The sequence below is a fragment of the Mesorhizobium sp. M8A.F.Ca.ET.202.01.1.1 genome (genome assembly GCF_004791595.1).
Classification (GTDB): domain Bacteria; phylum Pseudomonadota; class Alphaproteobacteria; order Rhizobiales; family Rhizobiaceae; genus Mesorhizobium.
Genome location: NZ_SRUN01000023.1, coordinates 1 through 43980, shown reverse-complemented (window position 1 = coordinate 43980; position 43980 = coordinate 1). Strand labels below are relative to the sequence as shown.

Genomic DNA, 43980 nt, shown 5'->3' with positions numbered 1-43980 from the left:
CCTGGCCGGCATAGCGTTTGCCGGCCTTCGAGCCGCGCGACCCGATTTTGCCGAGCTTCGGCCTGAACTCGTCATCCTTAATGCGAGCCTCCCAGACATATCAAGCAAAATCAGACACTTACACGTCCAACCCTCTTGGCACCGGCGGCAGCCTCCCGGAAAAACGATGTGCAGACAAAGATTTAACCGCCTCCTGGAGGCGGTACCTTTATCTTGCCTTACGCCGACCCAATCCTCAGCCCCTTCCAGATCGAGAAATCAGCACCCCGCGCAGCCAGGAACGCCTAGCGCTTTCACTTCGCGCCCGGCACCGTCGATCCGATCCGTCCGGAACCGAGCGGCACCAGAATGTCGCCGTTCGGATTTCTGGCGGAAACGCCATCTCTCAAGAAAAACAGCGACCGTCCGGAAGGCGATTCGGAGTCTTCGCGGCCGGGGGATTGCCCCCGAACTGCTCCATGTCGGCGGCTGAAATCCCGGCCGCATCGAGCTTTTCCAGATAGCCGACCGTCTCGGTCGGCAACGGCCGTCCACGCTGCAAATGGTCGTCGTAGCGATCGGGTCCAGCATTGTAAGGCAGCGAACAGGCCGGGATATCCGAAGCGGTCATACATGGTGCGGAGATAGGCGGTTCCGGCAGAATGTTGTCGCGCGGGTCGTATGGGTCGAAGCCCAGACCGTGCTCGATCCGCATCTCCTCATAGGTTTTGGCCATCACCTGCATGAGGCCCATTGCGCCCGCGCGCGAGGTGATCGGGCGGCCATCGAGCATGGTTTTGCCACGACTTTCAGCATCGATGACAGCGTAGATCCAGGTCTGAGGAAGACGAAAGCGCCGGCTTGCTTCCGAGACGAACACCTGCCACTTTCGAAGCTGCGGACTATGGGAGATGGCGACCGGCTCAGCGCCGGTCGAGGCGGAACAGGCGCATGGGCCAATGGCGACCATGCCCAGCACCAGGAGGGTCATTCGGTCCATAGCGGCACGAGCCTCCCGATGATGTTTTTGGCCGGAACCGGCCCGAAATAGCGGCTGTCGAAGGAGCGTGGGGCCTCGCGATTGAGCAAAAAGAATTCGTTTTGCGAGAGCGCACGGCAGCCGCTCCACCAAGGCAATGCACGGCCCTGCGTATCGGTCGCCAGCCGGCTCGCGACGATCTCGCCGCCAATGATGATCGCCTCGTTGAAGGCACAGACATGCTCGCCGGGAAGAGCGACAAGGCGCTTCACCAACGGCACGCTGCGGGGAAGGTAGCCGCGTTCGGCGGCAAGGTCGGCGATGGATCGGGCGCGCGGACGAGGACCAGATCACCGCGTGCGGGGGCTCCTCCAGCGACACGGTAGAGCCCGACCGGCGCGCTGGTCGAGGCGTTCCAGACCAGCCAGGGCGATGGATTGGCGAGGCCCGTGACCGATCAGGCCCAGTCCGATTGCAGCGACAGCGATTGTCTTTCGTGCCCGAATGCGCCGCAGGCGAGAGCCGATCAAATGGATGGATGCCAGCGTCTTCATGAGCGGCCTCCATCCTTGGAGCCTGCTTCCTGCTGGCGCCCTTTCGACCACTCGTCGAGTTCGTCGATGTGGTAGCGGACATAGCGGCCGTGCTTGCGGAACTGCGGGCCGAGGCGCTGCGTGCGCATCTTTTCGAGGGTGCGCTGGGAGAGGCCGATATAGAAAGCTGCCTGCGCGGTGTTGAGGAACGGACTGCCCTTCTTGGCGCGGGCAGCGCGGTCGTTTTCGTCGTCCATGATGGTCCTCGTTTCGCCAACTGAAGATGACGGCGAGGATCGGCGAGCGAGGGCGTTTGCGGGACGGGCGAAGAGTCGGTTGGGAGTTTTCGCCGCCCCCTGGGCAGACGGTGCTGGGGTTGGAAGAAGCCCCCGCGCCGGCGGCGCGAGGGCTTCAGAGGCCGGTCAGTCGACCGGGTTCCAGATGATGGCGAAGCTGTCGTCGTCATCCTGGCCGGCGGCGCGACCGAGATTGGCGTAGAGCTTGCGGGGCCCAAACTCGGGTGCGGCAATCGACAGGCTGACATAGTCCTTGCCGGAGGCCTCGCCGATCCGGACCCAGCCGGCGCCCACCTCGACGCCCTGTGTCAGCACCCGGAAGTCGGGGTGATTTTCGGCGCTCTTGGCCTGGTTGGGGACGATGTCGATGTCGGCGCGGACGCTGAGTGTCCTGAGCTGGCCCTTGTAGCCGCCGTTATCCTGCTTGGTGACGTATCCGATCGCGGTCATGCTAGTCTCCTTTGGTGCTCGCCGGGGACCATTCCCCTGCGATGGCGGACCGTGATGGGCGCGTCCGGCCCGCCCGAACCCCCTTGGGCCGGAGCGTCAGCGGAGGATCCGAGCGGACGGCTTTTTTGAAGCGAAGCGGCGCGAGGAAGCCGCCGCAGGCGGCGGGGAAAAAAGTTGACGGCGAGGGTTTCGGGCGGGACGGATCCGCTCATAGGTCATCAAGCCAGCGGCAGGGGAATGGTCTTCGCAGAGCGCCTCAGGACAGGCCATATACGCGGTCGCTGCGACACCAAGTCGGTCAGGCGGTTAGCGAAATGCGGACGCTTCGACGCCGCGCCGGCGCCATCGTTCCGATCCGGTACGCGCCTAAAACGGACAAATCGACCTGTCTGCCAGCAGTCATTTCGCGGGGGACATGGCACCGGGAACGGAGATGCGCAGTGGTCTGCGAGGAGAAGCTCAGCGCCACTGCCTCCCGGCAGACGGCCGAGCGGCGGCAGCCCAATCGCTGCCGTCGCCACGCCCCAAGGATCATTCAGACACGAACAGGGACTGGACCTTCGACCACTGGTCCACAGTGCGAAAACCGCCGCGATCGGTGTAGCTCGCAACCGGGAATGTCATCCAGCGCGGCAGCCAATCGCCGACTTTCTGCCTGCCGTTTTCGCCTGCAAGGACGTCGCGCATGATCTTCTTTTGCGTCTTCACCTTCTCCGAAACATTGCCCTCAGCGACCTGTTTGCCGGCAATGTCGGCAAGCATGGCGTTCGCGACTTCGCGGTCGCGCAGCAGCTCGAAGAAGGCATCGTCCGGCTGCCAACAGCTGCGCATATCGACATTCAGATGATTGCCGAGCGCCTCGACGATGGCGCTGCCGGCGGCGAGCGTCTCGGCCATGACGATGGCCAGAACGCGCGCGACATCGTCATCGCCAAGCGTAAGCAACCGGGCGAACACGCTGGTAGTGGTAAAGTCCTCGCCGTTGCCGCCGGCGATGCTGGTGTCATCGTCAGCTTGCCCAAGCGGCGCCAAAACCTCGCGCCGCTTCTCGGCGAAGGCCGCTTCGGTCTTGCTTGCGGCGATGCTTGCCGCCACTGCCTCGTTGGCTGCGCGCTGCGCTTCAAGGCGAACCTGCCAGAGGCTCGAACCGGCAATGGCATGCGCCAGCATCAGGCGCAGGGCGACAGCCGGATGGTCCAACAATGTCGTGCGCGCAGCGGCGTGGCGATGCAGATCGACATAGTTCTGCATCGGCCCGCTGAGTTCGGGACGCGACGGCTTGGCAGGCGTTTCGACATCCTCGCCATCCTCGCCGCCGGAGCGGGCGCGGCAGGCTTCCTTGCGCGACAGGTAGCCTTCATGAAACTCGGCCGCGCCACGGTGCGAGACGGTGACAATGACCTTGCCGCCCTTCTTCTTCGGCGTCTTTTCATAGTCCCATGAGTGGAAATACTGCCCCGGTTCGAGCACGATCACTTCGAGCCAACCGGCTTCAATGTAGGCGCCGCGTCTGGCGGCAATCGCCTCGTTCTGCCTTTGCCAAAACAGGTCGGCATCGGCAAAATAGCTGTCCTCGCCGAATAGATCGGACACGACCAGTCCGCCATAATCCTCGATGGCGAACAGCGCCACCTTGGTCGAGATCGACTGGCCGCCGAACAGCCATTGCTTCAATTGCCAGCCGCGCGGCGCGCGCTGATCTGGATCCGCGTAGAGCGCCAGCCAGTCCTTTTGCTGTGCCTTCGAAGCCATGGTGAGATGGCGTACGGTCTCGGTGTCGATTTCCTCGCGGCGATAGGCTTCGCGAATCTTCGGCAGAAGATCGCCAAGCGCCAGGATGCGCCTCACCTGATGTTCGGTCAGTCCAAAGGTAGTGGCAATATCGGCGACACCGCGCCCTTCCTTGATCAACCGGGTGAAGGTCTCCCATTGCGAAACCTCGTCGGGGTCGAGCCGGGCGATGTTCTCGATCAGCGAGGCTTCGAGCGCGCCGGCATCGTCGCCATCTTCCATGATGGCGCATGGCAAGGGCTCCGTCTCACCGCGCTCGTCGGCGACGGTCTTTGCGGCAAAGTATCGCCGCCGCCCGGCGACGATCTCGAAGCTGCCGGGCGACCCGTTGGGCCGCACCAGAAGCGGCACGAGCACGCCGCGCGCCCTCACGGACGGCAGGATATCGGAGATATCCGGCGCTCGTCTGGAATGCCGCATGTTGGCGGCAGAGATATTCAAATGGTCGATTGCGACATGGGCAAGCTGCATGGTTCCGTCTCCTTTACACTGGTTGAAATCGCCCTGACCGCGAGGCCGCAGGCCGAGCGGCGGGCGGTTTTGCGCCTATCGGCGCGATCGTTCCGCCATGTCGGGCGGAAGTTCGGGAAGGGGGATCGAAAGGCCGGCGGCGGCCTGGCGCAAAAGCCGCTCGGCCTCGGTGATGTGGCCGGCAAGGCGCGCGGCTTCGGCATAAACCGAGAGCGGAAACCGCGCGTGAAAAAAGAGGTCGCGCTCGATGCCGAGACCAAGCGGCCCTTTCACGGCTTGAAGCTCGGCAAGGCTGACGCTGCCGAGTTCCGGGAAGCCGAAACCGAGATCGCAAAGGCCGAACAGCGTATCGCCATCGGCGTCGAGTTCGGTCAAAAGCCAGGTCGCGGCGCCGACCGGATTGAACAATTTCACGACCGGGACATGATCGGTTTCGGTATGGGCTGCACCATTGGCGAGCAGCCGGGCGCGCAGGTCTTGGGTTATCAGGATCATGGCGAAGCTCCTTCTCAGAACAGGTCGGGTTGATTGCGGGCGTTCGGCGGGAGGAAGGTTCACTGGACCTTCCGCTTGTCCGCCTCACCATCGAAGAGACCGATATCGATCGGCTTTTGCGTAGCGCGCGGTCATGCCGCGATCTCCCCAGAGTCTGCCGCGTCCGCTGCGTCGGCGCCGAAGGCGAGCAGGAAATTGGCGGCTTTCGAGGCAAGGCTGGCGGCGCGGAAAATGGCGCGGTTGTCCTCGCGCAGCACCGAGAGCCACGAAGCGATATAGTCGGCATGGCGCACGGTGGGCTCGATGCCAAGCGTGGAGCAGGTGAAGGCAGCTGTCAGCTCGGCCACCAGTTCCTCGCGGGCATAAGCCTTGGTGCCGAACGAGCCGGAGAAGTCGCGCGCAAGCCGGGTGGGATGCCCGGTCCAGTGGCCCAATTCATGCAGGGCCGTGCGGTAATAATTGATCTGATCAAGGAACGCGGGCTGCGGCGGCAGCTGGATGAAATCGCGAACCGGCATGTAGAAAGCGCGATCGCCACCTATGCGAATATCCGCGCCAGACGCACGAATGAGCGCCTCCGCCTGCGGGATGATCGCGCGCTCGGGCAGCGGCTCAGGCTGGCCGTAAAGGTGCTCGGGTAGGCCATCACACTGCGCGACATTGAAGATGGTGAAGCGCTTGAGGAAGGGAACCGCCCGAGGCTCGGCCTCTTCTTCTCTGGCGCGCTCCTTCTCGTCCTTCGGGATAAAGCGGTCGGCATGCACGATGGTCGTGCCGTGCTCGCCCTTCCTGACATTGCCGCCAAGCCAAAGCGCCTGCCAGAAGGTGAGCCAGTACTGGCCGGCATAGCCGCGCTCGATCACCGCGCCCCACAGGATCAGGATATTGATGCCGGAATAGCTGCGCCCGGTGACGGCATTCTTCGGCAGGCCAAGGGATGCCTTGGCCCTGCCCCAAGGCTTCACCCATGGCACGCAACCCCGCTCCAGATCGGCGATGATCCGATCTGTGATTTCCGTATAGAGGCTGGCCCTCGGCGGCTCGCCGCTCTTGGCTAGCACTTCTCCACGAGCACCGCGCTTGCCGGTTCTGCGCATGACTTGACCTCCGCTCGAAAATCTCGCTGCGCCCCTTCCCCGGAAGCGGGGTGGGCGGCGAAAAACGACCGGAAAGGCTCGCCGTCAGAGGCGGCCGGCATCCGCAGGACCGGAACGAAGTGGAGGACCCGGAGCGGGAAGCGGAGGGTTGCGGGGCGCCGCGGCGGGCCTAGAAGGGAGAGCCGCCCACACCGCGCCGCCGGGAAGGCCACCCCAAAAAGACAGCGTCGCCCGCAAGGGCGGCGACCGTCACAGCCCGCACGGGCTGCATGCGCCAGGGGGCGAAGCCGTATGGCCGAGACCGCCTGAGCCTGCCGAAGATGAGCGGGCTCGGTTCACGAGCACCCGGTGTGCGCCATTTGGCGCACAGGCACCCTGATGAGCCAGATGGCCTAGCGGTCAGGAGACCGACGTCGTTGAGCGAGGAGCTCGCAAGGATCGATTTCGAAGAGCCTCGTTGACGTAACAGTGCGAGCGTGCCGGTGCGCGGCGTGTCATGAGGTGTCTGGCCAGGTCGGGGCCTTACGCGGGACCGGTCCGAGCGAGGCCATGACGCCACCGCGGCCCGGAAACGTGATGCATGCAGCGATCGCTGGGTTCGCCGCATCGAGCGCCATGCTGGCTTGCAATATAACCTCGTGTCCGAAAGACCAGCGGCAGGGCCTGTTGATCTAACCTAGAGTAGGTTCGATTCCGATGAGCCGCTGTTTTCCAGACAGGCGGGTGCTAGTTGAGCCCTCCGCTTGCCCAATGCCAGGACCGCCCCGCGCCTTTCGCCTCCGTGGCTTATCCGCCCCAAGAAGTCTTTTATAGAGAAACGCTCCAGCCGCACGGGATCTGGTGTGTCTTGGTTCCAGGGGTCAAGGACGAGCACGCTTCTGACACCAATGTCGGCCAGGACCACCCAATGCAGCGCCAAGCTGCCATCGTCCTCGAGCTCCTTAACGAGGCATAAAAGTACATTGCCCCTCGCCATGTGTCGCCGCAGATCCTCTTCCCCAGGCAACGCCAACTTCATTTCGCCGCCGGCCTGCAGGAAATGCACTCGATCGCTCTCCACAACGGCGCGCATGATGAGCTTGTGCTCGACAGCCTCACACTCATCTTGCAGCAGTTCCAGCGCATCATACTGATAGATCGTGGTTTCGAGCCCCAGGCGCAAAGCGGCCAAGCCGAGGCCTTCAGGGCTGCACCCTGGCTGCCCCTTAACCCCGAGAAGTTGCGCTGCCATGAGCAGGCAGCTTGGTCCGCACGTGAAATCTGTGGTCTGTGGCCAGTAACTTCGCCGCCATCGCAATTCCTCCTGCCAGGCTACAAGTTCCCCAATCCTATCTGCCCGCGGGCTGGTGCGTTCCACCCCTGCCTTCCCGCCGGAGACAGAGACGGTGGGGGTCTGTTTTGCCTGCGCGGCGTAGCAATCATCACGATGGGGACCAGGATGACGTTCGCGCTCGTCTCTGATCTGAAACCGAGCATGGACCCGCTTCGGCTTGATCACTTACTGGACCCGCGCATGCCGCTGGAGCTGTGGCCGCACGCTCCCCCGATCCGCTGGATCGTCCCGATATAGGGATCGGGTATGGGGAGGTCTCTGGTTATCAGCGGCCCTCAGCCTCCTATTCAGCTCTTCCCACAATGCTTCCTGGTTGGTTCCATACTGCCAAAAAGGTCGGTTCTGCCTACGACCGAGGCCGACTGCCGCTGGTTGGAGGGCTGGCCGGTCGAGCTGTGGCCGCACGCTTGCCCGATTCGCTGGACCTTCGCGATATAGGGGCCCACGTCGCGGGCATGATCTGCATCAGGCTCATCGCCCCGGCCGAGGAGACCGCGCGCGGTTCTCCGGCGCTTTCCGCACGCATCACCGCCCTGATCGTTGCGATCGGAACGCCGAAGCGGCGTGACGCCTCGGCAATGTGATCGGCATAGGCATCGCGCGGTGAAGGGCGTGCGACTGGCGTGACCTGTGCTACCGAGATCGAGGGCGTGACGCTCGCGATGGCAAGGCCAGTAAGGAGAAGGAGAGCCCCTCCGTCGGGCCGCGGAAAGCAGCCCGGATCCGCTGAGGCGGCTCGAAATGGGGCATTATGTGGTGGCGCGGGCGATGGGTTTCCGTACTGGCGATGTTTCGATTGAGCTGACTGGGCCGTTCGACGGCCACCGTGGAATGGCCGCGATTGCACTTCCGGAGCAGACCGGCACGATCGAACTGCTGGCCAGTTACATCGCGCGACGCGTGGTCGTGCTTTACGCCGGCAGCGCCGCAGAAACACTTCCAGGCGGCGGCGCGCCGACGCGCGCCGTTGCCGTCGAGAGGGCGATTGAAATCATCCGCAATCCTGGCCAAGGCGCAGAGCAGGATCACGCGAAAGCCCGCGAGCTGATCCAGATCCTGAGAAATATCACGCGGGCCGGGACCGACGTCAGCGACGAAGGCACGACGCAATCCGAGCTTGATGAGTTAGATCGCCAATTGTTCGGTAGGGCAGTTGAACTCGTCGAACTGCACGCCGACACAATTGTCGGCCTGGCGGGCAACCTTGCTGATCGCATCCAGGTGATAAAGGAGCATGTGACGCTGGACGCTCCATATCTGGAAGGGCTGCCTGCCGTGCAGAATATATCAGTGGTTGAACCGATCCCGATTGGCGACACGACCAAAGCCGACCCTATAGGCCAAGATTGATCCAGGCTCTAGCGACATAAATGTAACGGGAGCCTCGGCCCGTCAGCCAGGCGGGTTAAGGCCGAACCGAAGCCTCGGAAACTCCCCGCGCTCGATGGCAACCGTGAACACCTGATTGAGCGCGCTAATAAAGGCCGCTTCATCAGCGAGGTGATGAGTGTAGGAATGCAGCTCGGGATAATCCAACACGAAGCACGGAACGGCTGTCTCGTTGAACAAGCCGAGGACAGCTGGGCTGTAGACTGAATATTCGGAATTGAACAGCTCCTTGACAACAATCAAGCCAACGAGATCACGATCGCCCAAGTCGATCTCGTGATAGCTCTTGCCCGTTCTGAATTTTAGTGGAACGCATGATCGGGCGTAGCCGATTGAACCACGCATCTGGTCGACAGCTTTTTTGAGATGTCCGACGACCGTAGACTTCTTTCGGCCGATCGAGCGAAGCAAGACCTTCTCCGTATTAGGGCTGTCCTTGGCTTGGACGAGGAAGACCGTGTTCGGCGTGATCAGCAAGACGTCCAGGAATTCTTTTCCATCATCGTGGCGAATCGGGTTCAGGTAGATATCGTCGCTCTGGAAGATGCGTTGCATCGCATAGACGATATCAAGCTCATTGAAGTGCCCGGCATCCTCGCGTTCCAGCATCGTGTGCATCGGCGTCTTTGCGCCGTGATATGCGTTCACGTCCGGCCGAACGTCTTGGATGTACATGTCATCGGGGAACAGCGGTTCGCCGAAGCAGATTGCATAGGCCTCGTCATCGTCTTTGGCGGTCCGGAGCCCGAACCACTCGGGCAGTTGGTCATGGATATCGCGAGCTAGCTCGACCGAGAACGGAGCAAAGGCCATCGCGCTCATGCTTGCTTTAAATCGTGCGGCCTCATCGTTCGTCGCGCTGTATCCAAGCAGTTCTCGATTATGCTCATCGAACATGTGCACGCTCAGTTTATCCGAGGCAAAAAACTCCTGAATCTCGGCCGTGAATTCATCATCAAAGAGCGCTGTCCATAGAGTGAGCGGCTCATCGGCATCATCGAAGAATGCAGATACCATTCCGCATGATTTCCGGCCGTTGGCCATCAACGGCGCAACATAGATGCGAAAGCCGCGATTTAGCTTGGCGGCGAGAATCCACTCCTTTGGGCATTTGATGATCAAGCGCAAAGCGCTCTCGCCTGGAATGCGTATTGGGAACAGCCCACCGGGAAAGTTCACAAGACCGCCAAGTAATTCCGGATGAGTGATGGTAAGCACGTGGTTTCTCAAATTTGCGCGACGCGGTTCCGAGTTTACTGCGCTCGAATTTGACGGTTGTTCATCGCGAACACAATTGCCTCGTGCGATGGTGGTGCTTACGCGCCGCCGAATTTCCAGACCGGGATGCCGAGCTTCCTGGCCTTATCGGCAAGGTTGTCGTTGACGCCCGTGCCGTGAAGTGCATCACGCGCTTGGAACGCTGAATGCCGAGCAGGTCCGACTGGCTCGAAGCGCAGCGGATTTCACTAATACACCATGCTTCACTACAAAGTGAAATAGCAGATTGCGGTGAAATCAGTTGCCAATTTCACCAAACTAGGCTATTTCATTTCACAATGAAAACCTATGAACGAGTGAAAGAGATCGAAAGCCAAGTCGCTGACGCATTGCGTCAGCAGCTGGAACGGATTCCCTCGCTCAAAATCCAGTCCATCGACCAAGAATGGGACCTGCGAACCGGCCCCAATATGCCGATGGCCGGCGCTGACATTCTTGCCCGTGTCAAAATGGCGGATCGCGTCATCACGCTGATGTGCGAGGTGAAAGAGCCGGGATACCCGCGGCAGGTCCGAGGCGCGATCGATCAGCTTTATGCCTGTATGGCGCGGTATCAGACTCTGGCGCATTCCGACGTCGTCGTTCCTCTGGTCGCCGCGTCATGGCTCTCTCCCGAGTCGCGCAACATCTGCGCGAATGCGAGGATGGGCTGGCTCGACCTTGCCGGCAACTGCCGGATCGCTTTCGACAACGTCTTTATCGAGCGGGAGACAGCCGACAAACCGAAGCCGGCGGCGCGAAACTTTCGCGCCGTCTTCTCACCGAAGGCGGGGCAGGTCCTGCGTACGCTTTTGCGCGATCCCAAAAGGCCCTGGAAGGTGGCCGACCTCGCCGAAGCAGCGGATGTCAGCCTCGGCCATGCCAGCAATGTGCGGTCGGCGCTGCGCGACAGGGAATGGGCCGCAGTGGATGACGAAGGCCTTCACCTGACCGCGCCGGACGCTATGCTGGATGCCTGGCGCGATTCCTACGAGCCGGTTCGAGGCAAGCGTTCGTCCTGGTACACTATCCTTCACGGGCGCCAGTTGGACGAAGCGCTTCGCGAAACGTTGAGCCGGCGCGAGACGGACGGACATGCCATGCTTGGCGGTCTTTCAGCAGCACAGTGGCTTGCGCCTTATATGCGCGGCAACTTGACGACTCTCTATGCCGACACGGCGGCCATGCCGGAACTGATCGAGGCGCTCAAGTTGAAGCCATCGAAGAGCGGCGCCAATGTCGAAGTGATAGAACCGGATGATCCAGCCATCCTGAAGGAGCGCGTCGAGGTTCCCGGCGGACCGCCAGTCTCGTCCCCGATCCTTACCTATCTTGACCTCTCGCATCTCGACGACCGTGGGCGTGAGGCCGCCGAACATCTAAGAGAAAAGTTGCTCAAATGGCATTAGCGCCCGATCCACAATCCGCCGCCGACTATACCGACCGCGTCAGCGCTGCGGTCAAATCCGCGCTTATGGAGATCGGACAGATCCTTGGCAGTTTCGAGGGCAAGTTCGCTGTTGTCGGTGGAGCCGTACCGTGGCTGCTTCTGGAGGCCGACGACATGCAGCATGTGGGCACGATCGACATTGATCTGACGCTGGATGCGGAGGCGCTTGGCGATGGCGAATATGTTCGGCTGGTCGAGGCCCTCATAGGCAATGGCTATTCGCAGAGCGCGGAGCACCGACGGTTCCAGCTTGTTCGCACGATTGAAGTGGCCGACGGTGGGCCACCCGTCGACGTGATCGTCGACTTCCTGATGCCGCGTGACGCTGAGATCGAGAAGAACATTCCCCCTCTCCTATCGGAATTTGCAGTGCAACGCGCGTCCGGTGCGGAACTGGCCGTGCGCTTTCACCAACTGACGGCGATTGAAGGCACGATGCCGGGCGGCGGACATAACCGGGTGAAGATTGCCGTTGCCTCCATCCCGGCGCTGCTGGCGATGAAAGGCCAGGCACTGATGCGGCGCCAGAAGCGCAAGGATGCCTACGACGTTTATTACTGCATCCGCAATTACGAAGGCGGTCCCGAGGCGCTCGCTGAGGTCTGTCGCCCACTGCTTGACATCAAGGATGCGCGTGAGGGCTATCTGGGGATCGCGGAGAAGTTCGCGAAAGAGGATATGATAGGACCGGTGTGGGTGCGCCAGTTTGTGGAAGGAACGCCGCATATCGGTGATCGCACGCCAGCGCAGTGGCAAACAGATGCCTTCGGACAGGTGCATGCCTGGATGGCGGCGCTCGGGCTGGCTGACTAGGTGTGGCCTTCCGATCCGCTTCCGGACACCGATAATCGACGGTTCCTGTCGTAACGGGAACGCCTGCTTATCGAAAGTCGCATGTCTTCATCTTGATCTTGCGGATGGGTCACAAGGGTCGACAACGTCTCGTGACCAGAAATTTTTAAGCGGCGGCTCTCGTGGATCATGCCTCAGGGCTATCCATTCTCGAGTCGCGGGCGGCATTGTTGAGGAAATCATCCAGCGAGGGCGCCGTCTTATCGGAACTGGTAATCAGGGTCTGCGACCACAGGATCGAAGCTTCGTAGACAGAACTGCAGATCCATTCACCGCCCTGTCTGAACCAATGGGTCGCCTCGGGCAGGAGATCGACGGAGACCGGGTGGCGCGCAAAGGGGTTGTGGAAGACTTCCATCTCCGCCGTCCATGGCTCGTAGCCATGCGGCCAGAGCCCGCGATAGTCGGCACTCGTGATGTCGAGACAAAATGGAATACCCTTCAATGCGCCGGGTGTTCGGTCGAAGAAATTGCCGATGCGGGTGTAGCGATGACCGGCAGGCGCGCCACCGCCAGAGATGGCCACGCGATTGAGTTTGGCCATCGAGCAGGCATTCGTGAAAATCACAGCGGATAGCTCGGCATGCTCATCGTTGGCGAACAATCCCGCGGGAAATCGCGCGGGTCCCAGCAAATGTTCGGCCGGCATCGGCACAGCCTGCGGCCGGCCGTCGACCTCCGCGACCGTCGCTCCCGAACCAAGCAGGTAGCCGATCAAGCCTTCGCGGCTCCACATCATCGAGCCGGATGCCTGGAAGTCGGCAACGGCCAGGATGAACGGCTTGCCGTTGGCATGTGGAAGCTGGTCGTACCGCCGTGCAAGTTTGTTGCCGATCGTTTTGGCGAAGCGCAACGCCGCCGCGCCGAAGAAGACTTCCTCGCGATTGGTCGGCATGTCCGCAAAGGCGGCGTTGACGTGATTGTACGGCACAGCAGGATTGGCCGTAACTGCCTCCACCATGCTTCACCGCCAAGCCGGTTCTCAATGCGGAAATCCGGCGATTCAAAGGGCTGCTCGACAAGCAGACCCTGCTCGCGAAGACGCGAGAAGCTGCGCTTCCCACAGCCGGGTATGGAAGTTGGTTGTCTGGCAATCGCTCACCCAATTGCGGTCGGGTCTCGGCAGCGCAAGATACAGCTGGTTCAACGCCCAGGCCGCCGGTTGATGGGTTTCCATCCCCAACATCCAAAACACCTCGCTTGGCTCGCGGCCGGCGAGATCGAAAAGTGGCGCTTGCATAGGGACGCCGGGCGGCAATGGCTCAAGCGCCAACCCGTCGGCAAGCTCGGGCTCAAGGGCCGTGGCTGCCGCGTCTATCGTGGCGAATCCATCGGCGCGCTTGGTAACCGTCCAAACGGAATCCACTCGCCGTCGCATGACGATGACGTGGAATGAATCGCTCTCGGGGTTATGCGTGACAATGCCACATCCATTTCCGTCATTTGAGCCCCATGCCGCGACCGGTGGCTCCTCGCCAAAGGCATGCCCGCGCGGCAACGCTAGCGCATAGAAATCAAATTCCCACTGCGGGATTTTGCGCCTCACCACTCCCTGTCACGGACGCCCAGCTGCAGAGCGCCAGCTTCACATCGATTGGCGGGGGCGCGTCAACAATACAGGCCCCTCAAGACTGTTTTCCGCGACCCAGACAAACTCGCAAGCACGCATATTCGAACAATAACTGCCGGTGACGCAGAACGAAGTGCCTTTCGATTTTCTATGCCACCCGGCTCGTCGATTGTTTAAGCTGGCGAAAGCGAGTCAGTGGGTGGGCACATGGAAGTCTACTGCAAGGGCATTGCCCGTATCCGTCACGCGTCGAGTCGTGAAATCTTTGAAGTCGGAGCGGAAGATTTGGATTGGGACGCCGTTGGCGGCGATGAGCGCCAGATGGGACCGGAAATCCATTATGAGGCGGTGATCGACCATCCGGAGCTTGGCGACCTGACCTGGGGGCTTTGGGAGTATCCCGTCGGCATCGAAAACTATCACAACACAGATATTGGCAGGAACGAGCTCGTCGAAGACTTCGACTACGGGCTTGAGCATGGTGAGAGTAACCGGACGATTGGCTCGACTATCAGGCATCGTCCAACCCATATCGGGTTTTCATGGACTCCTATCACCACACGGGTGATCTGCTCGCCGATCATGGTGGATATCACGGCGACCATCTCGTGAACCGGATGATCTTCTCCCACCAGGTCACGGCGCTGGAAGCATATCTCGGCGACACTCTGCTCAATGAGGTTATGGGCGACAAAGCGGCTATGCAGCGTTTGATTGATCAGGACGAGGATCTGGGGAAGAAGAAATTCACTCTGTCCGAGGTGTCAAAGGAGCCCGCGTTGGTCGAACGCAGGGTCCGGGAGCACCTGCGTTCTGTCATGTATCACAATCTCAAAAAGGTCGACGTTCTCTACAACATCGCTCTCGGCGTGCGAATTCTGGACCTCGCCAGCGACAAAGCCAGCCTGTTCAAGGCCGTCTTGCTTCGTCACGATTGCGTCCACCGCAACGGCTTCGACAAGGAGGGCAAGGAGATCGACGTCTTCACGAAGGCGTTCGTCCAGGAGACGGCGGACCTGATCAAAATCTTCGTTGAGGAGATCCAAAACGCAGTACAGGGTCGGCCTTCGTAGATTGGCGGGCCTTCACACGTCCGCTTGATTCATCTCAACCTGGGGCGCGAGGATGTCTATTGCCTTCCAATGCTCGCCGTCGATCACCGTTACAAATTCCCGGTCCCAAACGCCAAATCGCTGCTGCAGCGGACGCGTCGCTAAGGGGTTGTGGACGTAGGTCAGCGGGCGGGTCTTCCGGGAAAGATTTCCGAGACTGACGCGAGACCAGAGAACGCCGGAGACGTCGCTGAAGAGTGGGTTGAGGAAAGCAGTGCGCTCGACCGGCTTACCCTGGCGCGCAATTTCAGGCGACGCGTGGAATCCTTCCTCGACTATCTCGTCTGTTGCGCGATCGATGGTGATGTAGGCGTCACCGATGGGGAACAACGATGTCAGGATCAGCGGGGGCTTTTCGGGGACATAGACACCGAAGCGGCTGGCGCTGATTGCGATCAGACGCACGTCATCCGCGCCGATGTTGCCCTCTTTAAGATACTTTTTGATGACCTTGAATTTCGTCCAGAATGCGCTCGTCATGCGTAGCTGAGCCTGGCGCACGGGCGCCGCAAAGAGGCCGCCGCCTTGGGCGCGTGACCTGGTCTGGGCCGGGATTACCCTCGTCCGGGGCAATGGCCTCGATCCAGATACGCCCACTATCAGTCAGGACGCAGAGGTCGGGTTGCCCACCTTCGCGCAACCGTTCGGACGTCGGCAGCAGCGCATGCCCAGCCTCGAGGAAAGTCCAACCGAGATACATTTCCCAGAAGCGGGCATCGACATCGCGAGCGAAGCCGTCGCGAAAATCTGGATCGGCATAGGGCTCGTAGCGCTCCCACATGCCTTCGATGATGCTGTGCAGTCGCTTTTCCTCGGGATGCTCAGCGGCCCTAAGGTTGATGAAGCCCTTGTTCATGTTAGGGCCGTCGAAGTCGAAGATGCGAGTCACGATTATCCGTTCCGAACTATCACGCCGTTCGCCGGCTGACACGGTCATGCTCGGCTATCAGGAATGTCAGATAGCTGCGGATGAGATTGCAGTATAGGCGAGCTTCGTCGATGCCCAGTGCGAGACCCTCCTTCAGATCGGTGCCATGCCGCACGCCGCCACCAGTCGGAGAAGACAGGTAGCCGTGCAGTGTCATCATCCATTGCAAGATCTGCCTTGATGGCCTCGGCCGCGTGCACGGAGCTCACCGATGATCTTATTGAAGTAGCGCCCTTGGATGCTTCCGTCCGGGACATCAAGTCCGCGGAAAGCGGTGGCGATGGTCTCCAGCAACCACAGAACCTCCTGAACGGCCTGTCGTCCGTTTCCCTGCGACAGAGCCCGCTCGGACGCGTCGAGCGCTACAGAGATCAGCGTCGATGCTTGCGCATCGACAGAGGGCAGCTGCTCAGGAACGGCGATCGGAACATGGGCTCGGGTCGCGCGCAAAGCCGGAGGATCAATCTGATAGCCGGCGCCCGCGTCGGCAAGAATACGGTTGAGGCGCGCGACGTCCAGTAGGGTTATGTGGGACCACTGATTGGCGATGTCGCTGCAGCCGTCGCAGAAGGCCTCAATGAATAGCGGAGCATTTTCGCTCGCCACATTCATGAGTTTGTCGAGATCGTCGGAAGCCCAGCTCACGCTGCTGCTGGGGTAGTAGGGCGCACCACCCGCACCGGCAAAGCGAGACTTGAAGCGCTCCAAAATCGTGCGGCGATCGCCTTGGCTGCAAATGCGGTCAATCAGATCGCGAAACGCATGGTTGACCGTCGGCTCAATCGGGCCGGGACTGTCGAAGCGCCAGTTTCCATCAAATTGCAGCATTTGAACTACCTCGAAGCGTTGAAGCGGGCGATACGGCTCCGAGCGAAGGGGATTGAGAAAATGGAGATCGGCGAAGGCCTTTTGATTGTCAACGATCCGTGAAGGGATCACAACGTGAACAGGGCTAACTCCTAAACGTGGGACAAACCAGGGAGCACGTCACCACCCGAGACGTTCCTGGCCCCTAAACGAAAAAATCGCACCGGTTAGACCGGGGACGGTTATTGGTTTTTGACAGAATTGGTTGCGGGGACAGGATTGGTTTTTTGTCCCGCGGCGTCGGCTTTGCCTCCTTGCAAGGCAGGCCCCTGAGCCAAGGCAAATCGATGGCCAGCCAGCCGAGTATCAAAACGGCCCGCACGAGGCGGGCCGTTTTGCCGGCTGAGCTGAATGTGTCATTTGTCGAACGCTACATGGATGGTGTCGAACTTTCCAAGGGTGCAGTTCAAGGCATTCGCTTCGACATCGTCGATGGAGAACCGTCGTTCAGGGTTGGCGTTCGTCCTGGCGAGCGAGGCGATATCACTATTGAGATCACGGTCGCGGCTGCGCAGACACTAAACAGTCTGCGTAGTGGCGATCCGGCATATTCGCCATCGATCTACCATTTTCGGCGCATGGGTCAGATGGGGGTTGATGGCGACCCTTCCTGGATGGGCAGTTGGTTGGCGGTAAGCTCGGCGTGGTTTGGTCGTCTATGTCTGCTCGGAGCAGGCTTCGGCGACAAGTGGCGCTGCTTTGCGCGTCGACGGCGGCGTCCATAGGTCAATCGTCTAAGGGGCGCTGTCGTCATACGCTGACAGGTCTTCCCTAGCGGTCCAACTCCCGGTTTATGCAGGGTCTCGTTCGTCTCACGGCGTCGAGGAGGCTTGGCGGATTTGGGGGCAACCGGGAACTGCCGTTGACTCTATGGCGAAAGGCGTTAGCGGTCTGTTTGACCTCCTTCATCCCGCTATCGAGTTTGACGCCTGCGGCCAGGAGACACTCGCACGCTTTGTAGAGATCAAACCAGTCAGGGGCTCCGGCTGAATAGGCCAACGCTTCAGCAAGAATAGGTTGGGCGGCAGCGGCTTTGTATCTCTCTTGCGCGATCGATGGTGCCGCTTCCTCGACGATCGGCTCACCATGCTGGTCAAGGATCTGAAACCTGGCCGCCCCGGCGCCAAATCTAAAATGCGCTGTCTCGGTCTCCATGATGAAATCTACCAATAATCGGTCCCCGAATAAGCGAACCGTTCCGGTCAACGTCACATTTGATTTGCCAACAATTCGGGCCACGATCGCATTCATTTCCCTGACGGCCAACTTACCAGCGTCATAGGCTTCTCGGGGCGTGGAACTAGCGCCCAACCGGGCCACGTTCAAAACAAGATGCTCTTGCCCGTCCTGACTAAGCACCTCAACGGAAGGGTCGAACGGAGCCGAGAATAAATCCAGCCAGTTGCGCCGCTCGGCTCCATCAGCCCTTAGAAGCAGCCGCACCGGTTATCCTCGCGGTTGTAGGGAGCTAATGCAGTCTCCGTAATATGTGATGACGTCATTCCCAGGCGCGGCTATCGAAACAGAGGTGGGCATTCGAAGGGAAAACGTCAGCTCCTGTACCCCTATTTCGGCAACCATCAAACTTGATCCGACGCTTAACGGAACGGGCGGGTTTTGTCCGACTTGCAGGGTATTGTCGTTAGCTCCCATCCCGCCACGGAACGTTAGCAGCATCGGAGGCAGGTGCTCAAACTTGCAGGAGACCACAGTCGGTTCTCCCGCCGCAAGCGCAACCATCTGAAAGGGCAGGCACAAAGCCAAAGCCAGTCCAATTAGTCTCGCTGTCATCGTCGCCATTCCTAGCATAAGGTTTCGCACGCCTGCCCGTCGCCATCCCGGTCGAGCTTGCCGCCCCACGGACAATTACTGAGATACCATTGAGCCTCGTCGCACGAGCTGATTTGCGAGCATTTCCGCCGCGGCTGGCATGAGTAGCTTTGGGCTACCTGTTGACGGCTGATGATGCCGACTGGTTGGCTCACCGCCGATTGGGCATTATCTCCATGCCCGGCGCGCCATTCCCACGGCGCTTGGAACTTTCCGACCCACAGCCCGACCTTCGCCGCTTCCGCCTTCCCCTGCTGCGCTGCATAGGCACCATGGCTGTAGCGGGGCCAGTCGATCGCCTGGCCGTGTTCGACCATCCAGGCGGCCACGCTGGCGCCATCGGCACGCTGGCAGTCGCCGACAAAGCGGTGATAACGATCCCAGGTCACGAATGTGCATTGCACTGGCTTAGACGCGGCCAGGAAGGTGTCAAGCGCCTGTGCCGATTGCCGGCCGCAGGGATAGTCGGCCCCGCTCGCATTTTTACAAAGCTGCTGGCTCTCCGGCGCGTCGATGCCGTTGAAGCGGATGCGCTGTCCGTGGATTTCGATCGTGTCGCCGTCGATGACGGATGCCACGCCGGCAATCGTCGCCAGGCCCGCGCTGGTCCAATTCGGCAGATGGAGCTCGGGCATGTGGTCGCTGTGTTGCATGGCCGTTTGCGCAGCCAGAGCGCCAGCCGCGACCACCGTCACCAAGATCAGGCGCCTTTGCACCATGCCAAGTGGCCTCCGGCGAGGCGATCGCATTCTACGCAGCATTGCTAGTTCGCCTCATGTCCGGTGCGGCCGCCCGGTTTCGCTTCGGCGGCACGTTCACCACAAGCCCGGCCTAGGCTGTCAACCCCATTGCGCAGATCGCATGGATGATTGCCAGAGTCCCCGCCGCCACCTTGGCGCGCACCTTGGCCTGGCGGTGTCAGCGGGATTCCGCGAAAGGCCTGGATGACTCCAGCTGTTCGCTGGCCGTCGCCCTCGATATGCGTGTTCTGACTGTTCGGGTTGAACGGGTCGACTATCTGGGCAAGGCTATTGGCGCGATTGGCGTCGCCGGCAGAGAGCGTCACGCTGTCATAGTGATTGAGATAATCCGCTGCGCAGCCGCTCAATGCCAGAACGATGCCAAGGCAGATCGCCAGGTTCCACTGCATGGCCCCTAGACCGGCGCCGGGTTTATGCCGGCGGCTCTCAGTTGCGCACCAAGCTTCGCTCGAGTCCCACACGCGGGCTTGTCGCCGGCGACGCACTTGTTATTCGCGTCTGACCAGTCCAGCAGCGCCGTATTGATCCAGCTGCCAGGTGCACGCTGGATCCCATAGGGTGTCGGTGGCGCGCCACCAGCAACGGCTGGAGCTGCCGTGGCACCCTGGCCATGCGGGGCACGCTTCCACCCGCTTAGGATGAGGCAGTTCTTCATATAGTGATCTTCGGCAGCCAAGTTGCCGAGGGCATTCCCGATTCCGGCCCCCGCAACAAAGCCCGGGGACCCGATAGCAATATAGCCTTGGTCAACCGACCCCTTATGCATTTCGCATTGAGCGTGGGCGACGTAGAAACTAGGCCCGTAGCCTATTTGCATGTAGTCGGCTTGATTGCTTGTTTGGCAGCCGCCCAGCGCTGCCGTGGCACCAAGTGCCACAAATGCTTTTATTCTCATCCCCCAGCCCTCCCAAGGCCGAGTTAGCATCTCCTAAAGTTGAATTTGTTGCAAGAGTGATGAACAAATCTGGTAAATTCCACCTGCCGGCAGTTCGTAGACTTCCCTATTACGACGGATATACCCCGCTATTTTATCCATCATTCCGTGGGATTGAAGATGCGAAACAGCGAATTGGCGCAACGGCTATGCAAGGGCTGGACCCCATGGGCAAAGGGTCCAGGCGACCACGATATTGAGAAAATATGGTGGGCGGCCCGCGTGCTGCATTTTCCGAAGCTGAACTTCTCGACATGGTTCGACGGCTCGGAAGTCGTCGGCACCTGGCATCGGGGATTTCGTCAGAAGTGGAATGCTTTTCCCTCTGACCCGATCGAGCATCTCTTACGGGATGTAGGGCTAAGGATTCCCCCTTACGTCCACGATATGAGCCCGCAGAGTAGAGTGAACCCCAAGCATGGGGGGTGGGGGATTCTGTCCTCCTTCGGCAATCAACACTGCAATTTCGGCGGGAGGCGCTCGATCAAAGATGCCGAGACCGAGATTACGGCTTTTGAAGGCGTGCAGAATCGACGGGAAGGGTAGCTTCAGATCATGCGGCCGGCAGCATTCGCCATAGCGCCGATTTGATCCGCAGTTGCAAAGCTCGGCCTCCTTAAACTGGGTTAGCCGATAATAGGGATCAGCTTGGCCCAGTTCATCCAGCATCGCATACTGGCGTCCCGGCCACCGATCAAACACCACCAAATGAAGCTGGCGAAGCGCCCATACGCTATAAAGGTCCAGCAACGTGCACAAATCACTGCCTGGCGACCAAGCTTTATCGAGCATGGGGTGATAAGCGCACACCGAGCCGTCAGGGAAATTGGTATGTCGCGGGCCGATCCATTCGACCTGCCCATCTTGCTGCCAGAACGCCCATCCACGCGGCTCGACCGCTGGCGTTTCTGGTAGGGCAATAAGGAATATGGCTTCTCGCGATAAGCCATCTATCACTTGGCTGCGAGCGAGAAGCCATACTCCATGGTCATCGGGGAGGAGAGTTGCGCCGGGGTATGCCCGTTGCACATTCTCTAGCTGCCCGGCGTAGTTGCCGGCGAGGCCGACGATCCGTGATCCGGCACGGGGCGCCCGTGATCTACCGGACGACCTTTGCCGCCGGGTGGACCTTTGCCATGATCGGGCTGCGGGTCCTCCCGCTCCTTGCTGTTGCTCATCACTTTTCTCCTGGACAGTGGGTGATGTGGGCTGTGGGTCGAGGATAACGATGCCCCCGTCCTTCACCCGCACGGGCCGGCGCGCGTCCAAACCGACGCCAATCCGATGCAACTCAGCCCGCGCATCGTCGGTCAACAACACTTTCATTTTGCTTGCCGATGTGCGAGTCTGTGTCACCAGCACAGGATGCATTCTGAAGCGAAGCGTGTCAAGGTGTGCTGATCGCACAATGGTGAACATGAACGAATTCGAAGAAAAGCTCGTCGGGGCGGTCCGCGAGAAGCGGGAACGCGAAGGTCTTAGTATAAGGGCATTATCGGGGATTGTGGGAATCAGCTTCTCCACGCTGGCCCGCATCGAGCGGGGCGACGGGTCGCCCGACAACAATTCCAAAATTAGGCTGCTCGAGTGGCTCGGCCCCGATGCCGATGAACACGAGCTTGGCTTTGATCGGGTGGCATTCGTTCACTTCCGCGCTGGCAAAAACGCGTCCTCCAAGACTGTGCAAACCCTGCTGGACGCTGCCGTGTGTCTTCGTCAGCACTATAGTAAGGGTGACATATCAGAACCGAGCAGCGCGCCGATAGATGCTGAAGTTATCGCCATGTCAAAGGAAGAGCTGGAGCAGACGGCCGAAGATTTCCGAAAAGATTTAGGATTGAAGAAAAGCGACCCGCTAGATCCATTCTATTTGGTTGTTGATTCTGTTATGGTAGAGCGATTGCGGGATACCTCCTGTATTACTGGAAAGGCAAAGAACACACTTGCTGGACCGTCGCGAGGCGAGTGGTCCGCTATGAGCGTTCCCTTAAATTCCGATCAGGATAGGTGGGTTGTCTTTTTAAACGACTACCATACCGTTGAGAGACAAAGAGTGACGCTCCTTGAGGAATATTGGCATATTCTTGCCGGGCACAAGCTGACCAAGATAGCTAAGATTGCTGGCTGCTTCGGTCGAACATATGATAGCGCTGAAGAGCACGACGCGTATTTCTTGGCATCGGCAACTTTGCTTCCACGAGACCCGATCAAGCGTATGGTCTCGGGTGGCAAAAGTGCCCCTGAGATCGCGTCCTTCTTCGGGACCTCACCGGAACTTGTTGAATATCGAATAAAGCGGCTCGGGTTGTGGCGCGATCATATTGGAAAGAAAGTGAGTCTGGCCAAACCCTAACGATGCCTTCCGTCGACCGCCAGCGGCGGTTGGTTCAACAAGGTCAGATTCGAGGCTAAGGGAAAACCGAGGGCAGTCACCTCCTCGACCTCTTGTGCAAGCTCATTGGTTCCGTGCGAACGTCTTGGAAGGATGGGAAGCGGTCGTCCGCTAAGAACCAGGCTCTGAAGCGCGCCGATCGAGAAAGGCGGCGTACAGCGCCGCCAACAATGCAAGTGCTGCCGATATCAGCATCATGATGAAAAGCGCGCGGATCGAATCCGCAAGGAACAGACCGGCGATGGAGGCTATGAGTGCTCCGCCGCCGATCCTCATTGCGGCGGCCAGTCCCGCAGCGGTGCCAACCAGATCCGGCCGTACCGACAAGGCGCCGCTGTTGGCGGCAGGCATGGTCAATCCGTTGCCGACGCCGATGAAGACGCAGGGGCCGAAGAAGGCCAGAACGTGAGTGATGCTAAATGTCGATAGGACCTGACCGGCCAACAGACCGGCGCAAGTCAGTAGACGCGCGAAAACAAGTGTAGTGCCCAGTGCGTTCTTCGAGGCGTAACGCCCGGCCAAATAGCTGCCGAGGATGAAGCCGGTGGGAACCAATCCCATGTAGAGGCCGAGCTTCGCGCTTGATCCACCGAGCGCGTCACCGACGACCAATGGTGCGCCTCCCAGGAACACATAAAACACCCCCATTGAGGACGCCATGCACAGTGTGTAGGCCCAAAACCGTGCTGAACGCAGGAGCAGCCGATAGGAGGCACCCGATAGGAGGCACCCGATAGGAGGCACCCGATAGGAGGCAAGATAGTTCCTGTTCGATCTAGGCAATGGAATTCTTCTGATCTCGCGCATGGATAGGGCAAAGGCGGCCGCACCGAGGATCGCGAAGACAACGAAGCTTGACCGACATCCGAACAGTTCGTCCAGCGACCCGCCAAACAAAGGACCGACCATGGGCGCGAGCGCCCATCCCATGGCGAGGTAACCGAATTTGCTGGCGGCTTCGCGTTCATCCGATGTCTCCTTGATGATGACCAGAGCGACGGAATAGCAGGGGCCGATGCACGCCTGCATCGCGCGAAACAGGAGGAAAGTGCCGATATTGGGAGCCAGAGCGCAGCCGGTGGACGCCGCGACAAAGATCGAGAGAGATATCAAGACGACCGGCCTGCGCCCAAATCGGTCCGACAGTGCGCCGCCGATGGCCTCTATGACGGCGGTGATGATCGCAAAGCCGGCGACCGACAGATTGACCAATGCGAAATCGGCTCGGAACGTTGCGGCAATGTTCGGCAGCGACGGCAAAATCATGTTCACCGGCAACACGGCAAGAGCCGAAAGCAAGATGAGAGTAATTAGCCGGGGTGGAGTAGCGGGTTCGGTGATGACCGTTTTCGCTGATATGTCGGTGTCCGGACTCCGAGTGGGGTTGTCGCTCGCCATGATCTCTTTCACCTTGTGATGGGATAAAAAGTGAGGGTCTGACGAGGCGGCCCGATTTCGGGCATAAAAAAAGGCCCCGTCAGGAGCCTGCTTACCGCGCATGGGTGCTTTCGCCGGATGGTTACACCATCCTGCCCATGCGCTCCCTTACCACCACGATGAAAACCATTGCGACGTTCATGGCACCATGAGCTAGGCGGAAAGTTTCATGCGGTCAAGGCAGGATGCATTCGACGTCGATGCCCGGTGATGCATCCCGAAGACAGCCACGCCTATTCCGACTGCAAGGACGCTTGGATGAAACGTGTCGAAGCGATGGCACTCAGCCGCTTTCCCTGAGAACACGTCTATCCTTAAATACGGTCCTCCGAGACGTGTTCAATCATGCAGGGTCACAGTTTCGAACCAACGTGGCGGTGGATTAGGACGCGTTGCTTCGACATACGCCAGTCATTCGTCCTGCCAGATCACGCGCTTCTCCCATCCGATTTAAACCGCATAGACACACCGCGAACGTACGATTAGCAGACGATTTCTACAACAGCGCTGTATTGGCGGTAGCCCTCTCCCGACTCGACCCCCCCATCATGGGATGTCATCGAGGGGACGAACTGGGCTACCCCCAGTAGCAACCACTATCGGCTTACGAGATAAGGTGCAGGTATTGCCGGCGTCTTAGCGCGCAGTGCGAAGTCTGGGAACCCAACCAATCCACAGAAATATTTTGTTGGTACTTCTGTTGGTAGGTGCCATGGCTGTGCGAACCACAACCGTTTGAAAGCAATGGCCGATTTCATTTACTTGGATTCCGCCTCTGGGCACCATCTTTTTAAAAGAAAATCACGTTCTTATATAGAGCGACCACCTGATCGTTCTCGTGTGGCATGCGCCTGTTGCAGGCGCGTTCGCGGGTCGGCGCTTAGGCTTTCTTGTCGCCATTGGGATTTGGTGCCGGCGCCTCCCGCACGTCTCGCGGTGGTGGATCGACATGCTCAAGCTCCGACGGAGCTTTGTCTGGCCGACGGACCGGTGGCTGCGGGCCGGGCTTCGGCTGTGGTTCTTTGATCTTGGCTGGCATATCCAGTTAACTGGGATCCACAGGCTCTTGTTCCCTGATGCCTTAAAGGACCTGGAGACCGAAGCCGCCAAAAGCGTGTCACGGTGAAACAAACAGATCACAGTTTGCGACAGTCGGGATGAATGATGGTCCGAAGAGCGTTCTAACTTTAGTTCGCCGGGCGCTCACAAGACCCCGAGCGCCCAAAATCAAATGCTTTTGGGAGAACGATCATGAGACATCTCCTCATTCCAATGGTGGCAGGCTTGTTCATAGGTTCCACCAGCATGGCCTTGGCCACCAATGTTCACACGGTGACGGGCACGACAGGTCAGCCCAGCCAAGAAATCGGAACTGCTCAAACAGGAAGTGCGACCCCCGGCCACGCCAGCTCTGCCCCGGGCTCAGCTTTCAACCCGGATGGAAATGCCGGAACACATTACGCCGGCACCCAGCCGCAAAACTCGAAGAATCCGAAGAGCGTATCTCAGTACGACGTGGCCGGCTTCCAGCAGTCCCATAATAGGTGACAGCACGGTCCGCGAAACAACAGGCCCGGCCGCCGAAGCAGCCGGGCCAACGCATCCCGCCAAGTTGACGCCACTTGTGGGCGTGAGCTCGGGAAACTCGCCGGCACCACGCGAAAACCGCGGCGAATCTGCTGATCCGAGCGTTTTCTAACCTCGGATCTCGGAATTTATCGGGCCAGGCTCACTTCTCGGCGTGGTGGGGGGGTACTCACGGATATCGATGGACGGAACGACTTTGCTCTCACCGAGCTCCTGGGGGATTCAATTTGCTTGGCGCCCCACCATCCCTAGGGCAAACTCCCTGCCGGGGCTGCAGGAGGTGAGATGAGAGCACGCGCGGCTACGCTCGGGGATCTCGAGGATGTCTTCCATGGCCTGTCCAAGCGGATGTCGGACGAGTACGTGGCGGCCGGCAAGGACAGCAAGATCGCCTACGACAATCTGATGATGAATTTGAAGGAAGGCCGGGCGCATGCGCTCGTTGAGGGCGACAAGGCCGTGGCGATCATTGCCTGGCACGAGAACAGCGATGCCGCCGATACGCTGTTTGCCGCGCAGGAGGATTTCTTCCGCGCCTCGACGGTGCGCTTCTGCAAGCGGCATATCAGGCATATCCAGGCGCTGGCCGGCAACCTTCCGATCCATTCGCGCAGCTGGCTGCAGGGGCCTGACGTCGCCAGATGGTTCGGCATCATCGGCTATGTCGAGCGGGGCCAGGAGAACGGCGCCAATCTGTTCGAACTGCCACCGGCTCGCCTCGGCTAAGGAACCCTGGCTGCGGTAGCTGTTCTTCTTTGCCGCGAACGCCGACTGTACATCGCCATCGCCCGCGCAAATTCGTCGATGCGGGTCACCGTCTTCGCCTCCAATCGCTTTAACGCGGCGGCCTTTGCGAATTGCACACTCGGCCGCCTCATGAACTGCCTCGGCAAGCGGCTTGCGCAGGACGACGATTGGCGGGATGTTGCTGGGGGGCAACCGGGGCCAAACCGGCAGGCCGAGACCAATATGGCTGCTGTAAAATGTCGCGAGCTTGCGTCGCCTTTCTTGTCTTTGTTGCCTTGCTGATGCCGGTAGAGGCAAGCGAACGCATGTCTCATCTGTTTGATCGCTCCAACCTGCCGATCGCCTATTTTCGCGAATCGGATCTTGTGACCGCGTACGCGACTGCAATGGCGCGCTTCCGTCTGCAGTTCGCAGGGCGCGCCGGCGAAACCAATCTTGCGATCCCTCTCGAACCATTGCTTTTGCGGGCGGAATTCCGGGCGCGGACATGGCGCTCGGCGGACGGCAGCTTGTTGCAAGGCTTCGCCGGCAAGGGCGGCTTCCGATTGACTATCGGTAACTGCCTGGCGCGTATTTGCGCAGCCAGCGAATGCAGCGATGCCGGTTGGCCGGTTTACGCCTGCAGCGACGGACGCAAGCGCAAGATGTCCGTCACCGATTTTGTGACGGCAAGATTCGATGGCATCCCCTATCGTCGACTGAGCGCCCCTCCTTCACAGCAATGATGGCGCGAGGTGGTTCTACCGAGACAGGTGTTCAGCCAGGGCGGTATTCGGTTGCCGCAGCGCGAAAGCCGCCTGTACCGAGCGGTTGACCGTCACCGGCAGGATCGGAGGCGACAAACCCGAGAAGGTAGGTGACGCGATCGGGCAACAGCTCCGCAAAACCATCCCCGAGAGGGGCCCAGAGCGGTGCCGGGCGCATCCGCCACAGCGCGATCGGGTTGCGCTCGGCAGGCGTTGATGGTTTGTTGCCGGTCAGCGGAGATCAAGTGATGCGAGAATCCATGGGTCAAGACGAATACGGGTCGGCGAACCCCTTCGATCCGGACGACCTGCCGAATTTGAACGCGATCGGACCAGGGATCGGCAACAACGACTTCGAGAAATACGCGGTCGCCGTGATCATCGTGTTCGGCGCCCTGATCATCGGCGGGCTGATGGCCGCGTCGATGACTTTCGGCCATCGCAACGGCTTCCTCTTCGCTCTGGGCGGCGCCACGTCGGCCTGGATATCGGGAAATGCGCTTTTGCTCGACCGGCCACGCATCTATGCGCTGTTCGTCGGCATTGCCGCCTTGATGCTGATTGCATCGACCATCACGCTGGTGACCTGACGGCTCCTGCCGGGCCATGAAGCGGAGGCCGCTCCCGAAGGGTGGAATCCGGCCTCGTCCGGCAAGGAACAGGCTTGCGGCCTGTCAATATCCAAGCGCTTCGCCCGACGCCGCGCGGCTGTCGATGGCGCCATTGTAGCGCGCGCCGCCGCCCTTCTCGATTTCCGCCAGGCTCTTGCCGCCGACGAGAATGCCCGCCGCCTGGCCCCAGCTCTGGTGAGCGAGATCGAGGTGATAGCCCATACCGGCGAGCAGCCTTTCGGTATCGGGCGAAAGCCCGAACGGCTCGACATAGACCGTGTCGGGCAGCCATTGGTGATGGATGCGCGGCGCGTCGATCGCCTCCTGGATGTTCATGCCGTGGTCGATCACATTGACGATCGCCTCCAGCGTGATGGTGATGATGCGCGAGCCGCCCGGGCTGCCGATGACCATGAACGGCTTGCCGTCCTTGACCACCACGGTCGGGCTCATCGAGGACAGCGGCGTCTTCTTCGGCTGGATAGCGTTGGCCTCGCCCTGGACCAGGCCATAGAGATTGGGCACGCCGGGTTTCTGGGTGAAGTCGTCCATCTCGTTATTGAGCAGGATGCCAGTGCCATCGGCCACGACGCCGGCGCCGAACGAGCCATTCAGCGTGTAGGTCACCGCGACCGCGTTGCCGTCCTTGTCGATGATCGAATAATGGGTGGTCTCCTTCGATTCGCCGAAGCCCTTCGGCATCAAATCCTGCGACACGCCGGCGCGGAACGGATCGATCTTGTCGCGGATGTCCTTGGCATAGGTCTTGTCGAGCAGCTTCGAGACCGGATTGTCGACGAAATCCGGGTCGCCGAGCGCCGAGTTGCGGTCGACATAGGCGTGGCGCATCGCCTCGACCATGACATGGACCGTCTCGGCCGAGCCGGCACCGAGATAGGACAGCGGATAGCCTTCCAGCACGTTGAGGATTTCGCAGATGATGACGCCGCCCGAGCTCGGCGGCGGCGAAGAGATGATCTCGTAGCCGCGATAGGAGCAGCTGACGGGCTTCAGCTCGCGCACCGCATATTGCTCGAAGTCACCCTTGGCCAGGATACCGCCCTTGGCGCCGCTCGCCTTGACGATGGCGTCGGCGATGGCGCCTTTGTAGAAGGCATCGGGACCTCTCTCGGAAATGGCCGAGAGCGACCCGGCAAGGTCGGGCTGAACCAGCTTCTCGCCGATGCCATAGGGCTTGCCCTCGGGTTTGAGGAAGATGGCGGCGGCCGCCGGGTCCTTCGCCAGCCTGTCGGCGCTGCCGGCGAATGAAGCCGCATCGCCCTGATTGAGGATGAACCCGTCCTTGGCATAGGCGATCGCAGGCGCCATCAGGTCCTGCCTGGACAAGGTACCGTATTTCTCGCGCGCCATCTCGAAACCGGCCACGGAACCCGGCACGCCGACCGCGAGATAGCCGTCGAGGCTGGCGCCCTTCACCGGCTTGCCGTCCTTGTCGAGATACATGGTCTTGGTCGCGGCAAGCGGCGCCCGCTCGCGGAAATCGAGGAAGGTCGATTTGCCGTCCTTGAAGCGGATGGTCATGAAGCCGCCGCCGCCGATATTGCCGGCATTGGGATAGACGACGGCCAAGGCATAGCCGACGGCGACAGCCGCATCGACGGCATTGCCACCCTTTTTCAGAACCTCCACGCCGACTTCGGAAGCCAGATGCTGGGCGGTGACGACCATGCCGTTCTCGCCCTTGGCGGGTGCCGGCGAGGCGTCGAAGACGGCGGCGGATGGTATGAAGGCGAAGGTGATCGAAAGGCTGACGGCAATGAGCGTCCGGCGGGTGAGGTGCATGGCGGGACTCCTAAGCGGGACGCCTAGGAAAGACCTTCGGGGGGCGTTAGTCCAATAACAATTGAATAAGCGCGTGAGAGACCCCCTCACCCGGATTGCCAAGTCGAATTGCAAGGGCAATTCGGGCAATCCGACCTCTCCCCAAGGGGAGAGGAGCTTGCACCGGCGCTGACCTCTTCTCCCCTCGGGGAGAAGTTGGCCGCGAAGCGGCCGGATGAGGGGGAGTGGCTCGACCTCAGACGATACCGCCGGAACCACCTGCGACTGCAGGCCGTTCGGCCGCGACCTTGGCGCGGTAGCCCGCCGCCCGATAGGCGGCGACCGGATCGATGGCGCCACCGGTCTTCAGCCGCGCCATGGCCAGGATCGGCTCGACATCGGTGCGATAGGCAGCCTTCAGCGTCTGCGTCGCCATCAGCGCGTCGTTGGCCTCCTGGAAGCCTTCGAGCGCCTTGCGGTCGACCAGCAGCGCCTGCGCATAGGCACGCTGCACCTCGACCGCCGACAGCATCAGGCTTTCGATCGGATCGGTGACGTTGTGGCTCTGGTCGAGCATATGCGCGGGATCAAAGCCCTCGGCGCCGGATAGCTCGGCATCGACCAGCTCGTTGAAGACCAGGAAAAGCCGGTAGGGATCGATCGAACCGGCGTCGAGGTCGTCGTCGCCATATTTCGAATCGTTGAAGTGGAAGCCGCCGAGTTTCTTGAACTGGATCAGCCGCGACACGATCATCTCGATGTTGACGTTGGGCGCGTGATGGCCGAGGTCGACGAGGCAGAACGCCTTGTCGCCCAACTCCTTGGCGATGATGTAGTTGGTGCCCCAGTCCTGGACGACCGTGGAATAGAAGGCCGGCTCGTACATCTTGTGTTCGGTGAACAGCTTCCAGTCGGCCGGCAGGCCGGCATAGACCTCCCGCATGGCGTCGAGATAGCGCTCGAAGGCCTTGGCGAAATTGACCTGGCCGGGGAAGTTGGAGCCGTCGCCGATCCACACCGTCAATGCCTTGGACCCAAGCGTCTCGCCGATCTCGATGCATTCGAGATTGTGCTCGACGGCTTGCCGGCGAGCACCGGCATCGGCATGCGACAACGAACCGAACTTGTAGGAGAATTTCTGGTCCTTCGCGTCCGAGAAGGTGTTGGAATTCATGGCATCGAAACCGAGACCGAAGCGGGAGGCCGCCTGCTTCAGCCGGTTCGGATCGGCCTTGTCCCACGGAATGTGCAGTGAGACGGTCGGGGTCGCCTGCGTCAGTTGGCTGATGACGGCGCAGTCCTCGATCTTGTCGAAGATGTCGCGCGGCTCGCCGGCACCGGGAAAGCGGGCAAAGCGGGTGCCGCCAGTGCCGACACCCCAGGAGGGGATCGCGACCGCGAATTTCTCGACCTTGTCCCTGATGGCATCGATGGCGATGCCGTGGCGGTCGAGGCGCTCGCCGAGCGAGGCGTAGTCACGCTCGAGGTCGGCCTTGCGCGCGGCATTATTTTTTTCGACGACGTCGGCCGAGATGATCAATTCGGACACTGCTGTTCCTCCCAGTACTCGCACGGCTGGCGCCGCCCCTCATCCGCCCTTCGGGCACCTTCTCCCCGTAGAACGGGGAGAAGGAAGCTCAGCGCGTAAAGCTCTGCGCGTTGCCGGCGTCGACGTTGATGATGTTACCCGTCGATTTGGCCGACATGTCGGAGGCCAGGAAATAGATCGCCTCGGCGATGTCTTCCGGGAAGACGGAGCGCTTCAGCATCGAACGCGAGCGGTAGTGCTCTTCCAGATCGTCGGTCGACATCTTGTAGGCGGCGGCGCGCTGTTCCTTCCACTCGCCTGTCCAGATCTTCGAGCCGCGCAGCACGGCGTCCGGGTTGACGACATTGACCCTGATCTGGGCTTCCGCGCCTTCCAGCGCCAGGCAGCGGGCGAGATGGATCTCGGCGGCCTTGGCGGTGCAATAGGCGGAGGCGTTGGGCGATGCGGCAAGGCCGTTCTTGGAAGCGACGAAGACGATATTGCCGCCGATCTTCTGTACCCGGAACAGCCGGAATGCTTCCCGCGAGACCAGGAAATAGCCGGTCGACAATATGTCCATGTTCTTGTTCCACAGCGCCAGCGTCGTCTCCTCGATCGGCGCCGAGGAGGCTAGCCCTGCGTTGGACACCAGGATGTCGATGCCGCCGAACTCGACCGCCGTCTCGGCAAAGCCGGCGACGACCTGGTCTTCCGAAGTGACGTTGATCAGCACCGGGCGGACGAAATCCTTGCCATAGGTCTTGGCCAGTTCCTCATTGGCGCCCGCGAGCGCCGCCTCGTCGATATCTGCCAGCACCACGCAGGCGCCTTCGCGCAGCAGCCGGTTGGCCGTCGCGCGGCCGATGCCGCCGGCGCCGCCGGTGACCAGCGCGATCTGGCCGGCGAGCGACTTCGGCTTCGGCATGCGCTGCAGCTTCAGGTCCTCCAGCAGCCAGTACTCGATGTCGAAAGCCTCCTGCGCGGGCAGGCCGACATAGGAAGAGACGGTGGAGGCGCCGCGCATGACGTTGATGGCGTTGACGTAGAACTCGCCCGAGATGCGCGCCGTCGCCTTGTCGCCGGCGAAGGTGAACATGCCTACGCCGGGCATCAGGTAGACCACGGCGTTGGGATCGCGAATGGCGGGTGAATCCGGATGCTTGCAACTGTCGTAATAAGCCTGGTAGCCGACGCGATATTCGGCAATGTCGTCGGCGAGGCGCGCGATGACGGCATCGACATCAGGCTTTGCCGGATCGAATTCGATCACCAGCGGGCGGATCTTGGTGCGCAGGAAATGATCCGGGCATGAGGTGCCGAGTGCAGCCAGCGGGCGCAAATTCTTCGAGTTGACGAATTCGAGCACGGCGGCCGAATCGTCGAAATGGCCAATCTTGTGGCTCTTTTCCGAGATCAGGCCACGGATTTTCGGCATCAGTTTCGCAGCGATGTCGCGACGAGCCGAAGCGTCGAGCGACTTGACCACTTCGCCGCCGAAGATCGCCACACCCTCGGAGCGGCGCTCGAACCATTCGATCGCCTGGTTGATTACCGATATCGTCGTCTCGTAGCACGCCTTGGGCGTATCGCCCCAGGTGAACAGGCCGTGGCTTTCGAGGATGACGCCCTTGGCTTCAGGGTTCTCGACACAGAATTTTTCCAGCCACAGGCCAAGTTCGAAGCCGGGACGCTTCCATGGCAGCCAGCCGATGGCGTCGCCGAAGATTTCCTTGGTCAGCGCCCTGGAATCCTTCGCTGCGGCAATGGCGATGATGGCATCGGGATGCATGTGGTCGACAAAGGGCTTCGGTACGTAGGCGTGCAGCGGCGTGTCGATCGAGGCCGCCCGCGGATTGAGGTTGAAGGTGCAGTGGGGAAGATAACCCACCATCTCGTCCTCGTGCTCGACGCCGCGATAAAGCCCCTTCAGCGCCTGCAGCTTGTCCATGTAGAGGGTGGCGAAGCCATCAAGCTTGATCGAAGCGCTGTCGCCGCCCGATCCCTTGACCCACAGCACTTCCACATCCTGGCCGGTGAGCGGATCCTTCTGCCATATCTTCGAAGAGGTGTTGCCGCCGCCATAGTTGGTGACGCGCTTGTCGGAGCCGAGCGTGTTCGAGCGATAGACCAGAAGCTCGGGATCGCTCATCCCCTTGGCCTTCGCATCATCCCACAGATTGGCGAGGCGCGAGCCGGAGCGCTTGTCGAGCATAGGTAATCCTCCCTGGGGACGCAAAAAAACGCGGTCCATTTTGTCGGGAATGTCTACGCAAGACACAAACTTGTCAATCACAAACGATCAAGATCGATCATATTGCACTGCACAATGAAATTATATGATCGGAAATGATTGACACTGCTCGTTTTGGGTGCCTAGATGGCCAGGCAGGGAGGAACCATGCACGAAAAAGAGCGCCACAGGATCATTCTGTCCGCCGTCCAGGAAAAACCTGTGGTGACGGTGCAGGAAATGGTCGACCTGACGGAGTCGTCCGAGGCGACGATCCGGCGCGATATCGCGGCTCTCCATGTGCAGAAACGCCTGCGCCGTGTGCGCGGCGGCGCCGAGGCGATATCGCCGCCGCAGTTCATCGGGCTGGCCGGCCGGCCCTTCTCGGTCAACGAAACGCTCAACGCCGCGCAGAAGCGGGCCATCGCCCGCGAGGCGGTGGAACTGTGCAAGGACGGCGAGCCGATCATCATCAATGGCGGCACCACCACCTTCCAGATGGTGCATTTCCTGACCGGCCGCCGCATGCCGATCTTCACCAATTCGTTCCCGATCGCCGAGCACTTGCTCAAGCACTCCAAGAACACGGTGATGCTGTCGGGCGGCACGATCTACCGCGAGCAGAACATCATCCTGTCGCCCTTCGACAATGACGTGACGCGCAATTTCTACGCGCGCCGCATGTTCATGGGTGCTCAAGGGTTGGGGCCTCTCGGCCTGATGGAAGGCGATCCGCTGCTGATCCAGGCGGAGCAGAAGCTGATCGACCAGGCCGACGAACTGGTGGTGCTGGTCGATTCCTCGAAATTCCGCAAACGCTCCAGCCTGATCCTGTGCGGTCTTTCGCGCATCGCCACCGTCATCACCGACGACGGCATCGAGGACCGCGAAGCCAAGATGCTGGAAACCGCGGGGGTGACGCTGATCGTCGCCCGCAAGTCGACAAAGGAAGAATCTTCACTGCAGGCCTGAGACCAACTCACGCCCGCAGCGGCGATGGAATGCAACGCTCAAGGGAGGATATCAGATGAGCATCTTGAAGAAATTGATGGTGACGGCGGCCTTCTCGGCCGCCATGTTCGTGAATGCCGCCTACGCGGAAAACGTCAAGATCGCGCTGGTGGTCAAGTCGCTCGGCAACGGCTTCTTCGATGCCGCCAACAAGGGCGCCGAAGAGGCCGCCAAGGAACTCGGCGACGTCGACATCATCTACACCGGCCCGACCAAGGCGACCGCCGAGGCGCAGATCGAAGTTGTCAATTCGCTGATCGCGCAGAAGGTCAACGCCATCGCGATTTCCGCCAATGACGCCGACGCCCTGGTGCCGGTGCTGAAGAAGGCCATGGAGCGCGGCATCACCGTCATCTCCTGGGATTCGGGCGTCGCCAAGGAAGGCCGCCAGCTTCACCTCAACCCGTCCGACACCGGCCTGATCGGCGAGACCATCATCAAGCTCGCCGCCGACTATCTGCCGGAAGGCGGCGACGTCGCCATCCTGTCGGCCTCCTCGACCGCGACCAACCAGAACTCCTGGATCGAAGCTGCCAAGAAGGTGCTGCCGGAGAAGTTCCCCAAGATCAAGCTGGTCGCCACCGTCTATGGCGATGACGACTCGGCCAAGAGCACCGACGAGGCCAAGGGCCTCTTGAAGTCCTACCCGAACCTCAAGGCGATCATCGCGCCGACCACAGTAGGCGTCGTTGCCGCCGCCCAGGTCGTCACCGACGAGAACCTGATCGGCAAGGTCAACGTCACCGGCCTGGCGCTGCCGTCGGAGTTCAAGAAGTTCATCGACAACGGCGCCAGCCAGGCGGTTGCGCTGTGGAACCCGATCGACCTCGGCTATTCCGCCGTCTACCTCGCCCATGACCTGGCGGTGAAGAAGGAAGAAGCCAAGCCGGGTGCGACGCTGTCGATCGGCCGTGTCGGCAAGGTCACGCTCGACGACACCAACTCGGCCGCCATGGCTCCGCCCTTCCAGTTCGACAAGTCCAACATCGAGAAGTTCTCCAAGATCTATTGATCACTGAGTTTTTCAAGCTGACGCGGCGGGAGTCACATCCCGCCGCGACTTCAAACGGACCTAGTTTCAGGGCTTGATACGGATATGGACACGACGGCCCGACACAACGAGACAAAGGAGCGGCCTCCGGCCTCGGCTCCACGCCTGACGCTGTCCGGCATTTCAAAAAGCTTTCCCGGCGTGCGGGCCCTGCACAATGTCAGCCTGTCGCTCTATCCGGGTCAGGTGACCGCGCTGATCGGCGAGAACGGCGCCGGCAAGTCGACGCTGGTCAAGATCATGACCGGCATCTACCAGCCCGATGCAGGCACCATCAGCATTGACGGACAGGCCGTCGCGCTGCCAAGCGCACACGCCGCCTTCGGGATTGGCGTCACCGCCATCCATCAGGAAACCGTGCTGTTCGACGATCTCAGTGTCGCCGAAAACATTTTTCTCGGCCATGCGCCGCGCACGCGCTTTGGCACCATCGACTGGCGCATGATGCGCAAGAATGCGCGCGAAGTGCTCGACACCATGCATGCCGGCCATATCGACGCCGATGCGCGGCTCAGGGATCTCGGCATCGCCAACAAGCATCTCGTCGCCGTCGCGCGCGCCATGTCGATCGACTCTGGGATCGTCATCATGGACGAGCCGACGGCCGCCCTTTCGATGAAGGAGATCGAGGAGCTGTTCCTGCTCATCGCGTTCCTCAAGGAGCAGGGCAAGGCGATCCTGTTCATCAGCCACAAGTTCGACGAGATCTACCGCATCGCCGACCGCTACACGGTCTTCCGCGACGGCGAGATGGTCGGCGAAGGGCTGATCAAGGATGCCGGCCAGAGCCAGATCGTACGCATGATGGTGGGCCGTTCGGTCGACCACATCTTTCCGCAGCGCAAGGCTGAAATCGGCGCGCCGGTGCTTTCCGTTTCCGGCCTCTCGCATCCAACTGAGTTCAACAATATCGGCTTCGAGCTGCACAAGGGCGAAATCCTCGGTTTCTATGGCCTTGTCGGCGCCGGGCGCAGCGAGGTGATGCAGGCGATATCCGGCATCACCCGCATATCCGGCGGCACGATCACGCTGGAAGGCAAGGCAATCGCGCCGAAATCGGCCGCGGATTCGATCGGGGCCGGCATCGTCTACGTGCCGGAGGAGCGCGGCAAGCAAGGCGTGGTGATCGGCCTGCCGATCTTCCAGAATGTTTCGCTCCCATCGCTCGCCCGCACCTCCAAATCCGGTATGCTGCGGCTCGCGGAAGAGTTTTCGCTTGCCCGCTCCTACACCGAGCGGCTGGACCTGCGCGCCTCTTCGCTCAGCCAGGATGTCGGTACCCTCTCGGGCGGTAACCAGCAGAAGGTGGTCATCGCCAAATGGCTGGCGACGACACCCAAGGTCATCATCCTCGACGAGCCGACCAAGGGCATCGATATCGGCTCCAAGGCCGCCGTGCACGGTTTCATGGCGGAGTTGGTGGCGCAGGGCCTGTCGGTGATCATGGTGTCATCGGAACTGCCGGAGATTCTCGGCATGTCCGACCGCGTCGTGGTCATGCGCGAGGGCCTGGTCGCGGCGGTCTACGACAATAAGGGACTGGACGCCGAGACGCTGGTCCGGACGGCAGCGGGAATCGCGGCATGAAGGCTTTCCTGAAATACCGCGAAATCTGGCTGCTGGCGGCCATCGCCGTGCTGATCGGACTGATCTCGATGCGCTTTCCGGGCTTTGCCGACCCCGGCAACCTGCGCCAGGTGTTCAACGACACCTCGATCCTGATGATCCTGGCGCTCGGCCAGATGGTCGTTATCCTGACACGGTCGATCGACCTGTCGATGGCCTCCAACCTGTGCTTCACCGGCATGGTGGTAGCGATGCTGAACGCGGCCCATCCGGCGATCCCGATCCCGCTGCTGGTCGTGATCGCGCTTGCCGTCGGGCTGGTGCTCGGCGCCATCAACGGCCTCTTGGTTTGGCGGCTGAACATCCCCTCGATCGTGGTGACATTGGGCACGCTGACCATCTATCGCGGCGCCACTTTCGTCATTTCGGGCGGCGCCTGGGTCAACGCCGACAAGATGAGCCCGGATTTCATCGGCTTTCAGCGCGCGGCCTTGCTTGGCATTCCGGTGCTGTCCTGGATCGCCATCCTGGTCATCGCGCTGTTCTTCGTCTTGATGACGCGTACCGCGCTCGGCCGCTCGATCTATGCCATCGGCGTCAATCCGACGGCATCGGTCTATACCGGCATCGATGTCGGGCGCACGAAATTCATCGTCTTCTGCATCTCCGGCATGATCGGTGGCCTCGCCGGCTATCTCTGGATTTCGCGCTACGTCATCGCCTCGGTCGAGGTCGCCAACGGCTATGAGCTCAACATCATCGCCGCCTGCGTCATCGGCGGCATCTCGATCGCGGGCGGCATCGGCTCGGTCGGGGGTGCGGTGCTCGGCGCATTGTTCCTCGGCATCATCTCCAATGCGCTGCCGGTCATCAACATCTCGCCCTTCTGGCAGATGGCGATTTCGGGCAGCGCCATCATCCTGGCCGTGGTGCTCAACGCCCGCGGCGAACGCCAAAAGGGGCGGATTATTCTGAGGAAGGCGGAGGCATGAGCGGGACGTTGAAGTGCTCCCTTCTCCCCGTCACTGTACGGGGAGAAGGTGCCGGCAGGCGGATGAGGGGCGGCGCTTACGGTGCAAACAGGATCGTTGCGAATAGCAACGGTCCGATTTGCCTCGGCCGGAACTCGCCGCATACGTTGAGCACCTCCGAACATTGGCGCCGCCCCTCATCCGCCCTTCGGGCACCTTCTCCCCGTATAGTGACGGGGAGAAGGGACGCTCTTTGCGACGGGCAGCGCCAGCGTCTGGAGCATGCCGCATGACCGATACCCCCGCCCCGCGCCACATTCCCGACCGGCTCGACAAGCCGCTCTCCTCGGCGATCTTTTCCTGGGAAGCGCTGCTGGTCGCGGTGGCCATCGCCATCTTCGCCATCAACAGTTTCGCCTCGCCCTATTTCCTCGACCCCTATTCGCTGTCCGATCTGACCTTCAACTTCACCGAGAAGGGCCTGATCGCCTTTGCCATGGCATTGCTCATCATTTCGGGCGAGATCGACCTGTCGGTGGCCGCCATCATCGCGCTCGCCTCGACCATGATGGGCATGGCGGTGCAGGCCGGCGCCGGCACGCCAGTACTTGTCTTGATCGGCATCGTCGTCGGCCTCGGCTGCGGAGCCTTCAACGGGCTGCTGGTGACGCGGCTCGGCCTGCCTTCCATCGTCGTCACCATAGGCACGATGAGTCTGTTCCGCGGCATCGCCTTCATCATCCTCGGCGACCAGGCCTACAAGGGCTATCCCGAAAGCTTCGCCTTCTTCGGCCAGGGTTACGTCTGGTGGGTGGTGTCGTTCGAACTGGTGCTCTTCCTCATCGCGGCCGTCGTCTACTGGTTCCTGCTGCACCGTACGAGTTTCGGCCGCCGTATCTTCGCCATCGGCAACAACCCGGTCGCGGCGCAGTTTTCCGGCGTGCGCGTCGGCCGCATAAAATTCATCCTGTTCTGCCTGACCGGGCTGATGTCGGGCATCGCTTCGGTGCTGATCACCTCGCGGCTCGGCTCGACGCGGCCGTCGATCGCACAGGGCTATGAACTCGAGGTGATCACCATGGTGGTGCTTGGCGGCGTCAGCATCCTTGGCGGCGCCGGCAGCATTCTGGGCGTCGTGCTCGCCGCCTTCATCATGGGGCTGGTGACCTTCGGCCTCGGCCTGCTCAACGTGCCCGGCATCGTCATGTCGATCTTCATTGGCCTGCTGCTGATCATCGTTATCGCCCTGCCGATCGTATGGCGACGGCTGCGCGGGGGACGCCTGGCCTGATGTCCGAGAAATACGCATTCAAGATGATGCTCAAACCCGGCATGAAGGCCGAGTACAAAAAGCGCCACGATGAAATCTGGCCGTCGCTGGTCGCGTTGCTGAAGCAGGCCGGCATCTCCGACTACTCGATCCATCTCGACGACGAGACGAACATCCTGTTCGGCGTGCTGTGGCGGCGCGATGGTCACGGCATGGCCGATCTGCCGAAGCATCCTGTGATGCAGCGCTGGTGGGCCCATATGGCCGACATCATGGAGACGAAACCGGACAACGAACCAGTGGCCGTTGCGCTGGAAATAATGTTCCATATGGAATGAGCGCGATCCGCCACGTCGCCGTCATCGATATCGGCAAGACCAACGCCAAGGTGGCGCTGGTCGATCTCGCCACATTGAGCGAGGTGGCGCTGCGCCGGGTGGCGAACGCGCCGTTGCGGCAAGCGCCCTACCCGCATCACGATGTCGAAGCGCTGTGGGCGTTCATCCTCGACAGCCTTGCCGACCTCAACCGCGAACAGCGCATCGACGCCATTTCAATCACCACCCATGGCGCGACCGGCGTGCTGGTCGATGCCCCCGGCGAGCTGGTGCTGCCGGTTCTCGACTATGAATTCGACGGCCCCGATGAACTCGCGGCGGACTATGACGCGATCCGCCCGCCTTTCGCCGAGACCGGCACGCCGCGCCTGCCGCTCGGCCTCAATCTCGGTGCGCAATTCTTCTGGCAGCAGCAAAGTTTCCCGACGGAGTTCGCCAGAGCCGCCGCGATGCTGATGTACCCGCAATACTGGGCGCTGCGTCTGACCGGCGTCGCCGCTAACAAGGTCACGTCTCTCGGCTGCCACACCGATCTGTGGAACCCCTGGACAGCGGATTTTTCAGCGCTGGTCGACCGCCTGGGCTGGCGCGACCTGATGGCGCCCGTGCGGTCGGCCAGGGACCGCCTTGGCCCGATCCTGCCTGTGCTTGCGCAGCGCACCGGGCTCGATCCTCAAACGCCTGTCTTTTGCGGCCTGCACGATTCGAACGCCTCCCTGTTGCCGCATCTCCTGTCCGACGCCCCGCCCTTCTCGGTGGTCTCGACCGGCACCTGGGTGGTATCGATGGCGGTCGCCGGCAGGACGGTGGCGCTCGACCCGGCAAGGGATACGCTGGTCAATGTCAATGCACTCGGCGATCCCGTGCCCTCGGCGCGCTTCATGGGCGGTCGGGAATTCTCGCTGCTGACCGAAGGCGCGGCGCAGGACTGGAGCGACAACGACGTCGCCGCCGTGCTGGCGCGCAAGACATTGCTGTTGCCTTCGACCCAGCAAGGCTCGGGGCCGTTTCCGCACCGTGCGGCCGCATGGCGCAAGGGCGAAGCCATCCCTCCCGGCCAGCGCTTTGCCGCCATCTCCTTCTACCTGGCGCTGATGACCGCCACTTGCCTCGACCTGATCGGCGGCGGTGGCCCGACGACGGTCGAGGGACCCTTTGCGCGCAACCAATTGTTCACGCGGATGCTTGCCGCGAGCACTGGCCGTGGGGTCATCGCATCGGAAGCCGCGACGGGCACCAGCATCGGGGCCGCCCTGCTGGCATCGGATCAAGGAGCCGCGCATGGTGAGGGCCAAACACAAGAGCCGCCGGCCGGTCCGGCCTGGGCGGAGTATGCGCGCGCGTGGCGGGCGGCGGTCGGGGCAGTTGGCTGATCAGAGGATCCGCTTGCCGAAGGCCGACATGACGAAATTGACCGCGTCGATTCGGCGACACCGCCGCGGCATGGCGCGCGCCACTTGCGGCATGCCGCACATACCCTTGGTGACGCCGAACACCTTGATATCAGACAGCGCGCAGCGCTCGACGATGGTGCGCGCGTTGCATTCAGTGCGGCCAAGGTCGATGGCGACTTGCCGGCCCGACATTTATCCCCTGTAGACCAGTCCCTGCGGATCGATCTCCGGCTTGCGGCCGGCAACGAGGTCGGCGAGGAATTTTCCCGAACCGCAGGCCATGGTCCAGCCGACATGGCCGTGGCCTGTGTCGAGATAAAGGTTGCGGTATTTCGCCTGGCCGATGACCGGCACCGAGTTCGGCATCATTGGCCGCAAACCGGCCCACAGCTCCGCCTTCTTCTCGTCGAAGGCGCCGGGGAACAGGTCCTTGCCGGTCCTGAACATGGTGGCAAAGTCGCTGGGCTTGTGGGTGCGGTCGAAGCCGGTGAATTCTGCGGTCGAAGCCAACCGCAATCGATTGCCAAGCCGCGAATAAGCCATCAGCTGGTCCTCGTCGGCGCCGCCCATGGTCGGGCCCTTGCTCTCGTCTTCCAGGGGAATCGTCGCCGTGTAACCTTTCACCGGATAGACCGGCAGGTCGATGCCGTAGCGACGGCCGAGCAGCCCACTTTCCGGACCCATCGATAGGACGACGGCGTCACCGGTGGCCGGTCCGGCCGAGGTCATCACGGCGCGCACCCAGTCGCCCTCGATGTCGAAGCCCTCGACCGTGGTGCCGTAGCGAAACCTCACGCCGAGCTTTTCGGCCGCATAGGCGGCCAGATTTTCCACGAACTGCCGAGAATCGCCGGTCTGGTCGATCGGCGAGTAGACGCCGCCGGCGATCTTTTCCTTCACGCCGGCAAGGCCCGGTTCAAGCTCGACCAGCCGGTCGCGGCCGACGATCTCGATGGGCAGGCCATGCTCGGCCAGATAGCGATAATTGTCGGTGCCGGTGTCGAGGCTGTGCTGCGAGCGGAAGAAATACAGGATGCCCTTCTTGCGCTCGTCATAGTGGATGCCGGTGTCACTGGAGATGGCGTTGATGCAGTCGCGCGAATAGAGCGCGAGCCGCAGCTTGACCTGGCTGTTGGCACGCAGGCGGGCCACCGTGCACTGGCGCAGGAAGCGCAGACTCCAGGCGAGGAAATAGGGATCGAAGCGCAGCCGCACCTTGATGCCGAGATCATGATTGTAGAGCCCGCGCAGGAAGGTCTTAAGTGCCGCCGGCGAGGCCCAGGCGGTGGCATCGCCCGGAGACACCAGCCCGGCATTCGACTGGCTGGTGCCCCGCGCCGGCGCCGGATGGCGCTCGATCACGGTGACCTCATGGCCGTCGGCGGCCAGGTAATAGGCGGCCGCCGTACCGACGACGCCGGCTCCAAGCACCGTTATCTTCATGCCATCCCCCAAAGCTCTTCCCGGCACGGCGCCTCCACGCCGTGTCGCGAATGCTTCCATAGCGCGTCGCCACGCGCCTTGCGAGCCCTTGGAGAAAGCGAGCTCAGCCCCGTGCGGAATTCTTGCTGGTCAGGATGCGCTCCCAGGCCAGGGCGTCGTTGACGATCTGGTCGAGATCGTCGCGCTGCGGGGTCCAGCCGAGTTCGGACCGCGCGAGATCGGAATTGGCGACCACCGCCGCGGCATCGCCGGGACGCCGGTCGCCCATCCTGACCTCGAAATCATGCCCGTAGGCGCGCCGCACGCTGTCGATCACTTCGAGCACCGAATAGCCATGGCTGTAGCCGCAATTGGCGACGAGGCTGGCGCCGCCGGCGCGCAGCCGCTGCAAGGCAAGGCGATGCGCGGCGGCCAGATCGCTGACATGGATATAGTCGCGCATGCAGGTGCCGTCGGGCGTCGGATAATCGGTGCCGAAGACCTGCATGAACGGACGCTTGCCGAGCGCGGTCTCGCAGGCGACCTTGATCAGATGGGTGGCGCCCGGGGTGGACTGGCCGGTGCGGCCCTTCGGGTCGGCGCCGGCGACGTTGAAATAGCGCAGCGCCGTGTAGCGAATGTCGTGCGCGAGGCCCGCGTCGCGCAGCATCCACTCGCTCATCAGCTTGGACAGGCCATAAGGCGATTCGGGCGCCAGGCGGGCATCCTCGCGCACCGGTTCCAGGCCGGCGCCGCCATAGACGGCAGCTGTCGAGGAAAAGATGAAGTTCGGCACGCCTTCGCGCACTGCAGTTTCAATCAGCGTGCGGGTCTTCGAGGTGTTGTTCTCATAGTAGGCGAGCGGGTCGGCGACCGATTCCGGCACCACGATGGAGCCGGCGAAATGGATGATCGCGTCGACCTTGTTCTCCCTGATGACCGAGCCGACCAATTCCTTGTCGGCGACATCGCCGACGACCAGCTTTGCCTCCGGCGCCACGGCCCATTCGAAGCCGGTGGAAAGGCGGTCGAGAACGACCACGCTTTCGCCCGCATCCAGCAATTCCCAGACCATATGGCTGCCGATATAGCCGGCGCCACCTGTCACCAAAACCGCCATCCAAATCCTCGCTTACCCAGATTTATCGGAAACTGTCTCAACAACCGCCTTACTGGAAAGTCCGCCGTCTGCCCATTAAAACCTAAGGTAACCAGCGTTCACTTGATGTGGCATCGTGCGGAAACAAAAGTGAACCAAAGAGCGTGCCACGGATTGGGAATAGGCCACGATCCGCCATCGTTAGGAACAGGTCCGGGGCGTGGCATTTTGACCAAATCGGCCCGGTGGACGACCAAAAGACCAATGATTATGATCCCGCGCAAAATTGGGAAGCCTACATGAATTACCAGCGGTTCTTCGAGGACGCGATCGACCAGCTCCATGCCGAGCGTCGCTACCGCGTCTTCGCCGATCTAGAGCGCATCGCGGGCAAGTTTCCGCGCGCCATCTGGCGTTCCAACGG

44 protein-coding genes and 1 pseudogene are annotated in these 43980 nt (G+C 61.2%); 18 read left to right on the top strand and 27 right to left on the bottom strand.

Annotated elements, in window-relative coordinates; all coding sequences use genetic code 11:
* Window positions 1-385: 385 nt before the first annotated feature.
* The 9 genes from EN845_RS31735 to EN845_RS36850 form a co-directional block, all read right to left on the bottom strand.
* A complete protein-coding gene (locus EN845_RS31735) occupies window positions 386-970 on the bottom strand; it encodes a lytic transglycosylase domain-containing protein (protein WP_245478138.1) in 585 nt (194 codons plus the stop codon).
* Entirely contained in the window at window positions 967-1230 is a 264-nt protein-coding gene (locus EN845_RS36370; protein WP_245478139.1) for a S26 family signal peptidase, read from the bottom strand. Before EN845_RS36370 ends, EN845_RS31735 begins: the two co-directional genes overlap by 4 nt.
* Before the next feature lie 278 nt (window positions 1231-1508).
* On the bottom strand, window positions 1509-1748 hold the full coding sequence (locus tag EN845_RS31725; RefSeq protein ID WP_127309131.1) for a helix-turn-helix domain-containing protein: 240 nt from the start codon (window positions 1746-1748) through the stop codon (window positions 1509-1511).
* A 165-nt stretch (window positions 1749-1913) separates the two neighbouring features.
* Entirely contained in the window at window positions 1914-2237 is a 324-nt protein-coding gene (locus EN845_RS31720) for a DUF736 domain-containing protein (protein ID WP_127309130.1), read from the bottom strand.
* Between the two features lie 531 nt (window positions 2238-2768).
* Window positions 2769-4499 (bottom strand): ParB/RepB/Spo0J family partition protein, encoded by a 1731-nt coding sequence (locus EN845_RS31715; protein ID WP_127309129.1) that lies wholly within the window; start codon window positions 4497-4499, stop codon window positions 2769-2771.
* 75 nt (window positions 4500-4574) lie between these two features.
* The gene (locus EN845_RS31710) at window positions 4575-4994 is read right to left on the bottom strand and encodes a DUF2958 domain-containing protein (protein WP_127870809.1); all 420 of its coding nucleotides are present in this window, start codon (window positions 4992-4994) and stop codon (window positions 4575-4577) included.
* A 131-nt stretch (window positions 4995-5125) separates the two neighbouring features.
* Window positions 5126-6091, bottom strand: a complete 966-nt coding sequence (locus EN845_RS31705; protein ID WP_127311954.1) for a zincin-like metallopeptidase domain-containing protein — start codon at window positions 6089-6091, stop codon at window positions 5126-5128.
* A 676-nt stretch (window positions 6092-6767) separates the two neighbouring features.
* Entirely contained in the window at window positions 6768-7322 is a 555-nt protein-coding gene (locus EN845_RS36365; protein ID WP_246693525.1) for a peptidase C39 family protein, read from the bottom strand.
* Between the two features lie 448 nt (window positions 7323-7770).
* Entirely contained in the window at window positions 7771-7950 is a 180-nt protein-coding gene (locus EN845_RS36850) for a lytic transglycosylase domain-containing protein (protein ID WP_348631116.1), read from the bottom strand.
* A gap of 215 nt (window positions 7951-8165) precedes the next feature.
* Here EN845_RS36850 and EN845_RS31690 point away from each other — a divergent pair, with 215 nt between their 5' ends.
* Window positions 8166-8774, top strand: coding sequence for a peptidase M41 (locus EN845_RS31690; protein WP_127310328.1), 609 nt, complete (start codon window positions 8166-8168; stop codon window positions 8772-8774).
* 42 nt (window positions 8775-8816) lie between these two features.
* On the opposite strand, the gene EN845_RS31685 is transcribed toward EN845_RS31690, so the two are convergent.
* Entirely contained in the window at window positions 8817-10031 is a 1215-nt protein-coding gene (locus tag EN845_RS31685; RefSeq protein WP_127310329.1) for an NERD domain-containing protein, read from the bottom strand.
* A gap of 206 nt (window positions 10032-10237) precedes the next feature.
* On the opposite strand from EN845_RS31685, the gene EN845_RS31680 reads away from it, so the two are divergent.
* Window positions 10238-11479, top strand: coding sequence for a type IV toxin-antitoxin system AbiEi family antitoxin (locus EN845_RS31680; protein WP_127310330.1), 1242 nt, complete (start codon window positions 10238-10240; stop codon window positions 11477-11479).
* Complete coding sequence (locus tag EN845_RS31675; protein WP_127310331.1) at window positions 11470-12333, top strand: nucleotidyl transferase AbiEii/AbiGii toxin family protein; 864 nt, start codon at window positions 11470-11472, stop codon at window positions 12331-12333. The genes EN845_RS31680 and EN845_RS31675 overlap by 10 nt, the downstream gene beginning before the upstream one ends.
* Before the next feature lie 166 nt (window positions 12334-12499).
* Here EN845_RS31675 and EN845_RS35855 read toward each other — a convergent pair whose 3' ends face one another.
* Window positions 12500-13267, bottom strand: a complete 768-nt coding sequence (locus EN845_RS35855) for a hypothetical protein (RefSeq protein WP_210235377.1) — start codon at window positions 13265-13267, stop codon at window positions 12500-12502.
* Window positions 13268-13375: 108 nt separating this feature from the next.
* Window positions 13376-13918, bottom strand: coding sequence for a hypothetical protein (locus EN845_RS35850; protein ID WP_210212297.1), 543 nt, complete (start codon window positions 13916-13918; stop codon window positions 13376-13378).
* Window positions 13919-14149: 231 nt separating this feature from the next.
* On the opposite strand from EN845_RS35850, the gene EN845_RS36360 reads away from it, so the two are divergent.
* Both EN845_RS36360 and EN845_RS36355 read left to right on the top strand, forming a co-directional pair.
* On the top strand, window positions 14150-14554 hold the full coding sequence (locus EN845_RS36360; protein WP_245478269.1) for a hypothetical protein: 405 nt from the start codon (window positions 14150-14152) through the stop codon (window positions 14552-14554).
* The gene (locus EN845_RS36355; protein WP_245478270.1) at window positions 14485-15015 is read left to right on the top strand and encodes a hypothetical protein; all 531 of its coding nucleotides are present in this window, start codon (window positions 14485-14487) and stop codon (window positions 15013-15015) included. The genes EN845_RS36360 and EN845_RS36355 overlap by 70 nt, the downstream gene beginning before the upstream one ends.
* A gap of 12 nt (window positions 15016-15027) precedes the next feature.
* Here EN845_RS36355 and EN845_RS36350 read toward each other — a convergent pair whose 3' ends face one another.
* From EN845_RS36350 to EN845_RS31655, 4 genes are read right to left on the bottom strand one after another with little or no spacing between them, the layout of a single operon-like run.
* A complete protein-coding gene (locus tag EN845_RS36350; protein WP_245478271.1) occupies window positions 15028-15534 on the bottom strand; it encodes a hypothetical protein in 507 nt (168 codons plus the stop codon).
* Window positions 15485-15943 carry a hypothetical protein gene (locus tag EN845_RS36345; protein WP_245478272.1) on the bottom strand — a complete coding sequence of 153 codons (459 nt, stop codon included), beginning with the start codon at window positions 15941-15943 and terminating at the stop codon, window positions 15485-15487. The genes EN845_RS36350 and EN845_RS36345 overlap by 50 nt, the downstream gene beginning before the upstream one ends.
* 19 nt (window positions 15944-15962) lie before the next feature.
* Window positions 15963-16142, bottom strand: coding sequence for a hypothetical protein (locus tag EN845_RS36340; RefSeq protein WP_245478273.1), 180 nt, complete (start codon window positions 16140-16142; stop codon window positions 15963-15965).
* The gene (locus EN845_RS31655; RefSeq protein ID WP_245478274.1) at window positions 16139-16810 is read right to left on the bottom strand and encodes a hypothetical protein; all 672 of its coding nucleotides are present in this window, start codon (window positions 16808-16810) and stop codon (window positions 16139-16141) included. The genes EN845_RS36340 and EN845_RS31655 overlap by 4 nt, the downstream gene beginning before the upstream one ends.
* Window positions 16811-17497: 687 nt before the next feature.
* On the opposite strand from EN845_RS31655, the pseudogene EN845_RS36335 reads away from it, so the two are divergent.
* A pseudogene (locus EN845_RS36335) lies at window positions 17498-17587 on the top strand (oxidoreductase); the annotation flags it as partial.
* Between the two features lie 33 nt (window positions 17588-17620).
* Here the strand turns inward: EN845_RS36335 and EN845_RS31645 are convergent.
* From EN845_RS31645 to EN845_RS35630, 4 genes are all read right to left on the bottom strand, one after another.
* Window positions 17621-18292 carry a hypothetical protein gene (locus EN845_RS31645; RefSeq protein ID WP_127310332.1) on the bottom strand — a complete coding sequence of 224 codons (672 nt, stop codon included), beginning with the start codon at window positions 18290-18292 and terminating at the stop codon, window positions 17621-17623.
* 359 nt (window positions 18293-18651) lie between these two features.
* Complete coding sequence (locus EN845_RS31635; protein ID WP_245511859.1) at window positions 18652-19332, bottom strand: thermonuclease family protein; 681 nt, start codon at window positions 19330-19332, stop codon at window positions 18652-18654.
* 110 nt (window positions 19333-19442) lie between these two features.
* Complete coding sequence (locus EN845_RS31630) at window positions 19443-19829, bottom strand: hypothetical protein (RefSeq protein ID WP_127310335.1); 387 nt, start codon at window positions 19827-19829, stop codon at window positions 19443-19445.
* 905 nt (window positions 19830-20734) lie between these two features.
* Window positions 20735-21793: an SEC-C domain-containing protein gene (locus EN845_RS35630; protein WP_127310336.1), complete on the bottom strand. Its 1059-nt coding sequence runs from the start codon at window positions 21791-21793 to the stop codon at window positions 20735-20737.
* Here EN845_RS35630 and EN845_RS31620 point away from each other — a divergent pair.
* A complete protein-coding gene (locus tag EN845_RS31620) occupies window positions 21792-22727 on the top strand; it encodes an XRE family transcriptional regulator (RefSeq protein ID WP_167531545.1) in 936 nt (311 codons plus the stop codon). The genes EN845_RS35630 and EN845_RS31620 overlap by 2 nt on opposite strands.
* A 150-nt stretch (window positions 22728-22877) precedes the next feature.
* On the opposite strand, the gene EN845_RS31615 is transcribed toward EN845_RS31620, so the two are convergent.
* Complete coding sequence (locus EN845_RS31615) at window positions 22878-24164, bottom strand: MFS transporter (RefSeq protein ID WP_127311540.1); 1287 nt, start codon at window positions 24162-24164, stop codon at window positions 22878-22880.
* Window positions 24165-25454: 1290 nt separating this feature from the next.
* Here EN845_RS31615 and EN845_RS31610 point away from each other — a divergent pair.
* From EN845_RS31610 to EN845_RS31595, 4 genes are all read left to right on the top strand, one after another.
* Complete coding sequence (locus tag EN845_RS31610; protein WP_210212440.1) at window positions 25455-25751, top strand: adenylate cyclase; 297 nt, start codon at window positions 25455-25457, stop codon at window positions 25749-25751.
* Between the two features lie 324 nt (window positions 25752-26075).
* Complete coding sequence (locus tag EN845_RS31605; protein ID WP_127870805.1) at window positions 26076-26516, top strand: hypothetical protein; 441 nt, start codon at window positions 26076-26078, stop codon at window positions 26514-26516.
* Window positions 26517-26773: 257 nt separating this feature from the next.
* The gene (locus tag EN845_RS31600; protein WP_245511858.1) at window positions 26774-27262 is read left to right on the top strand and encodes a hypothetical protein; all 489 of its coding nucleotides are present in this window, start codon (window positions 26774-26776) and stop codon (window positions 27260-27262) included.
* A gap of 269 nt (window positions 27263-27531) precedes the next feature.
* A complete protein-coding gene (locus tag EN845_RS31595; RefSeq protein ID WP_015319229.1) occupies window positions 27532-27873 on the top strand; it encodes a hypothetical protein in 342 nt (113 codons plus the stop codon).
* 84 nt (window positions 27874-27957) lie between these two features.
* Here EN845_RS31595 and ggt read toward each other — a convergent pair whose 3' ends face one another.
* The 3 genes from ggt to EN845_RS31580 all read right to left on the bottom strand — a co-directional run bounded on the left by ggt (window position 27958) and on the right by EN845_RS31580 (window position 33416).
* Complete coding sequence (gene ggt / locus EN845_RS31590; RefSeq protein WP_127870804.1) at window positions 27958-29697, bottom strand: gamma-glutamyltransferase; 1740 nt, start codon at window positions 29695-29697, stop codon at window positions 27958-27960.
* Between the two features lie 235 nt (window positions 29698-29932).
* On the bottom strand, window positions 29933-31225 hold the full coding sequence (rhaI, locus tag EN845_RS31585; RefSeq protein WP_127276990.1) for an L-rhamnose catabolism isomerase: 1293 nt from the start codon (window positions 31223-31225) through the stop codon (window positions 29933-29935).
* 88 nt (window positions 31226-31313) lie between these two features.
* Complete coding sequence (locus EN845_RS31580) at window positions 31314-33416, bottom strand: bifunctional rhamnulose-1-phosphate aldolase/short-chain dehydrogenase (RefSeq protein WP_127276988.1); 2103 nt, start codon at window positions 33414-33416, stop codon at window positions 31314-31316.
* 186 nt (window positions 33417-33602) lie between these two features.
* On the opposite strand from EN845_RS31580, the gene EN845_RS31575 reads away from it, so the two are divergent.
* The 7 genes from EN845_RS31575 (at window position 33603) to EN845_RS31545 (ending at window position 41014) form a co-directional block, all read left to right on the top strand.
* A complete protein-coding gene (locus EN845_RS31575) occupies window positions 33603-34406 on the top strand; it encodes a DeoR/GlpR family DNA-binding transcription regulator (protein ID WP_027145694.1) in 804 nt (267 codons plus the stop codon).
* A gap of 55 nt (window positions 34407-34461) precedes the next feature.
* Complete coding sequence (rhaS, locus tag EN845_RS31570) at window positions 34462-35457, top strand: rhamnose ABC transporter substrate-binding protein (RefSeq protein WP_127276986.1); 996 nt, start codon at window positions 34462-34464, stop codon at window positions 35455-35457.
* Between the two features lie 84 nt (window positions 35458-35541).
* Entirely contained in the window at window positions 35542-37083 is a 1542-nt protein-coding gene (locus EN845_RS31565) for a sugar ABC transporter ATP-binding protein (protein ID WP_127276984.1), read from the top strand.
* Window positions 37080-38054, top strand: coding sequence for an ABC transporter permease (locus EN845_RS31560; protein WP_127276982.1), 975 nt, complete (start codon window positions 37080-37082; stop codon window positions 38052-38054). Before EN845_RS31565 ends, EN845_RS31560 begins: the two co-directional genes overlap by 4 nt.
* A 268-nt stretch (window positions 38055-38322) precedes the next feature.
* A complete protein-coding gene (locus EN845_RS31555) occupies window positions 38323-39324 on the top strand; it encodes an ABC transporter permease (protein WP_127276980.1) in 1002 nt (333 codons plus the stop codon).
* Complete coding sequence (gene rhaM / locus EN845_RS31550; protein ID WP_127276978.1) at window positions 39324-39641, top strand: L-rhamnose mutarotase; 318 nt, start codon at window positions 39324-39326, stop codon at window positions 39639-39641. Before EN845_RS31555 ends, rhaM begins: the two co-directional genes overlap by 1 nt.
* Window positions 39638-41014 (top strand): FGGY-family carbohydrate kinase, encoded by a 1377-nt coding sequence (locus tag EN845_RS31545; RefSeq protein ID WP_127870803.1) that lies wholly within the window; start codon window positions 39638-39640, stop codon window positions 41012-41014. The genes rhaM and EN845_RS31545 overlap by 4 nt, the downstream gene beginning before the upstream one ends.
* Here EN845_RS31545 and EN845_RS31540 read toward each other — a convergent pair whose 3' ends face one another.
* From EN845_RS31540 to galE, 3 genes are all read right to left on the bottom strand, one after another.
* Window positions 41015-41227: a hypothetical protein gene (locus tag EN845_RS31540; protein ID WP_210212410.1), complete on the bottom strand. Its 213-nt coding sequence runs from the start codon at window positions 41225-41227 to the stop codon at window positions 41015-41017. It lies immediately after the preceding gene.
* A complete protein-coding gene (locus EN845_RS31535) occupies window positions 41228-42478 on the bottom strand; it encodes a D-amino acid dehydrogenase (protein ID WP_127870802.1) in 1251 nt (416 codons plus the stop codon).
* A gap of 103 nt (window positions 42479-42581) precedes the next feature.
* Entirely contained in the window at window positions 42582-43577 is a 996-nt protein-coding gene (galE, locus tag EN845_RS31530; RefSeq protein WP_127276972.1) for a UDP-glucose 4-epimerase GalE, read from the bottom strand.
* Window positions 43578-43980: the final 403 nt, after the last annotated feature.

Coding starts and splice junctions, on each gene's coding strand:
- EN845_RS31735 (WP_245478138.1), bottom strand. CDS start 970: ATGACCCTCCTGGTGCTGGGCATGGTCGCCATTGGCCCATGCGCCTGT.
- EN845_RS31725 (WP_127309131.1), bottom strand. CDS start 1,748: ATGGACGACGAAAACGACCGCGCTGCCCGCGCCAAGAAGGGCAGTCCG.
- EN845_RS31720 (WP_127309130.1), bottom strand. CDS start 2,237: ATGACCGCGATCGGATACGTCACCAAGCAGGATAACGGCGGCTACAAG.
- EN845_RS31715 (WP_127309129.1), bottom strand. CDS start 4,499: ATGCAGCTTGCCCATGTCGCAATCGACCATTTGAATATCTCTGCCGCC.
- EN845_RS31710 (WP_127870809.1), bottom strand. CDS start 4,994: ATGATCCTGATAACCCAAGACCTGCGCGCCCGGCTGCTCGCCAATGGT.
- EN845_RS31705 (WP_127311954.1), bottom strand. CDS start 6,091: ATGCGCAGAACCGGCAAGCGCGGTGCTCGTGGAGAAGTGCTAGCCAAG.
- EN845_RS36365 (WP_246693525.1), bottom strand. CDS start 7,322: ATGGCAGCGCAACTTCTCGGGGTTAAGGGGCAGCCAGGGTGCAGCCCT.
- EN845_RS36850 (WP_348631116.1), bottom strand. CDS start 7,950: ATGCGTGCGGAAAGCGCCGGAGAACCGCGCGCGGTCTCCTCGGCCGGG.
- EN845_RS31690 (WP_127310328.1), top strand. CDS start 8,166: ATGGGGCATTATGTGGTGGCGCGGGCGATGGGTTTCCGTACTGGCGAT.
- EN845_RS31680 (WP_127310330.1), top strand. CDS start 10,238: ATGCCGAGCAGGTCCGACTGGCTCGAAGCGCAGCGGATTTCACTAATA.
- EN845_RS31675 (WP_127310331.1), top strand. CDS start 11,470: ATGGCATTAGCGCCCGATCCACAATCCGCCGCCGACTATACCGACCGC.
- EN845_RS35855 (WP_210235377.1), bottom strand. CDS start 13,267: ATGCCGACCAATCGCGAGGAAGTCTTCTTCGGCGCGGCGGCGTTGCGC.
- EN845_RS36360 (WP_245478269.1), top strand. CDS start 14,150: ATGGAAGTCTACTGCAAGGGCATTGCCCGTATCCGTCACGCGTCGAGT.
- EN845_RS36355 (WP_245478270.1), top strand. CDS start 14,485: ATGGACTCCTATCACCACACGGGTGATCTGCTCGCCGATCATGGTGGA.
- EN845_RS36350 (WP_245478271.1), bottom strand. CDS start 15,534: ATGACGAGCGCATTCTGGACGAAATTCAAGGTCATCAAAAAGTATCTT.
- EN845_RS36340 (WP_245478273.1), bottom strand. CDS start 16,142: ATGATGACACTGCACGGCTACCTGTCTTCTCCGACTGGTGGCGGCGTG.
- EN845_RS31655 (WP_245478274.1), bottom strand. CDS start 16,810: ATGCTGCAATTTGATGGAAACTGGCGCTTCGACAGTCCCGGCCCGATT.
- EN845_RS31635 (WP_245511859.1), bottom strand. CDS start 19,332: ATGCAACACAGCGACCACATGCCCGAGCTCCATCTGCCGAATTGGACC.
- EN845_RS31630 (WP_127310335.1), bottom strand. CDS start 19,829: ATGCAGTGGAACCTGGCGATCTGCCTTGGCATCGTTCTGGCATTGAGC.
- EN845_RS31620 (WP_167531545.1), top strand. CDS start 21,792: ATGAACGAATTCGAAGAAAAGCTCGTCGGGGCGGTCCGCGAGAAGCGG.
- EN845_RS35630 (WP_127310336.1), bottom strand. CDS start 21,793: ATGTTCACCATTGTGCGATCAGCACACCTTGACACGCTTCGCTTCAGA.
- EN845_RS31615 (WP_127311540.1), bottom strand. CDS start 24,164: ATGGCGAGCGACAACCCCACTCGGAGTCCGGACACCGACATATCAGCG.
- EN845_RS31610 (WP_210212440.1), top strand. CDS start 25,455: ATGAGACATCTCCTCATTCCAATGGTGGCAGGCTTGTTCATAGGTTCC.
- EN845_RS31605 (WP_127870805.1), top strand. CDS start 26,076: ATGAGAGCACGCGCGGCTACGCTCGGGGATCTCGAGGATGTCTTCCAT.
- EN845_RS31600 (WP_245511858.1), top strand. CDS start 26,774: ATGTCGCGAGCTTGCGTCGCCTTTCTTGTCTTTGTTGCCTTGCTGATG.
- EN845_RS31595 (WP_015319229.1), top strand. CDS start 27,532: ATGCGAGAATCCATGGGTCAAGACGAATACGGGTCGGCGAACCCCTTC.
- ggt (WP_127870804.1), bottom strand. CDS start 29,697: ATGCACCTCACCCGCCGGACGCTCATTGCCGTCAGCCTTTCGATCACC.
- EN845_RS31580 (WP_127276988.1), bottom strand. CDS start 33,416: ATGCTCGACAAGCGCTCCGGCTCGCGCCTCGCCAATCTGTGGGATGAT.
- EN845_RS31575 (WP_027145694.1), top strand. CDS start 33,603: ATGCACGAAAAAGAGCGCCACAGGATCATTCTGTCCGCCGTCCAGGAA.
- rhaS (WP_127276986.1), top strand. CDS start 34,462: ATGAGCATCTTGAAGAAATTGATGGTGACGGCGGCCTTCTCGGCCGCC.
- EN845_RS31565 (WP_127276984.1), top strand. CDS start 35,542: ATGGACACGACGGCCCGACACAACGAGACAAAGGAGCGGCCTCCGGCC.
- EN845_RS31560 (WP_127276982.1), top strand. CDS start 37,080: ATGAAGGCTTTCCTGAAATACCGCGAAATCTGGCTGCTGGCGGCCATC.
- EN845_RS31555 (WP_127276980.1), top strand. CDS start 38,323: ATGACCGATACCCCCGCCCCGCGCCACATTCCCGACCGGCTCGACAAG.
- rhaM (WP_127276978.1), top strand. CDS start 39,324: ATGTCCGAGAAATACGCATTCAAGATGATGCTCAAACCCGGCATGAAG.
- EN845_RS31545 (WP_127870803.1), top strand. CDS start 39,638: ATGAGCGCGATCCGCCACGTCGCCGTCATCGATATCGGCAAGACCAAC.
- EN845_RS31540 (WP_210212410.1), bottom strand. CDS start 41,227: ATGTCGGGCCGGCAAGTCGCCATCGACCTTGGCCGCACTGAATGCAAC.
- EN845_RS31535 (WP_127870802.1), bottom strand. CDS start 42,478: ATGAAGATAACGGTGCTTGGAGCCGGCGTCGTCGGTACGGCGGCCGCC.
- galE (WP_127276972.1), bottom strand. CDS start 43,577: ATGGCGGTTTTGGTGACAGGTGGCGCCGGCTATATCGGCAGCCATATG.